This window comes from Stenotrophomonas thermophila, from assembly GCF_001499715.1.
GTDB lineage: Bacteria > Pseudomonadota > Gammaproteobacteria > Xanthomonadales > Xanthomonadaceae > Stenotrophomonas > Stenotrophomonas hibiscicola.
This window is the reverse complement of sequence record NZ_CVIW01000004.1, coordinates 54,304-101,065: the sequence shown is the minus strand read 5'-3', so window position 1 is coordinate 101,065 and position 46,762 is coordinate 54,304. Positions and strand designations below refer to the sequence as shown.

40 protein-coding genes, 1 tRNA gene and 1 pseudogene (1 of these 42 cut by a window edge) are annotated in these 46,762 nt (G+C 67.2%); 17 read left to right on the top strand and 25 right to left on the bottom strand.

From position 1 onward, the window contains the following. The first annotated feature begins 120 nt into the window (after positions 1–120). The 6 genes from BN1263_RS03980 (at position 121) to pgaD (ending at position 7,610) form a co-directional block, all read left to right on the top strand. Positions 121–197: transfer RNA gene (locus tag BN1263_RS03980), tRNA-Pro, on the top strand. Between the two features lie 222 nt (positions 198–419). After that, positions 420–1,625 (top strand): CynX/NimT family MFS transporter, encoded by a 1,206-nt coding sequence (locus BN1263_RS03975; protein WP_058979709.1) that lies wholly within the window; start codon positions 420–422, stop codon positions 1,623–1,625. Between the two features lie 344 nt (positions 1,626–1,969). Further along, positions 1,970–3,997, top strand: coding sequence for a poly-beta-1,6 N-acetyl-D-glucosamine export porin PgaA (pgaA, locus tag BN1263_RS03970; RefSeq protein ID WP_058979707.1), 2,028 nt, complete (start codon positions 1,970–1,972; stop codon positions 3,995–3,997). 1 nt (position 3,998) lies between these two features. Continuing rightward, positions 3,999–5,885 (top strand): poly-beta-1,6-N-acetyl-D-glucosamine N-deacetylase PgaB, encoded by a 1,887-nt coding sequence (gene pgaB / locus BN1263_RS03965; protein ID WP_058979705.1) that lies wholly within the window; start codon positions 3,999–4,001, stop codon positions 5,883–5,885. A 1-nt stretch (position 5,886) separates the two neighbouring features. Next, positions 5,887–7,143 carry a poly-beta-1,6-N-acetyl-D-glucosamine synthase gene (gene pgaC / locus BN1263_RS03960; RefSeq protein WP_058979703.1) on the top strand — a complete coding sequence of 419 codons (1,257 nt, stop codon included), beginning with the start codon at positions 5,887–5,889 and terminating at the stop codon, positions 7,141–7,143. Next, positions 7,140–7,610: a poly-beta-1,6-N-acetyl-D-glucosamine biosynthesis protein PgaD gene (pgaD, locus tag BN1263_RS03955; protein ID WP_058979701.1), complete on the top strand. Its 471-nt coding sequence runs from the start codon at positions 7,140–7,142 to the stop codon at positions 7,608–7,610. Before pgaC ends, pgaD begins: the two co-directional genes overlap by 4 nt. 107 nt (positions 7,611–7,717) lie before the next feature. Here pgaD and BN1263_RS03950 read toward each other — a convergent pair whose 3' ends face one another. The 11 genes from BN1263_RS03950 to BN1263_RS03900 all read right to left on the bottom strand — a co-directional run bounded on the left by BN1263_RS03950 (position 7,718) and on the right by BN1263_RS03900 (position 19,036). Then, positions 7,718–8,989, bottom strand: a complete 1,272-nt coding sequence (locus BN1263_RS03950) for a glutamate-5-semialdehyde dehydrogenase (protein WP_058979698.1) — start codon at positions 8,987–8,989, stop codon at positions 7,718–7,720. Continuing rightward, positions 8,986–10,143, bottom strand: a complete 1,158-nt coding sequence (gene proB, locus BN1263_RS03945) for a glutamate 5-kinase (RefSeq protein WP_058979695.1) — start codon at positions 10,141–10,143, stop codon at positions 8,986–8,988. Before proB ends, BN1263_RS03950 begins: the two co-directional genes overlap by 4 nt. An 11-nt stretch (positions 10,144–10,154) precedes the next feature. Continuing rightward, positions 10,155–10,418, bottom strand: a complete 264-nt coding sequence (locus BN1263_RS03940; protein WP_005414003.1) for a YciI family protein — start codon at positions 10,416–10,418, stop codon at positions 10,155–10,157. Continuing rightward, a complete protein-coding gene (argH, locus tag BN1263_RS03935) occupies positions 10,418–11,713 on the bottom strand; it encodes an argininosuccinate lyase (RefSeq protein ID WP_058979693.1) in 1,296 nt (431 codons plus the stop codon). Before argH ends, BN1263_RS03940 begins: the two co-directional genes overlap by 1 nt. 20 nt (positions 11,714–11,733) lie before the next feature. Continuing rightward, entirely contained in the window at positions 11,734–12,687 is a 954-nt protein-coding gene (argC, locus tag BN1263_RS03930) for an N-acetyl-gamma-glutamyl-phosphate reductase (protein WP_058979691.1), read from the bottom strand. Further along, on the bottom strand, positions 12,684–13,286 hold the full coding sequence (locus BN1263_RS03925) for a GNAT family N-acetyltransferase (protein WP_058979689.1): 603 nt from the start codon (positions 13,284–13,286) through the stop codon (positions 12,684–12,686). Before BN1263_RS03925 ends, argC begins: the two co-directional genes overlap by 4 nt. 3 nt (positions 13,287–13,289) lie before the next feature. Next, positions 13,290–14,618, bottom strand: coding sequence for an acetylglutamate kinase (locus BN1263_RS03920; protein WP_021204188.1), 1,329 nt, complete (start codon positions 14,616–14,618; stop codon positions 13,290–13,292). A 25-nt stretch (positions 14,619–14,643) separates the two neighbouring features. Further along, entirely contained in the window at positions 14,644–15,732 is a 1,089-nt protein-coding gene (locus tag BN1263_RS03915; RefSeq protein WP_058979687.1) for an acetylornithine deacetylase, read from the bottom strand. Between the two features lie 151 nt (positions 15,733–15,883). Further along, entirely contained in the window at positions 15,884–17,080 is a 1,197-nt protein-coding gene (locus BN1263_RS03910; RefSeq protein WP_058979685.1) for an argininosuccinate synthase, read from the bottom strand. A 62-nt stretch (positions 17,081–17,142) separates the two neighbouring features. Continuing rightward, positions 17,143–18,153, bottom strand: a complete 1,011-nt coding sequence (locus tag BN1263_RS03905; protein WP_019660502.1) for an N-acetylornithine carbamoyltransferase — start codon at positions 18,151–18,153, stop codon at positions 17,143–17,145. 319 nt (positions 18,154–18,472) lie between these two features. Continuing rightward, on the bottom strand, positions 18,473–19,036 hold the full coding sequence (locus BN1263_RS03900) for a glycine zipper 2TM domain-containing protein (protein WP_026347073.1): 564 nt from the start codon (positions 19,034–19,036) through the stop codon (positions 18,473–18,475). A gap of 187 nt (positions 19,037–19,223) precedes the next feature. Here BN1263_RS03900 and cysS point away from each other — a divergent pair, with 187 nt between their 5' ends. From cysS to BN1263_RS03885, 3 genes are read left to right on the top strand one after another with little or no spacing between them, the layout of a single operon-like run. Continuing rightward, positions 19,224–20,600 (top strand): cysteine--tRNA ligase, encoded by a 1,377-nt coding sequence (gene cysS / locus BN1263_RS03895; protein ID WP_058979683.1) that lies wholly within the window; start codon positions 19,224–19,226, stop codon positions 20,598–20,600. A 57-nt stretch (positions 20,601–20,657) separates the two neighbouring features. Then, positions 20,658–21,110: a SufE family protein gene (locus tag BN1263_RS03890; protein WP_019660505.1), complete on the top strand. Its 453-nt coding sequence runs from the start codon at positions 20,658–20,660 to the stop codon at positions 21,108–21,110. Further along, positions 21,107–22,354, top strand: coding sequence for an MFS transporter (locus BN1263_RS03885; RefSeq protein WP_058979681.1), 1,248 nt, complete (start codon positions 21,107–21,109; stop codon positions 22,352–22,354). Before BN1263_RS03890 ends, BN1263_RS03885 begins: the two co-directional genes overlap by 4 nt. 574 nt (positions 22,355–22,928) lie before the next feature. Here the strand turns inward: BN1263_RS03885 and dksA are convergent. Then, positions 22,929–24,155 carry an RNA polymerase-binding protein DksA gene (dksA, locus tag BN1263_RS03880; RefSeq protein ID WP_058979679.1) on the bottom strand — a complete coding sequence of 409 codons (1,227 nt, stop codon included), beginning with the start codon at positions 24,153–24,155 and terminating at the stop codon, positions 22,929–22,931. Positions 24,156–24,426: 271 nt separating this feature from the next. Here dksA and yidD point away from each other — a divergent pair, with 271 nt between their 5' ends. The 3 genes from yidD to BN1263_RS03865 are packed head-to-tail and all read left to right on the top strand — an operon-like array spanning position 24,427 to position 26,877. Further along, the gene (gene yidD, locus BN1263_RS03875; RefSeq protein ID WP_005417723.1) at positions 24,427–24,681 is read left to right on the top strand and encodes a membrane protein insertion efficiency factor YidD; all 255 of its coding nucleotides are present in this window, start codon (positions 24,427–24,429) and stop codon (positions 24,679–24,681) included. Position 24,682: 1 nt separating this feature from the next. Beyond that, positions 24,683–26,029: a dihydroorotase gene (locus BN1263_RS03870; RefSeq protein WP_058979677.1), complete on the top strand. Its 1,347-nt coding sequence runs from the start codon at positions 24,683–24,685 to the stop codon at positions 26,027–26,029. After that, entirely contained in the window at positions 26,029–26,877 is an 849-nt protein-coding gene (locus BN1263_RS03865; protein ID WP_058979674.1) for a M23 family metallopeptidase, read from the top strand. Before BN1263_RS03870 ends, BN1263_RS03865 begins: the two co-directional genes overlap by 1 nt. A gap of 158 nt (positions 26,878–27,035) precedes the next feature. Here the strand turns inward: BN1263_RS03865 and BN1263_RS03860 are convergent, their stop codons facing one another. The 5 genes from BN1263_RS03860 to efp form a co-directional block, all read right to left on the bottom strand. Then, the gene (locus BN1263_RS03860; protein WP_058979672.1) at positions 27,036–27,740 is read right to left on the bottom strand and encodes a squalene/phytoene synthase family protein; all 705 of its coding nucleotides are present in this window, start codon (positions 27,738–27,740) and stop codon (positions 27,036–27,038) included. Positions 27,741–27,751: 11 nt separating this feature from the next. Continuing rightward, a complete protein-coding gene (locus BN1263_RS03855) occupies positions 27,752–28,447 on the bottom strand; it encodes a phosphoglycolate phosphatase (RefSeq protein WP_058979670.1) in 696 nt (231 codons plus the stop codon). Beyond that, positions 28,444–29,160: a bifunctional 2-polyprenyl-6-hydroxyphenol methylase/3-demethylubiquinol 3-O-methyltransferase UbiG gene (gene ubiG, locus BN1263_RS03850; protein WP_058979668.1), complete on the bottom strand. Its 717-nt coding sequence runs from the start codon at positions 29,158–29,160 to the stop codon at positions 28,444–28,446. Before ubiG ends, BN1263_RS03855 begins: the two co-directional genes overlap by 4 nt. A 24-nt stretch (positions 29,161–29,184) precedes the next feature. Further along, positions 29,185–30,528: a TRZ/ATZ family hydrolase gene (locus tag BN1263_RS03845; protein ID WP_058979666.1), complete on the bottom strand. Its 1,344-nt coding sequence runs from the start codon at positions 30,526–30,528 to the stop codon at positions 29,185–29,187. 168 nt (positions 30,529–30,696) lie between these two features. Next, positions 30,697–31,263, bottom strand: a complete 567-nt coding sequence (efp, locus tag BN1263_RS03840) for an elongation factor P (RefSeq protein ID WP_005410381.1) — start codon at positions 31,261–31,263, stop codon at positions 30,697–30,699. A gap of 97 nt (positions 31,264–31,360) precedes the next feature. Here efp and epmB point away from each other — a divergent pair, with 97 nt between their 5' ends. Then, on the top strand, positions 31,361–32,401 hold the full coding sequence (epmB, locus tag BN1263_RS03835) for an EF-P beta-lysylation protein EpmB (RefSeq protein WP_144435318.1): 1,041 nt from the start codon (positions 31,361–31,363) through the stop codon (positions 32,399–32,401). A gap of 79 nt (positions 32,402–32,480) precedes the next feature. Here epmB and BN1263_RS03830 read toward each other — a convergent pair whose 3' ends face one another. From BN1263_RS03830 to BN1263_RS03820, 3 genes are all read right to left on the bottom strand, one after another. Then, complete coding sequence (locus tag BN1263_RS03830) at positions 32,481–34,607, bottom strand: putative bifunctional diguanylate cyclase/phosphodiesterase (protein ID WP_021204177.1); 2,127 nt, start codon at positions 34,605–34,607, stop codon at positions 32,481–32,483. Beyond that, entirely contained in the window at positions 34,604–35,506 is a 903-nt protein-coding gene (locus BN1263_RS03825; protein WP_032953776.1) for a phosphate/phosphite/phosphonate ABC transporter substrate-binding protein, read from the bottom strand. Before BN1263_RS03825 ends, BN1263_RS03830 begins: the two co-directional genes overlap by 4 nt. Before the next feature lie 77 nt (positions 35,507–35,583). Continuing rightward, positions 35,584–36,354, bottom strand: coding sequence for an RNA methyltransferase (locus tag BN1263_RS03820; RefSeq protein WP_058979662.1), 771 nt, complete (start codon positions 36,352–36,354; stop codon positions 35,584–35,586). 120 nt (positions 36,355–36,474) lie between these two features. On the opposite strand from BN1263_RS03820, the gene BN1263_RS03815 reads away from it, so the two are divergent. After that, positions 36,475–37,302, top strand: coding sequence for an inositol monophosphatase family protein (locus BN1263_RS03815; RefSeq protein ID WP_005417749.1), 828 nt, complete (start codon positions 36,475–36,477; stop codon positions 37,300–37,302). Positions 37,303–37,973: 671 nt separating this feature from the next. Here the strand turns inward: BN1263_RS03815 and htpX are convergent. Next, positions 37,974–38,840 carry a protease HtpX gene (htpX, locus tag BN1263_RS03810; RefSeq protein ID WP_058979661.1) on the bottom strand — a complete coding sequence of 289 codons (867 nt, stop codon included), beginning with the start codon at positions 38,838–38,840 and terminating at the stop codon, positions 37,974–37,976. A gap of 93 nt (positions 38,841–38,933) precedes the next feature. Between htpX and gluQRS the strand changes: the two are divergent. The 3 genes and pseudogenes from gluQRS to phaR all read left to right on the top strand — a co-directional run. Next, a pseudogene (gene gluQRS / locus BN1263_RS03805) lies at positions 38,934–39,848 on the top strand (tRNA glutamyl-Q(34) synthetase GluQRS); the annotation flags it as partial. Positions 39,849–39,869: 21 nt separating this feature from the next. Continuing rightward, positions 39,870–40,610 carry an acetoacetyl-CoA reductase gene (gene phbB, locus BN1263_RS03800; protein ID WP_058979713.1) on the top strand — a complete coding sequence of 247 codons (741 nt, stop codon included), beginning with the start codon at positions 39,870–39,872 and terminating at the stop codon, positions 40,608–40,610. A gap of 182 nt (positions 40,611–40,792) precedes the next feature. Further along, positions 40,793–41,320: a polyhydroxyalkanoate synthesis repressor PhaR gene (phaR, locus tag BN1263_RS03795; RefSeq protein WP_026347074.1), complete on the top strand. Its 528-nt coding sequence runs from the start codon at positions 40,793–40,795 to the stop codon at positions 41,318–41,320. A gap of 74 nt (positions 41,321–41,394) precedes the next feature. Here the strand turns inward: phaR and BN1263_RS03790 are convergent, their stop codons facing one another. The 4 genes from BN1263_RS03790 to BN1263_RS03775 all read right to left on the bottom strand — a co-directional run. Next, complete coding sequence (locus BN1263_RS03790) at positions 41,395–42,348, bottom strand: TraB/GumN family protein (RefSeq protein ID WP_058979658.1); 954 nt, start codon at positions 42,346–42,348, stop codon at positions 41,395–41,397. Position 42,349: 1 nt separating this feature from the next. Continuing rightward, positions 42,350–43,282 carry a DUF1684 domain-containing protein gene (locus tag BN1263_RS03785; RefSeq protein WP_058979656.1) on the bottom strand — a complete coding sequence of 311 codons (933 nt, stop codon included), beginning with the start codon at positions 43,280–43,282 and terminating at the stop codon, positions 42,350–42,352. Between the two features lie 11 nt (positions 43,283–43,293). Next, positions 43,294–45,198, bottom strand: coding sequence for a DNA mismatch repair endonuclease MutL (gene mutL / locus BN1263_RS03780; protein WP_058979654.1), 1,905 nt, complete (start codon positions 45,196–45,198; stop codon positions 43,294–43,296). 160 nt (positions 45,199–45,358) lie between these two features. Beyond that, on the bottom strand, positions 45,359–46,762 hold the 3' portion of the coding sequence (locus BN1263_RS03775; protein ID WP_019660525.1) for an N-acetylmuramoyl-L-alanine amidase. Its footprint extends 165 nt past the window's final position; the window shows 1,404 of its 1,569 coding nt (coding positions 166–1,569); its start codon lies beyond the right edge, outside the window — the gene reads right to left on this strand; its stop codon occupies positions 45,359–45,361.

The window sequence follows — 46,762 nt, the reverse complement described above, 5'->3', positions numbered from 1 at the left end:
CTGGTGATGTCGCCCAGGCTTTTTTGTTCCCTCGAAGTGGCACCGCTTTTGCGGTGTGAAGAAAACAGCGTTCACCCCTTGCCGCCATCGGGATGAATCGCTAGAATAGGCGGCTCCCTTCGGGGTGTAGCTCAGTCTGGTAGAGCGCTACGTTCGGGACGTAGAGGTCGCAGGTTCGAATCCTGTCTCCCCGACCACTTCGGTGGTCACCAAGAAGCCTGGAAGACATCACTGTCCTCCGGGTTTTTTTGTACCAGGCGCCAGGCCACCCGCATGACGGGACCTTGCCAGGCAGCGCACGTACAATGGCCGCGCTGCCGGCCCGCCTGTAGCCCCCACCCCCACCTGCCGCTTCGGCGTAGACCGATGCCGGCGCTGCATGCCATTTCCGCGGCATGCGACACCTGCAAGGACCACCGATGAGTTCCTCCACTTCCGATTCGCCGTCGCTGCTGCACGGTCGTGTCCTCGCGTTTGCCGCGATCCTGCTGGCAGCGGTCAACCTGCGCACGGCGGTCACCTCGATCACCCCGCTGCTCGACGTACTCGGCCAGCAGTTCGGCTTCGGTACCACCATGACCGGCGTGCTGGGCATGCTGCCGACCGCCTCGTTCGCGCTGTTCGGCGTGGCCACGCCGACGCTGGCGCGGCGCCTGGGCCTGGAGCGCACCACCCTGCTGGCGATGGTGATGGCGATGGCCGGCCTGCTGCTGCGCTCCAGCGCCGGCAACGTCGGCACGCTGCTGCTCGGTTCGGTGCTGGCACTGGCCGGCATGGGCATCGGCAACGTGGTGGTGCCGCCGCTGGTGAAGCGCTACTTCGCCAACAAGGTCGGCACCATGAGCACGCTCTACATCAGCGTGCTGCAGCTGGGCACGATGCTGCCGGCGTTGCTGGCGGTGCCGGTGGCCAATGCCGCAGGCTGGCGCGTGTCGCTGGGCATGTGGGCACTGCTGGCGCTGGCCGCCGCATTGCCGTGGCTGCTGCTGGCCAGGCGCGCGCCGAAACCGCTGACCGGCGCCACCGATCCGACCGCACAGCCGCACGGAAAGGTCTGGCGCACGTCGCTGGGCTGGAGCATGACGCTGATGTTCGGCATGACCTCGCTGATGACCTACTCGATGTTCACCTGGCTGCCCCGCATCGTGGTCGAGGCCGGTGGAACGCCAGCGTTCGGTGGCGTGATGGTGGCAGTGTTCTCGGCGCTGGGCCTGCTGCCGTCGCTGGTCATCCCGTCGTTGGCAGTGCGCATGCAGAACCCGTTCCCACTGGTGCTGATCGGCTTCTTCTCGTTCGTGATCGCCTTCACCGGCCTGCTGCTGGCGCCGATGAAGGCCCCCCTGCTGTGGGCCTGCCTGCTCGGCGTCGGCCCGTCCACCTTCCCGCTGGCGCTGACCCTGATCAACCTGCGCACGCGCACCCCCACCGGCTCGGCGGCACTGTCCGGCTTCATGCAGGGCGTGGGTTACAGCTTCAGTTGCCTGGGGCCGTTCCTGGTCGGCTGGCTGCATACGGTCAGCAACGGCTGGACGCTCCCGTTCAGCTTCCTGTTCGGCTGCGCCACCCTGATGCTGTGCGCCTCCTGGGTGGCCTGCAAGCCGCGCAAGCTGGAAGACCTCTGGTAAGCCGCGCAGGGCCTCGCAACCGGCCCCACCTACCGCTCGTCAGCCCGTCTGCGCATTTTGACGCCGGGCTGACAATTCCGGGCGGATAGTGCCCACGAATGCCCATCCTTGCCGCGTGCCGGCATCGGGCATGGGGGCGGCAGCGCCGCCCAGGCCACCACTCGGTGTGCGGGGGACTCTCGTTTCAGACAAGACATTGCAGGTCGCTGTCCGGGTTGTATCCGTCCTTGCTGGACGGGAATGCACGAAGGGAGTGACGCGGGCCACGGCCACGCCAAAAACTGGCATGTGATATGCGTCACATTTTCACCGGTTGTCTGGTCAGGAAGCCAAGGGGGTCCCCAATGGTCGTCCACCGCCGGCTGGCGCTCTGCGTCGGCCTTGCCTGCACCGCCCTGGCCTGGGCCAGCAGCGCTGCCCCGCCTGACCGCGAGGCGGCCTTGGCCGAGATCGGCCGCTACCGCGACCAGGCCCGCTGGCTGGATGCCCTCGGCGCGATCGAGCGCGCCAGCCAAGAGCAACCTAACGACGACCTGCTGTTCAAGCTGCGCGTACTGACCTTGGGCGACATCGGCAACGCCTGGCGCGCCTGGGAGCTGTACCAGCAGCGCCCGCAGCTGTTCGACGCTGCACAGAAGCAGCGCATCGAAGGCGACTACCTGGCCAAGCGGGTGGTGTGGAGCCTGGCCTACAGCAGCAGCGAAGACAGCCGCCTGGAAGAAGCTGAATCGACCCTGGCGCGCATGCAGCGCTACCTGGGCAGCGAAGGCACCCCGCCCGCGCAGGCGCCGCTTCGCGTCCGCATGGACCGGCTGATCCTGCTCAACCGACTGGGCCGCCATGCGCAGGTGCGCGAGGAAGCCCGCGCGCTGCAGGCCGAAGGCCATGCCCTGCCCGACTACGTGCTGCCCGCGGTCGGCGATTCGCTGATGGGCACCCTGCATCCGGAAGAAGCCATACCGGTGCTGCAGGCGGCAGTGGCCGGCGACCCGACACGCGATGCCTCGCATTCGGAACTGGCCTATGCCTACCTGGAGAGCGAGCAGCAGGAAAAGGCGATCGACCTGCTGCAGGCATGGCGCGACAAGGAACCAGCGTGGCGCTGGAGCAATGGCAAATCCCCATACGCGAACTGGTCGCGCTACGAAGCTGACCTCAACCTGGCGATGGTACGCGCCTACAGCGGTGACCTGCCCACCGCGCAGCGCGACCTGGAATCAATGGTGGAGATCGCACCGGGCAACGGTGGACTGCAGAGCGCGCTGGGCAGCGTGTACATGATGCGCGGATGGCCACGCATGGCACTGCAGCGCCAGCAGATGGCACATGCGCTGGACCCTCGCGACATCGAGCCGCGGCTGGGCATGGAGGAGGCCTACGTCGCCCTGCAGCGCGATGACCTGGCAAGGCCACTGCACGACGATCTTGTCGCACGCTACCCGACCCAACCCGCCGTCGAACGCATGGACCAGGCCTGGCGGGCGCATCGCGGTTGGCAGCTGAAGGCATGGACCGACATTGGTCGCAGCTCCGGCGGTGGCGGCACCTCGCCGCTGGGCAACAACGACCGTCACTACGGCATCGAAGTGCAGACACCGGTGCTCGACGACCGCTGGCGGTTGTTCGCCTTCGCCGACAGGCGCTCGGTCGACTTCCAGGACCAGCGTATCGACCCGCTGTGGCTGGGCGCGGGCGTACGCTACCGCTTTGGCCAGCTGGATGCGGAAGCGGCGGTACTGCGCGCCAACGACCACATTGGCGATACCGGCCTGCGCATCGGCGTGGGTTGGCAGTTCAACGATTACTGGCATGCCGGGCTGGTGGCCGTACGCAATGACCCGGAAGCCTCGATGCAGGCGCGCGTGGCGGGCATCACCGCTGACAGCGTGAGCGCGCAGGTCGACTACCGGCGCAGCGAGCTGACCCACTGGATGTTCGGCGCCAGCCGCTTCCGCTACGACGACGGCAACCACCGCGAGCTGTTCAGCACCAGCATCGAACAGCGCCTGCTGACCCGCCCGCGCTGGTTGATCGACGGCCTGGCCAGTGCCTACACCAGCCGGGGCAGCCGCGACGACGCGCCCTACTTCAACCCGAAGCGCGACCGCATGGTCGAGATCGGGCTGCGCATCGACCAGCAGCTGTGGCGGCACTACGAGCGCCACTTCCGGCACCGCCTGACGGTCTCGCTGGGTAACTACTGGCAGGACGGCTTCGGCAGCGCTCTGGTCCCTTCGGTGTCCTACATGCACGAATGGCAGCTGGGCCAGGGCCGCGTGTTCGAGTACGGCGTGCGCTGGTCGCGGCCGGTCTACGACGGCCACCGCGAGCGTCATATCGGCTTCGAAGCCGCACTGCGCTGGGGAGAATGACATGGCCCGCATCCTGCGACTGATCGTGCTCCTGCTGCTGGCCGCCACGTCGCCGGCGTTCGCGCAGCAGGCCCTGCATCTCGATGCCACTGACAACGGCCTGCTGATCCTCAGCTACCACGACATCCGCGACCGGGTCGCGGCCAAGGGCGACGCCGATACCTACGCGGTGAGCACGCAGAACTTCGCCGCGCACCTGGACTGGCTCGGCGCGCATGGTTATCACCCGGTCTCGCTGTCGCAGGTGATCGATGCCTCGCAGGGGCGGGCCACGCTGCCGCCCAAGCCTGTGCTGCTGACCTTCGATGACGGCCTGCGCAGCGTCTACGACAAGGCCTTCCCATTGCTGCAGGCCTACCGCTACCCGGCGCTGGTGGCGGTGATCACCGATTACGTGGACATGGCTCCGGGCCGCACCATCGACTACGGCTACCGCCCGTTCGGCCGCGATGACTTCGTCACCTGGGCGCAGCTGAAGCAGATGCACGACAGCGGCCTGATCGAAGTGGCCAGCCATACCGACGACCTGCACCACGGAGTGCTTGCCAATCCGCAGGGCAATTCGACGCCAGCGGTGGTCACCCGCATCTACCGGCCGGCCACGCGCAGCTACGAGAGCGAGGCGCAGTACGAGCAGCGCCTGCGCGCCGATCTCGGCCGCAGCGTGCAGCGCATCCAGCAGCATCTGGGCGTGCGCCCGCGCGCCATCGTCTGGCCGTACGCCGCCTACAACCGGTTGAGCAACGACATCGCCGAACAGCTGGGCATGCTGGTGTCCTTCGATCTGGAAGGCCGCAGCACGCCAGTGACCAGCGACCTGCATGGGCTGGCGCGCTTCCTGGTCAGCGACAACCCGACCGTGGAGGGGCTGGCCTACGAGCTGCGCCGCGATGTTGCGCTCGATGGCATCCGCGCCCTGCAGATAGACCTGGATGCCGTGTACGACCCGGACCCGGCGCAGCAGGGGCGCAACCTCGATGCGCTGATCGACCGGGTCAAACGCATCTCGCCCACCCACGTCTACCTGCAGGCCTTCGCCGATCCCGACGGTAACAACACCGCCGATGCACTGTACTTCCCGAACCGGCACATGCCGATGCGTGCGGACCTGTTCAGCCGCGTTGCCTGGCAGCTGAAATCCCGCGCCGGCGTGAAGGTCTACGCATGGCTGCCGGTGCTTGGCTTCGAGCTGCCCGACCCGGCGCAGCGCAAGGCACTGGCGATCGACAACGGCGATGCCGACGGCATGTACCGGCTGGACTTCACCAATCCGAAGGCACGCCAGATCATGCTCGACATCTACGAGGATCTGGCCGTCAACTCGTACTTCGAAGGCCTGCTCTTCCATGATGATGGCTACCTGCGCGACACAGAACTGCCGACGCTGGCGGCCGGCGACGATGGCAGCGCTCGCACCCGGGCGCTGATCGACTTCACCCTGGCCCTGCGCGACAGTGCGCAGCGTTGGCGGCCGAAGCTGGCCACGGTGCGCAACCTGTACGCGGAGCCGGTGCTGCGTCCGCAGAGCGAGGCCTGGTTCGCGCAGCGCCTGGACCTGTTCAACAAGGCCTACGACCAGACCGCACTGATGGCGATGCCGTGGATGGAAGGCAGCAGGCATCCGGAACGCTGGCTCGACCAGCTGCTGGCCGCGGTGCGTGCGCACGATCCCCAGTTGCAGCACACCCTGTTCGAACTGCAGACCGTCGATTGGCGCAGCGGGCAACCGATTCCCGCCGAGCGCCTGCGCGCGCAGATCCGCCAGCTGCAGGCGCAGGGCGTGCACCACTTCGCCTGGTACCCGGACGACTTCATCGCCGGGCAGCCCTCCACCCGCGATGCCCGCGCGGCAATGTCCGCCGGCAACTTCCCGTACCCGGAGAAGTGACATGGACATGCATCCGCTGCTCCAGGTCCTGTTCCAGTTCGCCTTCTACTACCCGATGGTGATGGCGTTCTTCTGGATGTCGGGCGGGCTCTATTACTACTACCGTCGCGAACGCCACTCGCGCCCGCGCAACGACCCTCCATTGATGGTCGATCCCCCCTTCGCGAGCCTGCTGGTGCCCTGCCACAACGAGGCGGAGAACCTGGACGACACGCTCGGCGCCGCACTGGCACAGCGCTATCCGGCCGACTACGAAGTAATCGCCATCGATGACGGCAGCAGCGATGACACCGGTGCGCGGCTGGACGCACTGTCGGCAAAGCACCCACGGCTGCGCGTGCTGCACCTCGACCGCAACCTGGGCAAGGCCAATGCGCTGCGCATGGGTGCACTCGCCGCGCGTTCGGAGTACCTGGTGTGCATCGACGGCGACGCGATGCTGGAGGAGCACGCGCTGCACTGGATGATCTGGCATCTGGTGAGCGGCAACCGGGTCGGCGCGGTGACCGGCAATCCGCGCATCCGCAACCGCTCCACCCTGCTCGGACGCCTGCAGGTGGCCGAGTTCTCGTCGATCATCGGCATGATCAAGCGCGCGCAGCGGGTATACGGGCGCATCTTCACCATCTCCGGGGTAATCGCCGGCTTCCGCCGTACTGCCCTGCACCAGGTCGGCTGGTGGTCGGACGACATGGTGACCGAAGACATCGACATCAGCTGGCGCCTGCAGCGCGCGCACTGGGACATCCGCTACGAACCCAATGCGCTGTGCTTCATCCTGATGCCGGAGACCCTCAAGGGCCTGTGGCGGCAGCGCCTGCGCTGGGCCCAGGGTGGCGTGGAGGTGATGCTGCGCCACGCGCGCTCGCTGCTGCACTGGAAGGAGCGGCGCATGTGGGGCGTGCTGCTGGAATACGTGCTGAGCGTGGCCTGGGCCTACACCATGTTGTTCATCGTGGTGCTGTGGGCGCTGGGCAAGTTCATCGAACTGCCGCCGCAACTGCATATCGCCAGCCTGCTGCCACAGTGGCATGGCGTGATCCTGGCCCTGGTCTGCCTGCTGCAGTTCGCCAGCAGCCTGATCATCGACCGGCGTTACGAAACACAGATTGGACGCAACTACTTCTGGGTCATCTGGTACCCGATGGCGTACTGGTTGATCAGCCTTTCCACCACCCTAGTGGCGTTGCCGAAGACCCTGCTGCGCCGTCGCAGCAAGCGCGCCACCTGGACCAGTCCCGATCGGGGGATCCGATGAACGCACAACGCCCGTCCAACCGCTTCGACTCGCGGATGATCCGCAAGCCGCATCGCCAACCACGCTTCCAGCGCACCGCCTGGGGCTTCGTCACCCTCGCGTTCTGGGGGTTCTACTTCTACCTGTGGGCACCGTTGGTGACCCTGTTCTCGTGGCTGATCGGCGGCCAGCTGGCCTGGCAGCAGCTGTACCAACGGCAAAGCCAGTTCGATCTCTATGTGCTGGTGGCGCTGCCGCTGATGCTGCTGTGTGCCAGCGTGCTGCTGATCGGCTGGGCCGAGTACAACCGCGCGCGCTTCCGTGGCCACGAGCGACGCCTGCCGCGACCGCTGGCCAGCCTCAATGAAGTCGCGGCCGATCTGGGTGCCAGCACCGGCCTTGCCGAACGCCTGCTGGGCTGCAAGGCCGCCACGTTGCACATGGATGACCATGCGCGTCCAGTTGGCATCCGCCGCGAGGTGGTGTAGCCCGGCAACCCGGTGGTGCCGACCTCGGTCGGCGCTTGGGCCTGGTGGGTGCCGACCTTGGTCGGCACCGGGGTCTACCGCGAAGAGCATCCACGCATGGCGTGGATCTACTTGCGCGTCTGCCCTTCACCGCGCACGACAAATCGTTCGACGGTGAGTGCTTCCAGGCCCATTGGGCCGTACGCATGCAGGCGCGTGGTGGAAATGCCGATCTCGCTGCCCAGGCCCAGCTGGCCACCGTCGGAGAAGCGCGACGAGGCATTGACCATCACTACCGCCGAGCGCAGCGCGTTGACGAAGCGCTCGGCATGGCCGGCGTCTTCGGTGGCGATCACTTCGGTATGGTCGGAGGTATAGGCACGGATGTGCGCGATGGCCGCCTCGAGGTCATCAACCACGCGCACGGCCAGCACCAGGTCGAGGAACTCGGCAGCGTAGTCGTCTTCGCTGGCGGCGGTGCTGCCCGGCAGCAGCGGCTGCGCGTTCGTGTCGGCGCGCAGCTCCACGCCACGCTCACCGAGCGCCTGCGCCACGCGCGGCAGGAAGGCTTCGGCCACATCACGATGCACCAGCAGGGTTTCCAGCGAGTTGCACGCCGACGGACGGCTGCACTTGCCGTCCACCAGCAGATCGAGGGCCTTGCCGGGGTCGGCGCTGGCATCCACGAACAGGTGGCAGACACCCTTGTAGTGCTTGATCACCGGCACCCGCGCATGTTCGGCAACGAAGCGGATCAGGCCTTCGCCGCCGCGCGGAATCGCCAGATCGATCAGTTCATGCAGCTGCAGCAGTTCCAGCATCGCTTCGCGGCGCAGATCGGTCAGCACGGTCACCGCCGCCGGTGGCACGCCATTGGCCTTGAGCGCGCCTGCCAACGCCTGGGCGATGGCGGTGTTGGAATGGATCGCTTCGGAGCCACCGCGCAGGATCACGCCATTGCCGGCCTTCAGGCACAGCGCAGCCGCTTCGGCGGTCACGTTCGGGCGCGCCTCATAGATCATTGCGATCACACCCAGCGGCACGCGTACCTTCTGCACGCGGATGCCGTTTGGACGCACATCGTCGCGGGTAATCTGGCCGACGGGATCAGGCAGCGCGGCGACCTCACGCACGGCTTCGGCCATCGCGAACAGGCGTGCCGGGTCCAGCGCCAGGCGGTCGAGCATGGCGCTGCCAACGCCCTTGCCGCGCGCGGCGGCGAGGTCACGTGCATTACCGGCAAGGATCAGCCCGGCATTCACTTCCAGTGCCTGGGCCATTGCCAGCAGCAGCGTGTGGCGCGCCGCACTGTCGAGGCCGGCAACGATCTGGGCCGCGTCACGGCAGGCACGCGCCTGCGTTTCGATGTCGCTCATCGGGGAGTCCTTCAAACCGGTCATGGCAGCACCAGATCGTCGCGATGGACGACACTGCCACCGTAGTTGTAGCCCAGCACGGCCTCGATGTCGCGCGAATGGCGGCCGGCGATCCGGCGCACATCATCGGCCGCGTACTGGCTGACACCGCGCGCCACGCAGACGCGGCCCTGTGGCGCGTTCCAGCACACCTGCACCATGTCGCCACGGCGGAACATGCCCTCCGCGCCGGTGATGCCGCCGGGCAGCAGCGAGGCGCCCTTCTCGCGCATCGCCTGCGCTGCGCCGGCATCGATCACGATCGCACCCTCGACCAGCGGCGCGTGCCGCAGCCAGTGCTTGCGGGCCGCCTCACGGCTGCGCGCGGCGTGGATACGGGTACCGAACAGGCGGTCCTGCGCCAGCGCGCGTACCACGTCACCGCTGCGGCCATTGAACAGATAGGTTTCGATGCCGAGACGACCCGCCTTCGCTGCCGCTTCCAGTTTGGTCCGCATGCCGCCGGTACCGGAGCGCGAGCCGGCGCCGCCGGCCATCGCCAGCACCTCGTCACTCAGTTCCGGCACGTCGTGCAACGGCCGCGCATCGGCCACGGTGCGCGGGTCGGCGCTGTACAGGCCGTCGATGTCAGTGGCGATGAACAGCGCATCGGCATCAACCAGCGCCGCCACCGTCGCCGCCAGGTTGTCGTTGTCGCCAAGCTTGAGCTCGTCCACCGACACGGTGTCGTTCTCGTTGACCACCGGCAATGCTCCCAGCCGCAGCAGTTCGTTGAGCGTAGCGCGGGCGTTGAGGTAGCGGCGGCGGTTGCGCAGGTCGTCATGGGTCAGCAGCACCTGCGCCACCGGGCGCTCGAAGAAGCGCTGCCAGAGCCCGATCAGCTGGGCCTGGCCGAGCGCAGCCAGCGCCTGCCGCGCCGCCATCGCCGCGCCAGGCTCATCGGCCCGCGGCAGGATCGCGCGCCCGGCAGCGACCGCGCCGGACGACACGATCACCACCTCGCGCCCGGCCAGGACATTGGCCGAGACGAACTGCGCCAGGCCCAGCGCGTGGCGTGGTGACAGGCCGCCGCCATCGGCAGCCAGCAGGCTGCTGCCGACCTTCAGCACCGCACGCCGCCATGGCGGCAGCGCTTGTTCGGGGAACGGCGAGGCGACGTTGGCAGCGTGCTGGATCATCGGTCAGTGTCTCAGCGGGTGTTCCATTCGTGCACGGTCAGCTCGGAGGCCTGCATCGTCACCAGCGGATCGGTGGCGACGATGGCCTGCGCCTGCGCCAGGCTGTCCACGTTGCACAGCACATAGGCGCCACCACTGCCGTCGGCGAAACCACCAGTCAGCTGCAGCTTGCCCTGCGCCTGCAACGCATCGAGGAAATCGCGGTGCGGCTGCACCGCTGCATCGTTGAAGTCCGGCCGGCGCATCGCCATCACCAGGTAGACAGTGCCCGCCATCAGGACAGCGCCTGCCAGCGCGCGCGCAGTTCGTCCAGGCGCAGGTCGGCGGCCGAACCCGGCGACACGCGCGCGGCGAGGCTGCCTTCCGGCGTGCGTCCCTGCCCTGCACTGTCGGCACCGGCCGCAGCGGCCTTGTAGGCCTCACGGAACGGCACGCCGGCCACGGCCGCTTCCACCGCCACGTCGGTGGCATACATGCCCGAATCGATGGCCGCACGCAGCTTGTCGTCACGCCATTCCAGGTTGGCCAGCAGCGCCGGCAGCAGCTCCAGCGCGGCCAGGCCACGGCCGAAGCCGTGGAAGATGGCCCCCTTGGACGACTGCAGGTCGCGGTGGTAGCCCGACGGCAGCGACAGCAGCTGCTCGATCTCGGTACGCGCTGCGGCGACGCTGGCGTGGGTCGCACGCATCAGCTCGATCACGTCCGGGTTGCGCTTGTTGGGCATGATCGAACTGCCGGTGGTGTACTGCGCCGGCAGCGCGACGAAGCCGAACTCGGCGCTGGTGAACAGCGACAGGTCCCAGGCGATGCGGCGCAGATCCAGCGTGGCACCACCGAGCGCTTCCAGCGCGGCCAGCTCGAACTTGCCACGCGACAGCTGCGCGTAGATCGGCGAGATCTGCATGCGCGCAAAACCGAGCGCGGCCGTGGTGTGCTCGCGGTCCAGCGGCAGGTTCACGCCGTAGCCGGCAGCCGTGCCCAGTGGATTGGCATCGACCAGCGCATGGGTGTCACGCGCGCGGATGGCATTGTCGATGAAGGCCTCGGCCCAGCCCGCCCACCACATGCCGGCCGAGGACACTACGGCGCGCTGGATGTGGGTGTAGCCGGGAATCGGCAGGTCCTTCTCGGCCTGTGCGCGGTCCAGCGCGACCTTGGCCACTTCGGCGCTGAGCTGTGCCACGCGCTGCAGCTTCTCCTTCAGCCACAGGCGGGGGGCGACCAGGATCTGGTCGTTGCGGCTGCGGCCGGTGTGGATCTTGCGGCCGGCATCGCCGAGGCGTTCGGTCAGGCGCGCTTCGATCGCCGAGTGACCATCCTCATACTGGGTATCGAGCACGAAGCGGCCTTCGCGGAAGTCCTGCGCCAGCACCTCCAGTTCGCGCAGCAGGCCGTCCAGCTCGTCGGCACTGAGGATGCCGATGTGCTGCAGGCCTTGTGCATGTGCGGCGCTGGCAGCGATGTCATGCAGGAAGAACTCGCGGTCGAGGATCACGTCGTCGCCGGCGAGGAAGGTCTGGATCTGGGCGTCGACGGCGACGCCGGGCTTCTGCCAAAGAAGGTCTGCCATGGGGGCTCCGGAATGCGTATTCAGTGCGGGATCGACGTCAGTTCGTCGATGCCAAGCGCGAGGTTGAGGTTCTGCATGGCCTGGGTGGCCGCGCCCTTCAGCAGGTTGTCCAGGGTCGCCACCACCACGACCCGCTTGCCGCCCGGGGCCAGGGTGAAGCCACCGACCTGGGCACCGTGGCGACCGGCAATGCGGCTGACCCAAGGCGCTTCATCCACCACGTCGATCAGGGGTTCGCCGGCATAGGCCTGCTGGAAGCGCTCGACGATCTGCTCGCGGGTCTGCACCCGGTTCAGCCACAGATTGGCGGTGAGCGTGATGCCACGGAAATGCGGCGCGACGTGCGGCATGAATTCGACCGCCACGCCCAGCTGCACGGACACTTCGCGCTCGTGCACGTGGTTGGTCAGCGCGTAGGGCATCAGGTTGCCGGCCAGCAGTTCGACGTTGTTCTTGTCCGACGGCGTAGTACCGGCACCGGAGTAACCGGACACACCGAAGCACTGGGGCGGACCCGCCAGCAGGTCCAGCAGCGGATGCACCGCCAGCTGCATCGCGGTGGCATAGCAGCCCGGATTGCTGATGTGCTTCTGGCCGTTGTAGCGGCCACGGGTCAGCTCCGGCAGGCCGTAGTACCAGCTGTTGTCGAAGCGGTAGTCGGCCGAGAGGTCGACGATGACGGTGTCCGCCTTCGCCGCCTCCAGCGCGGCCACGAACGGCGCGGCCAGGCCGTTGGGCAGGGCCAGGATCACCGCATCCACGCCCTTGGCCGCCACCGCGTCGGCGTCCAGGTTTTCGTACTGCAGCTCGCCCAGGAATTCAGGGTGGTGGTCGGACAGGCGCTGCCCGGCGCGCTCGCGCGAGGAGACGAAAGCCAGTTCCAGCCGCGGATGGGCGGCCACCAGCTTGATCAGCTCGGCGCCGGTATGGCCGCGGGCACCGACGATGCCAAGGGTAAAGGTCGAATCGTTCATGCGTGGCTGTCCAGGCGGTACTGCAGGTGGCGCTTCACGCCCTGCCATTCCGCGTCGATGATGGAGAAGATGACGGTGTCGCGCGGCGTGCCGTCGGCATGCCGCTTGTGGTTGCGCAGCACGCCATCCTGCTTGGCGCCGAGGCGGGCGATGGCAGTGCGCGAGGTGGCGTTGAACCAGCTGGTTTCCAGCACCACGCTGATGCAGCCCAGCGTTTCGAAGGCGTGCTGCAGCAGCAACAGCTTGGCTTCGGTGTTGGCACCGGTGCGCTGCACGCGTGGTGTGTACCAGGTGTAGCCGAGGCTGAGCCTGGGCACACCGGCATCCATGTCGTAGAAGCGCGTGCTGCCGATGATGTCACCCGCCGCATCACGGATCACGAACGGCAACACCTTGCCTTCGCTCTGGGCCTGCAACGCGGCCCGCACATAGGCCTCGGCCTGTTCCGGCGATGGCACCTGGGTGTACCAGAGCTGGTCCAGGCCGCTGCCTTCAAGCGCATCGCGCAGGCCGGGCACGTGCTCCATCTGCAGCGGCTGCAGGGTTACGTGCTGGCCGCGCAGGGTAGGAACCGTGTTCCAGGCATCGAGGTTGCTCATTGCTCAGCCCTGCAGGCTCGGGGTGCGCTGCGCGCAATGATCGACATAGGTCTTGATCCGGTCGATGCCATCGGCACCGAACCAGAATACCTTCCACTGATCCTGCTTGTAGCAGCCATCGGACTCGGCGTAGTAGAAGTGATTGATCGGGTTGCCATGGCGCGAGCGCCAGAACAGCTGCGGCGTTTCTTCCAGCATCACGTTCCAGACCGCACGGCCGAGGCCTTCGCCCTGTGCGTCATCGAGCACGGCGAACTTGTCCAGGTACACGCCTTCGGCCTCGTCGGTGAGGATGACCGCGGTGCGGTAGTTCTCGCTGACGTAGGCGCGCAGCAGCCTGGTCTTCTGGAAATAGTCCGGCACCAGGGTGCGGCCGAAGCTGGATTCGATCAGGCCCTTCAGGCGCGGCAGGTCCAGTTCGTCCCAGGCGGTGGCGCGCAGCACTTTTTCGCCCTTGCGCACCAGCGTGCCCGAGCCCTTGTGGGTGAACAGTTCCTTGGCCAGGTCGGCCGGGCGGGTGATCGACACCGACGATTCCAGCGGCAGGCGATCGAGCAGATCCTTGATCTGTTCGATCTTCACCTTCATGCCGCCGTGGATCCACGGCTGCGCGATCAAGTGGTCGTACTCGGTGGACAGGTTGATCGAATCGATCACGTTGCCCGCCTCGTCCAGCAGGCCGCCGGTGCCGGTCAGGAAGATGATCTTGTACGGCTGCAGTTCCTGCACCAGCTCGTTGGCGGCGAAGTCGGCGTTGACGTTGAGGATCTGGCCACCGGCGGTTTCACCCAGGCTGGTGATGACCGGGATCGAGCCCGCACGCAGGCTGGCCTCGATCGGCGCCAGGTTGACCTTCTTCACCTCGCCGACCAGGCCGTAGGTATCCACGTCCAGGTACTCGGCCTCGAACACGCCACCGGTGATCGAGGTGGCGCGCGCGCCGTTCTGCTGCAGCGCCTCGACCAGCCGCAGGTTGGACTGCTGGAACACCCGGCGCACGATCGCCAGCGCTTCCGGCGAGGTCACGCGCAGGCCGTTCACGGTCTGCTTGTCGATGCCGGCGGCCGACAGTTCGGCATCCAGCTGCGGGCCGGCGCCGTGCAGCACGATCGGGGTCAGCCCGACTTCCTGCAGGAACGACAGCGAAGAGGTCAGCGCGTCGAGATCGTCGCGCAGCACCGCGCCGCCGACCTTGACCACGGCGAAGCGCTTGGCATCCAGCTGCGAGAAGCGCTTGAGGTACTGGCTGATCTCCTTCGCGCTGGCCATGCTGGAAAGCAGGCGCACGATGGTCTGGCGGGTCTGGCGATGGGGCTGGAGGGCAGGAGACATTTCGGTTTCGTCGGAAAGGGAAGAATCAGGCGCCGGCGGCGATGATGCGGTGCACGGCGTCGGTGTAGCCCTGCAACTGCTCCAGCGTCACGAACTCATCGGCGGTGTGGGCCTGGGCGATGTCACCCGGGCCGAACACCAGCGTGGTGTAACCACCGGCCGAGAACAGCGAGGCTTCGGTCCAGAAGTCCACCGCGTTGCCGATCGGCAGTTCCAGCGCATCGGCCACGTCACGTGCCAGCAGGCGGCGGTTCTCGGCTTCGGCGATGTCGCCGGCCGGCAGGCTGGGGCCACGGAAGGTTTCGGTGAATACCGCCGCTTCCGGCTCGGCGAAACCGGCGAAGGTGGCCAGCAACGCGTCGATGTTCATCGACGGCAGCGGACGGAAGCCGAAGCGCACTTCGGCAGCGGGTGCGATCATGTTGGCCTTGATCCCGCCTTCGACGCGGCCGATGTTGAAGCGCAGGCCCGTCAGCCCACCGAAGCGCGCCGAAGCCAGCGATTCCACATGGTCCAGCGCGCGGTTGCCCCAGCGCATCGCCTGGTGCAGCGCGCTGGCAGCCGCATCCTGCTTGCCCGAGGCGTGCCCTGCACGACCGGCGAACTGCATCAGCACCGAGCTGATGCCGCGATGCGCCAGCACCGCTTCGCTCATGGTCGGCTCGGCCACCAGCACCGCTTCGTACGGAATGCCGCGGGCCAGGAACGCGGCGATGCAGCGCGGATCGTTGGCTTCTTCATCGCTGGAGAACAGGAACGCGGCATCACCATCGCTGGCATTGGCCGCAGCCACCAGTGCAGCGGCCGCGCCCTTGATATCACACACGCCCAGGCCGACCACGCGGTCGTCCAGGCGCCGCATCACATGCGGGTCGGCACTCCAGTGCGGCGAGTCCGGCACCGTATCCAGGTGCACGTTGAACAGGTACTTCGGCGTACCACGCACGGCGTACAGGCTGACCGCGCCCGCGCCATGGTCGATCACCTCGACGTTGAAGCCGGGCAGGTTCGCGCGCAGGTAATCGAAGATGCCACCGGTGGTGATCGCACGCGGCGGGTTGCGGGTGTCGAAAGACACCAGGGCCTGCAGGTGATCGAGCGTCTGTTCAAGCATGTGTCTGAATATCCGTAGGGTTCCAAATCGGTAGTGCCGGCCGCTGGCCGGCTCCGCAATGATCCAGCCGTGCCACGAGCCGGCCAGCGGCCGGCACTACCCTCCATCGACGTTGCGAGGCGCCGGCCAGCGGCCGGCACCCCGTCACAGGTCAACCACGATTGACCTGCGCATAGACAGTGGAGCTCATCCCGAACAGCTTGATGAAGCCTTCGGCCTCCTCCACGCCCCAGTCGGCCGACTGCGCGTAGGTGGCACCCTTGGTGTTGAGCAGGTGCGGCGACTTCACCGCCACTGCATCGACGCGGCCACCGCGGGTTTCCAGCACCACTTCACCGTTCACCTTGGCCTGCGAGGACTTCAGGAAGGCTTCGATGTCGGTCTTCAGCGGGTCGTGGTAGAAGCCTTCGTACACCAGCTCCACCCACTTGCGCGCCACGTCCGGCTTGAAGCGGTTCTGCTGCTTGGTCAGCACGGCATCCTCCAGCGCGCGGTGCGCGGCCAGCAGCGAAACCAGGCCCGGGGCCTCGAACACGATGCGGCCCTTCAGGCCGATCACGGTGTCGCCGGTGTAGACGCCGCGACCGACGCCGTACGGGGCGAACAGCTTGTTGAGCTGGGCCAGGATCTGGTCGCCCGGCAGCGCCTTGCCGTTCAGTTCAACCGCTTCGCCTTCAATGAACTTCAGGGTGACGGTCAGCGCTTGTTCCGGCCATTCGCTGCGCGGCGAGCACCAGCCACGCGCACCTTCGCCCGGGGCTTCCCAACGGTCGATCTCGCCACCGGACATGGTCACGCCCAGCAGGTTCTCGTTGATGGTGTAGGCCTGCTGCTTGGCGCGCACGCCGAAGCCGCGCTCTTCCAGGTATTTCTGCTCGTAGGCACGGGTCTGGGTGTGTTCCTTCTGGATCTCGCGGATCGGCGCGATGATCTGGTAGTCACCCAGCGCCTTCACGGCCAGGTCGAAGCGGACCTGGTCATTGCCCATGCCGGTGCAGCCGTGGGCGATGATGTTGGTGCCCAGTTCGGCGGCACGCTTCAGCGCGGCATCCACGATCAGGTAGCGGTCCGACACCAGCAGCGGGTACTGGCCCTGGTAGCCTTCGCCGGCCCACACGAACGGCTTGACGAAGCCTTCCCAGATCGCCGGGCCACCGTTCACAGTGACATGGCTGGTCACGCCCAGCTCGGCGGCACGCTTCTCGATGAAATCGCGCTCTTCATCATCCACGCCGCCGGTGTCGGCGAACACGGTGTGCACGTTGTAACCACGCTCCTGCAGGTAGGGCACGCAGAAGCTGGTATCCAAGCCGCCGGAGAAGGCGAGAACGACGTCTTTATTGCTCATGGGGAGGGTATGTCCTGGTAGCGCCGGGCCGTGCCCGGCGGAAATGATTGAATCGGAAAAAATCAGCGCCCGGCAACCGCGGCCATGATCGCCTTCTGCACGTGCAGGCGGTTCTCGGCTTCGTTGATGGCGATGCACTGCGGCGAATCCATCACCGCATCGGTGGCCTTCACGTTGCGACGCAGCGGCAGGCAGTGGCTGAACACACCGTTGTTGGTCAGCGCCATCTTGCGTTCGTCGACGATGAAGTGCTTGAACTGGTCGCGGATCGGCTTTTCCGGTTCCCAGTTGCCGAAGAACGGCAGCGCTCCCCAGCTCTTGGCGTAAACCACGTCGGCGCCGGCGTAGGCGCTGTCGACATCATGGCTGATCTTCAGCGAACCACCGCTCTCGGCCACGTTCTGCTCGGCCCAGCCCATGTAGCGCTCGTCGAGGATGTAGTCGGCGGTCGGGCAAAGCAGTGTCACGTCCATGCCCATGCGGGTGGCGATGGTCAGCGCCGAGTTGGCCACGGCGGTGTTGAGCGGCTTGGGGTGGTAGGTCCAGGTCAGCACGTATTTCTTGCCACGCAGGTCCTGGGTGCCGAAGTGCTCCTGCAGCGCCATGATGTGGGCCAGCTCCTGGCACGGGTGGGTGATGGTCTCCATGTTGATGACCGGCACCGGCGAATACCTGGCGAAGCTGTTGAGGACGATGTCCTGGCGGTCGTACGCCCAGTCCTGGAACTTCGGGAACGCACGCACGGCGATGATGTCGCAGTAACGGCCCAGCACCTTGGCCACTTCCGCGATGTGTTCCTCGGTATCGCCGTCCATCACCGTGCCGAGGTTGAACTCGATCGGCCACGCATCCTTGCCCGGCTGCAGCACCACCGCATGGGCGCCGAGCTGGAACGCGCCCAGTTCGAAGCTGGTACGGGTGCGCATGGACGGGTTGAAGAACACCAGCGCGATCGACTTGCCCTTGAGCTGGTCGCCGAGCTTGTTGCGCTTGAACAGCGCGGCCTGGGTCAGCAATGCGTCGAGATCGCTGCGGCTCCAGTCCTGGGTGTTCAGGAAGTGCTTGGGGGACATCTTCTTTCCTTGCGTGGCGGCGCCGAGTTCGACGCGGTGGAAGGGAAAACAGGAAGCAAAGGTGAAACGAAAAGGTTGCAGTTGCAGCTTTCAGAACGCGGAAACGAAAAAACCCAGCCGGCGGGCTGGGTTTTTTTTCGGACGAACAGCAAAAAGCTCCGGTTACCCAGCGAGAATGTGGGGTTCCGGTCGACGCGCACGCGAGGTCATGCCCGACGCCTGTCGGGCTGCGCTGCTGTCGTGCTGGAAGTCGGTGAGCTTCATGGCCGAATATCTTTGCATGCGGCCGTGACCGGCGCAAGGGGCCGGGGTCGCAGAATCAGGGATTGCCGGCGGCGCCCTGCTCAGGACCGACCCAGGGGGTGATCGACACCCGGATCTTGAGCCGGTTGCCCGGGTCTTCCGGCAGCCGCGACCGATACTTGGTGCCCTTGTAGACGTAGTCCACGTCGTAGGCGATGGGCCGGCGGAATTCACGCCCCACCGGCACGATGCGGCAGTCACGGGTCAGCATCGGGCCATTGTTGGCAGGCGCCGGGGCCGGCGTTTCGGGGCCGGCCTCTTCGGAGGGCTCCTCGTCGCTGCGCTTGAATATCGAGCGCACCGAGTCCCAGAAACGGCTGATCCGGCCCTTGTCCTCGACCGGCTCCTCGCCGGTCACGTTGACCGGGGCCAGGGTGCGGGTCGACACCGGCTCGCAATGCTCCTCGGTACGGGTCGCGCGCAGGGTCTGGAATACCGGCTCGACGTTCAGTACCTGGGCGTAGTCGAACTTCACGTTCTCCACGATCACCACCCGGTTGCGGGGCTCGGCCTCCTGCGCCAGCACCACGGCGGGCAGCGCCGACAGGCAGGCCAGGGTCAGCAATGCGGTGGATTTCAGTGGCGACGGGAGCAAGGACACGGCGATAGTGTAGGCAGTGGCGAGCGCAAGGGGCTGAACATTACCCGTCCACGCCGCTCCTGCCCACCCCACCCTGGGTCCCTCCGGCGTCCACCGGTGGCAACCAGCGCCCCCAAAGGGAGCGACACGTTCTAAAATCACAGACTTGTCCCCCAGCCACAGCCCCATGACCCTGCGCCTGCACAACAACCTGACTCGCCAGCTCGAACCGTTCACCCCGCTCGACCCGGCCTGTCCGACCCTGTATGTGTGCGGCCCCACGGTCTACAACTACGTGCACATCGGCAACGCCCGTGGCCCGGTGGTGTTCGGGGTGCTGGCCGACCTGCTGCGGCGGCGTTTCGGCGCACTGCGCTACGCCCGCAACATCACCGACGTGGACGACAAGATCAACACCGCCGCGCGCGAGCAGGGGGTGCCGATCAGCACCATCACCGACAGGTTCGCCGCCGCCTACCGTGAAGACATGGCCGCGCTGGGCGTGGTGCCGCCTGACATCGAACCGGAAGTGACCGCGCACATGCCGCAGATCATCACCATGATCGAGCAGTTGATCGCCAGTGGTCATGCCTATGCCGCCGAAGGCCACGTGCTGTTTGCGGTGGCCAGCTTTGAAGGCTACGGCAAGCTCTCGCGCCGTGATCCGGAAGAGATGCTGGCTGGCGCCCGCGTCGATGTCGCCCCCTACAAGCGTGATCCGGGCGATTTCGTGCTGTGGAAGCCATCCAGCGACGACCTGCCCGGCTGGGAATCGCCTTGGGGCCGTGGCCGCCCGGGCTGGCACATCGAATGCTCGGCGATGGCCGCCGCCCATCTGGGCGAGACCATCGACATCCATGCCGGCGGCGTCGACCTGCAGTTCCCGCACCATGAGAACGAGATCGCGCAGAGCGAATGCGCGCATGGCGGCAGGATCTTCGCCCGCTACTGGCTGCACAACGGCATGCTCAACTTCGGCGGCGCCAAGATGAGCAAGTCACTGGGCAACATCGAGCGCGTGCATGACCTGGTTCGCCAGCATCCGCCGGAGGCACTGCGCCTGGCCCTGCTGTCGGCCCACTACCGTCAACCGCTGGACTGGTCCGATGCGCTGATCGAACAGTCGGTGCGTACGCTGGACCGCCTGTACGGCACCCTGCGCGAACTGGCCTCGGTCGAGGCCAGCGCGGTGATTCCGGCCACGGTCGAAGCGACCCTCGACGACGACCTCAACACTCCGCAGGCGCTGGCCGAAGTGGCCCGCATCGCGGCCGAGGCGCGTCGTGCCACGGACCCGGCCGAACAGTCGCGCCTGAAGGCCGAGCTGCTCGGTGCCGGCCTGGCGCTGGGCCTTCTGCAGGCCGATCCGGCGCAGTGGTTTGGTACCGCTGCGGGCGCTGACGGCGACGATGCCCGTATCCAGGGCTTGATCGACGAGCGCGCTGCGGCCAAGAAGGCGCGCGACTTCGCCCGTTCCGATGCCATCCGCGACCAGTTGGCCGCCGAAGGCATCGTGCTGGAAGACACCCCGCAGGGCGTGCGCTGGTCGCGCAAGCGCGGCTGACCTGCTGCCCTGCCCCGTGGCCGGCCCGCCGGCCACGCCCCCACTGTAGAGACTGTTGTGACCGACTCCCCGTTCCCGCTTGAACCCACCGCCGCCGAGGCCCAGACCGCCATCGCCGAGGAATTCGGCTTCTTCGGCGACTGGTCCGAGCGCTACCAGTACCTGATCGACCTCGGCCGCAAGCTGCCGGCCTTCCCGGAAGAATGGAAGACCGAAGAGCATCGCCTGCTCGGCTGCCAGTCGATGGTCTGGATCGTGCCGGAAGGCAATGCGCAGTCGCTGCGCTTCCATGCCATCAGTGATTCGGCCATCGTCTCCGGCCTGATCTTCCTGGCGCTGCGCGTGTACTCCGGGCGCTCGGCGCGGGAGATCCTGGCCACCGAACCGAGCTATATCCAGGACATCGGCCTGGCCCGCCACCTGTCTCCGACCCGCAGCAATGGTGTGGCAGCGATGCTGGCCTTCATCCGCGAGACCGCGCAGACCCAGCTGCAGCGCGATCCGTCGTGAACGAGCCTGCCACAGCCGAGGACACCGCGCTGGGCCTGCTGTCCCGGCCCGGCTTCGCCAAGCTGCTGGCCTACCGCATCTTCGCGATGCTGTCCTACCAGGTGGTGGCAGTCACCGTCGGCTGGCACATCTACGAAGTCACCCGCAATCCGTTCTCGCTGGGCCTGATCGGTCTGGCCGAGGTGCTGCCGTTCTTTTGCGTGGCGCCATTCGCCGGCTACCTGGTCGACCATCTGCCGCGGCGTCGGTTGGGCATGGCGGCCTGTTCCGGGCTGATCGCCACCGCGCTGGTACTGACCAGCGTGGCCAAGGGCTGGCTGCCGTTTGAAGGCGTGTGGCCCATCTATGCAGCCATCGCCCTGACCGGCATGGTCCGCGCCTTCCTGTCACCTATCTACAACGCACTGTTCGCCCGCGTGCTGGCCCGCGATCAGTTCGCGCGCGGCGCAGGCCTCGGCGCGGTGGTGTTCCAGGCCGGCATGGTCGCCGGCCCGGCGCTGGGCGGCGTGCTGGTCGGCTTCGGCGGCAAGGGCCTCTCCTACGCGGTGGCTACGGCCTTTGCGCTGGTGGCGATGGCCTGCCTGGCTACATTGAAGGTGGAAGAACCGGTGCACACCGGTCCCGCCGCGCCGATCTTCAAGAGCATTGCCGAAGGCGCGCGCTTCGTGGTCGGCAACCGGATCATGGTCGGGGCGATGGCGCTGGACATGTTCTCGGTGCTGCTGGGCGGCGTGGTGGCGATGCTGCCGGCCTTCCTGCACGAGATCCTGCACCACGGTCCGGAAGGCCTGGGCATCCTGCGCGCGATGCCGGCGCTCGGTTCGGTGTGCGTGGGCCTGTGGCTGGCCCGCCACCCGCTGCACCGCAATGCCGGCCGCGTGTTGCTGTTCGCGGTGGGCGGGTTCGGCCTGTGCGTGATCGGCTTCGGGCTGTCGCAGCACTTCTGGCTGTCGGCGCTGATCCTGCTGTTCTATGGTGCCTTCGATGGCGTCTCGGTGGTGATCCGCTCGACCATCCTGCAGTTGGCCACGCCGGAAGAAATGCGCGGACGTGTGTCGTCGATCAACGGCATCTTCATCAGTTCGTCCAACGAGCTGGGCGCGTTCTATGCAGGCACGATGGCGAAGCTGCTCGGCCTGGTGCCGGCCGTGGTGCTGGGTGGGTTCGCGGTGCTGAGCGTGGCCGGGATCACCGCGTGGAAGAACCCGACGCTGCGGAAACTGAATCTGCGTGATCTGCAGTGACCCTGCGGAGAGCGCGTTCGGCGGCGCCGGGCGTTTGACTGGCCACGTCACTTTCCCTCGATGAATGGGTTTGTCACTTTCTTTGCGCGCGCAAAGAAAGTAACCAAAGAAACGCGCCGCCATCCGCGAGCCGGCGCTGCGCGCCGGTGCCCTGTGCTCCTCGGTGAATCAGGGGACGGCGCGGAGAGCCAGCCGACTAGCAGTCGGCTCTACAGGATAGAGCGGCCTCTTCGCCCCTGATTCCCCTGCGGTGCTCGGCTCGCTACAAGGCGGACTCAACAGCCGCGAGCGCACGCATGACCGCTCTTGTCGGCCTGAGCCGAGCGTGGGCTCGGCTCTACATCGGCCGCGCACGCAGGAAACCGGCGAGAGCCTGCGGGTGGGTCCGGGCAGGACCGTCCGCGGCATGGATGCCGCGGCCGAGCTTACAGGGATGTACTTGCAGCGTGTCCTGCCCGGACCCACCCGCGGGCTCCCTCTGATACGCGGAAGGCGCCGTTCTACCCAGCCAACCACCCCAACAAAAAACCCGGCCGAGGCCGGGTTTTTCGCATGACCACACAACGAGCAGGAATCAGTCGCCCTGCTGCTTCTGCAGGTGCTCCCAACGCTCCTGGGCGTCGATGGTGCGTTCAGCCGTGAGGCGCGCTTCGAGGCGCTCCAGGCCGATTTCTTCACCGGTGTCGACGCAGTAACCGTAGTCGCCCGCTTCCAGGCGCTTCAGGGTGCTGTCGATCTTGCCGATCAGCTTGCGGTAGCGGTCGCGGGTACGCAGTTCCAGCGAGTTCTCGGTCTCGCGGGTCGCACGCTCGGCTTCATCGCCGATGTCACGCACTTCCTCGCGCAGGTTCTCGATGGTCTGCTTGGACTCTTCGACCAGGTCCGCGCGCCAGTTCTGCAGGCGCTGGCGGAAATACTCCTGCTGCAGCGGGCTCATGTATTCCTCTTCCGAGGACGGCTTGTAGCCAGCCGGCAGGATCGGGCGGCCGGTGGCCTCGTCGGTCTTGTATTCGACCACCTTGTACTTGCTGCGCGGGGCCGGTGCTGCCGAGCGGGCGGCGACGGCCACGGCAACCTTGCCGACAGGGCGCGACACGGTCTTCGGGGCGGAATCGGATTTCACGGCGGTTTTGGCAGGCGATTTCGAAACGGGCACGGGATTCTTGGATTGCGGGGCCTTCGAAGCGGCAGGAGCGGCGGCCGGGGCCGGCTTGGAGGCCGGTTGGGCTGCTGCCACTGCCACGGTCTTGGCCGGGACAGGCTTGGCCGGAGCCGGCTTGGCAGCAGGCTTCGGTGCGGACTTCACTACTGGGGCCGGGGCCGGCTTTACGGCCGGTGCGGCAACATTCTTGGCACCCTTCTTTACAGCGGCAGGCGTGGCGACCGGCTTGGCCGCAGCGACCTTCTTTGCTACGGGCTTGGCGACCGGCTTGGCTGCAGCCTTCTTCACCACCGCCTTCGGCGCCGGCTTGGCGGCGGCCTTCTTGGCCACCGGCTTGGCGGCAGCTTTCTTCACCGGCGCAGCCTTGCTGACGGTCTTCTTCACCGGCGCCTTCTTGCTGACAGCGGCTGGCTTGGCCTTGGCGGGCGCAGCGGCTTTCTTCGCCACCGGCTTGGTTGCCTTGACCGGCGTTTTCTTTGCGGTGGCCTTCCTGGCCGCCGGTTGCGAGGACGCTGCCTTGGTCGCCGGCTTGCTGGCCGGCTTCTTGGCAACGGGCTTTGCCGCCAACTTCTTCACAACAGGCTTGGCGGTTTTCTTGGCGGCCGTTGCGGCCTTCTTTGCAGTTTTTTTAGCAGCCACGAAACGCTCTTCCTTGGATTCCCCGGGGCCCGGGAAAGCGGGCCTTTATAGCCTACCCGACCCGCAGCAGCAACCTCGGCACCCTGCTCCATTCAGTCCTGGAGCCAAGGCGCCCAATGGGCAGTCCGACGAACACGGACCGCCTTGCGCGGTACGGAACCTGGCCAGCACCCGACGGTGCTGGTACCGGTCGCAGGCCATCGGCGACATGCGACCAACGGCCCATCCTGCACAAATGCGGCCTTCATGCCAACTGGCATAAGATGACTGGGTGATCTCGCGCCTGCTCATTGCCCTGCTGCGCTTCTACAAGCGCTTCATCAGCCCCCTGCTGGGGCCGCGCTGCCGTTTCGTGCCGAGCTGTTCTGAATACGCGATGGATGCCATCTCCCGGCACGGGCCGCTGCGCGGCAGCTGGCTGGCGGCGCGCAGGCTGGGCCGCTGCCATCCGTTCCACCCCGGCGGCTTCGATCCGGTGCCCGAATCCACCCACGCCCCCTCTTGCCGTTGCACAGGAAAACACTGACATGTCCTCCACCCTCATCACCAACGCCCGGATGGTCAACGAAGGCCGCACCTTCGACGGCGACCTGCGCATCGAGAACGGCCGCATCGCGCAGATCGGCAACGGGCTCGCGCCGCGCAACGGCGAGCAGGTGGTGGACGCGGCCGGGCGCTGGCTGCTGCCCGGCATGATCGATGACCAGGTGCACTTCCGCGAACCGGGCTTGACCCACAAGGGCGACATCGCCAGCGAATCGGCGGCCGCCGTGGCCGGTGGCCTGACCAGCTTCATGGACATGCCCAACACCAACCCGCCGACGCTGGATTCGACCATCCTGGAAGCCAAGTACGAGCTCGCGCGCGGCCGCGCCTGGGCCAACTACGGCTTCTACCACGGTGCCAGCAATGACAACCTGGACGCGATCCGTGCGCTGGACCCGAAGAAAGCCCCGGGCGTGAAGGTGTTCATGGGTGCTTCGACCGGCAACATGCTGGTCGACAACCCGGAAACGCTGGACGCGATCTTCCGCGAATGCCCGACCCCGATCATCACGCACTGCGAAGATACGCCGATGATCGATGCCAACCTCAAGGCCTTCCAGGGAAAGTACGGTGATGCGCTGACCCCGGACATGCACCCGGACATCCGTTCGCGCGAAGCGTGCATCAAGTCGACCCGCCTGGCGATGTCGCTGGCGCGCAAGCACGGCACCCGCCTGCACGTACTGCACATCTCCACCGCCGATGAGCTGGCGCTGTTCGAGAAGGGCCCGCTGATCCGCGCCGATGGCAGCCGCAAGCAGATCACCGCCGAAACCTGCGTGCACTTCCTGCACTTCGCGCGCCCGGACTACGCGACCAAGGGCAACCTGATCAAGTGCAACCCGGCGATCAAGGAAGTGTCCGACCGCGAGGCAATCACCGCTGCGCTGGCCGATGACGTGCTGGACGTGCTGGCCACCGACCACGCGCCGCACACCTGGGAGGAGAAGCAGAAGCCCTACGCGCAGGCGCCGTCGGGCCTGCCGCTGGTGCAGTACGCGCTGGTGGCCGCGCTGGAGCGGGTGCACGAAGGCAAGCTGACCCGCGAGCAGGTGGTGCAGAAATTCGCACATGCGCCGGCGCAGCTGTTCGACGTGGAAGAACGCGGCTTCCTGCGCGAAGGCTACTTTGCCGACCTGGTGCTGGTGGAGGACGTGCCGTTCACGGTCAAGCGCGAGGACGTGCTGTCCAAGTGCGGCTGGTCGCCGTTTGAAGGCACCACCTTCCGTTCGCGTGTGGCTTCGACCTGGGTCAACGGCCAGCTGGTGTGGGACGGCAGCAAACTGGTCGGCGAACCCGCCGGCCAGCGCATGACCTACGACCGCTGATGCGTTCGGCACTTCTGTTCGGAGCGCTGCTGCTGGCCGCGCCCCTGTTCACCGCACCGTCGGCGCAGGCACAGGACGGCATCGGCAGCCTGATCGACAGCCGCGTGGTGTTCCCGGCCAGCGCGTCGCAGGGCGCACTGGTGATCGGCAAGGTGCCCGCTGGCAGCCGCGTGCAGTACGCCGGCCGCCAGCTGCGGGTGAGCGGCTATGGCAGCGTCGTGTTCGGCATCGGCCGCGACGAGAAGGGTCCGCTGCGCGTGCAGGTGCAACGCCCCGATGGTGGCAGCGAGACCGCAACCATCGCGGTGACGCCGCGCGACTGGCCCACCGAGCGGGTCAACGGCGTACCCCCGAAGACGGTCAATCCGCCGCCGGCGATCGCCGAGCGGATCAAGCGCGAACAGGCGCAGGTAACCGCTGCACGTTCGCGCGACGACGACCGTACCGACTTCACCCAGACCTTCATCTGGCCGGTCCAGGGCCGCATCAGCGGCCGCTTCGGCAATGCGAGGGTGTACAACGGCCAGCCCGGTGCCGGTCATTCCGGCATGGACATCGCGGTGCCGACCGGCACGCCGGTAAAGGCACCGGCCGCCGGCATCGTCACCTTCGCCGGCCCCGACCTGTACCTGACCGGTGGCACGTTGCTGCTCGACCACGGTTTCGGGGTCAGCTCCAACTTCCTGCACCTGTCGCGCATCGACGTAAAAGTCGGCGACCGTGTGGAGCAGGGTCAGGTGATCGCTGCCGTCGGCGCCACCGGCCGTGCCACCGGCCCGCACCTGCACTGGGGCATGAACTGGTTCGAGACCCGTATCGACCCGCTGCTGGTGCTGGAGCACAAATAACGCCCATCGCCCGGTGCAGCGGTGAGCCACTGTTGTAGAGCCGAGCCCACGCTCGGCTGCTGTCGCGCAGAGATGAGCCGAGCATGGGCTCGGCTCTGCAGACAGCATTCAATCAACCGCGCGAGGTAGCGCCGGGCCATGCCCGGCGGAGCGCGGGATCAGCCGCGCGCCGCCCACCACACGCGCAGCAACGTGCGCACCGGAGTGGCTTCGATTGGCTTGCCTGCGGCCTGCGCGGCCACACGGGCACGCGCCAGGCTGGACCACACGCGGCGCGGGCGCGGGCCGGGCACGCGGGTGCCCCACCCCTTCAACAGGTGTTGCGCCCAGCGCTGCGCAGCCGTGCTGGCATCACCGTCCAGCAGGCTGCGCGGCACACCGGCCACGCCCGCATCCTGCAGGCGCTGGGCGAGCGTCTGCAGTTGCACCGCACGACTGGCGCCGCTGCGCGGCTTGTCCGCGAACAAGGTTGCCTCCACTGCGGCTACGGCCTCGGCGTAGTTGGCCAGCGCGCGCTCGGCGTCGGCCGCATCGGGCGCGACGGTGCGTGCTTCAACCAGATCCGGCAGCGCTTCGGCCAACTGCGCCCACGGCGCACGCACCGGCTCCAGCAGCCGGCCCAGCGGATGGCGCGAACGATGCCCGGCCCAACTGCGCAGCTCCTCGCCCCACCACGCCAGCTTGGCGTCGGCCGGCAACGGGTCGCCGCTTGTGTTGAGCATGTCGTCGAACTCCTGCAGCAGCGCAAACCACGCCACGGCCAGCTCGCGTTGTGATTCGGCCACGAACGGGGCGGCCACCGACCATTCCGGCCAACGGCTGCGCCACTTGTCGAGGAAACTGTCCAGCGCGGTACTGCTCACTACACCATTCCTTACGGCTGGGCCGGGGCTGCCGGCCGGGTCGGCCAGAGACTGGCCAGTTGCAGAAGTTCAGCGTTCTCGACCAGCACGTCGGCCTGCCAGGCCAGCGGATCGTCGCTGTGCAGGCGGTAGCCCCACAGGGCTGCCACCGACGGCATGGCCGCGGCCCGCGCGGCGATGATGTCGCGCTCGTCGTCACCCACGTACACGCAGTCTTCGGCAGCAACGCCAATGGCCTGCGCAGCGTGCAGCAGCGGCAGCGGGTGAGGTTTGCGCTCGGCCAAGCTGTCACCGCCGACCAGCACCGCGCAACGCTGCTGCCAACCATGTTGCGGCAGGATCAGGCGCGCCAGGTACTCCGGCTTGTTGGTGACGATGCCCCACACCGTACCGGCCTCATCCAGCGCGGCGAGCATGCCGGCCACGCCATCGAACAGCACCGCGTGCTGGCCGATCAACGCTTCGTAGCGCTGCAGGAATTCCGGGATCAGCGCGTCACGTGCGGCGACGTCCAGTTCCGGGAAGGCAGCCGAGACCATCGCCCGCGAGCCCTTCGACACCACCGGGCGCAGTGCGGCCGGATCGATGGGTGCACGACCACGTTCGGCCAGCATCGCGTTGCAGGTGGCGACGAAGTCCGGCGCGCTGTCCAGCAGGGTGCCGTCCAGGTCGAACAGCACCGCACGCGGGAAGCGGGCGGCGGTCATGCCGGCTTGACCGCGTAGGCCAGGTAGTTGATGTCGGTGCGGCTGCTCAGGCGGGCATGGTTGCGCCACGGCTCGTAGGCCATGCCGCTGACATCCACCAGCTGCAGGTCGGTTTCGCGCAGCCAGCGCGCCAGCTCGGCCGGCTTGATGAATTCCTGGTAGTGGTGCGTGCCCTTGGGCAGCAGGCGCGCCACGTACTCGGCGCCGACAATCGCCACCGCGAAGGCGGCCGCGGTGCGGTTGATGGTCGACAGGAACAGGTGGCCGCCCGGCTTCAGCAGGCGCTTGCAGGCCTCGATGATCGCACCCGGGTCTGGCACGTGCTCGAGCATTTCCATGCAGGTGACCACATCGAAACTGCCCGGCTGCTCGGCGGCCAGATCCTCGGCGGCCTGCACGCGGTAGTCGACCTTGGCGCCGCTTTCCAGCGCATGCAGGCGCGCGACCTTGACCAGCTCCGGGGCCAGGTCGATGGCGATGACGTCGGCGCCGGCCTGGGCCAGCGCTTCGCTCAGCAGCCCGCCACCGCAGCCGATGTCGAGCACACGCGCGCCACGCAGCGGCACGCGGTCGGCCACGTATTTCAGGCGCACCGGGTTCAGCGCATGCAGCGGCTTCTGCGGGCCGTCAGCGTCCCACCAGCGGTTGGCCAGCGCGGCGAACTTGTCCAGCTCGGCCTGATCGAAATTGGAGGAAGCGTGGGGGGCAGTCATGAGGGAGTCCTTGCGGCGCCGGGTTCAGGCGCGGATATGACGGATGCGCTCGCGCCACTGGCGCGCGTTGGCGATGATGCCCGGCAGGTCCATGCCGACCAGCTCGCGCTGCACCAGCTTCGGCTTGCCGGCGATCCAGACGTCGCTGACCTGCTGGCGGCCGGTGGCGTACACCAGTTGCGACAGCACGTTGTGCAGCGGCTGGGTTTCCAGCGCAGACAGGTCGACGCAGACCAGGTCGGCCTGCTTGCCGACTTCGATCGAGCCGATGCGGTCACCGAAGCCCAGCGCGCGTGCGCCACCCAGCGTGGACGCGCGCAGCGTGGTTGCCGCATCCAGTGCAGTGGCGTCGTCGGCCACGGCCTTGGCCAGGATCGCCGCGGTGCGGTTCTCGCTGAACATGTCCAGGTCGTTGTTGCTGGCGCAGCCATCGGTACCGATCGCCAGGTTCACGCCTGCGCGCTGCAGGGCGCAGGCCGGGCAGAAACCGGAGGCCAGCTTCAGGTTGGATTCCGGGCAATGCACCACGCTCACGCCGCGCTCGGCGCACAGGTGGATTTCCGCATCGGTCAGCTGGGTCATGTGCACCGCAATCAGGCGGTCGTTGACCAGGCCGAGCCGATCCAGCCGCGCCAGCGGGCGCTGGCCGTGCAGCCTGATCGAATCGGTGATTTCCTGCGCGGTCTCGTGGGTATGCAGGTGCACCTGCATGTCGAGCTGGTCGGACAGCATCCGCACCCGCTCGAAGTTGGCATCGTTGACCGTGTAAGGCGCATGCGGCGCGAACGCGGTGGCGATCAGCGGATCGGTGCGCCACTGGTCGTGCAGTTCACCGGCCTTGGCGAAGTACTCGTCGTCGGTCTTGGCCCAGGCGGTGGGGAAATCGATGATGACCGCGCCCACCAGCGCGCGGAAACCGTGTTTCTTGTAGACCGCGGCCTGCACGTCGCCGAAGAAGTAGTTCTCGTTGGCGCAGGTGGTGCCGCCGCGCAGCATCTCGGCGATGGCCAGGGTGGTGCCGTCGGCAACGAATTCGGGGCCGATCACCGCCGCTTCCACCGGCCAGATGTGCTGCTGCAGCCAGGTCATCAGCGGCAGGTCGTCGGCGACGCCGCGCAGCAGGGTCATCGGGTTGTGCGTGTGGGCGTTGACCAGGCCCGGCATCAGCGCGGCCTCGGGGCGACTGACCACCTGGGCGGCACGGAAGTGCGCGCGCGCCTCGGCACGCGGCAGGATGGCCACGATCTCGCTGCCACGCACGGCGACGGCATGGTCTTCCAGCACCACCGCATGCGGCTCGATCGGAACGACGTAACCGGCTTCGATGAGCAGGTCGCAGGCTTCGGGGAGGTGCGGGCTATCGCTCATGCGGGCTCACTGGCTATTGGAGAAGGGCCTGGCGGGAGGCGGTAGCGCCGGGCCATGCCCGGCGGCTGTCCGCTGCGGCGCCATGGGCGCCAGCAACGGGTCCGGGCGGCGCCCGGAAAGCCGAGCGCGGGCTCGGCTCTACAGTGAGGTCGGCCAACCGCCGGAACCTTATTTGACGCGTGCGGAATATTCGCCCGAACGGGTGTCGACGCGGATCACTTCGTCCTGGTTGACGAACAGCGGCACGCGGACCACGGCGCCGGTTTCCAGGGTGGCCGGCTTGCCGCCGCCGCCCGAGGTGTCGCCACGGACGCCCGGATCGGTTTCGGTGATCTTCAGCTCGACGAAGTTCGGCGGCTGCACGAAGATCGGCTCACCGTTCCACAGGGTGACCACGCAGGACTCCTCGCCCTTCAGCCACTTCTCGGCGCCGCCCATGCCTGCCTTGGTGGCCTGGACCTGCTCGAAGGATTCCGGGTCCATGAAGTGCCAGTACTCACCGTCGCTGTACATGAAGTTCATGTCGGTATCGACGACGTCGGCTGCATCCAGCGAGTCAGTCGACTTCATGGTGACTTCTTGGGTACGGCCGTCCTTGATCAGGCGGTACTTCACGCGGGTGAAGGCCTGGCCCTTGCCCGGCTTGACGTATTCGGTGTCGATGATGACGGCCGGTTGGTTGTTGACCAGGATCTTCATCCCGTTCTTGACGTCGTTCATGCCGTAGCTGGCCATGCGTAAACTCCTGAGTGGCAAAAAACGCCGCGGGGGGGGGGAGCCGTTAGAATGGAAAGCCCACCGGGTGCCGGTGGGCGACTGTTTTTCTGCCCCCATGATAACCGCAGGCCCCCTCTCCATGCAGCTTTCCGCCTTCCCCCGGCCCCAGTCGCCCGGTGCGCCCGCGCGCTGGCAGCAGCTCTGGCGCCAGGCACTGCGCGACCCGCAGGCCCTGCTGGCCCGGCTGCAGCTGGACCCGACGGCACTGGGCGTCTCCGAAGTGGCCATGGCCCAGTTCGCGCTGCGCGTGCCGGAGGGCTTCGTGGCCCGCATGCGCAAGGGCGATCCGGCCGATCCGCTGCTGCGGCAGGTGCTGCCGATCGACGAGGAAATGCGCCCGGCGCCCGGGTTCAGCTTCGATGCGGTGGGTGATGGTGCGGCCAAGAAGGCCACCGGCGTCATCCAGAAGTACCGTGGCCGCGCCCTGCTGGTGGCGACGGGCAGCTGTGCGATCAACTGCCGCTACTGCTTCCGCCGCCACTTCGACTATGGCGCGGAGAACGCCGCCAAGGGCGGCTGGCAGGAGGCCGTAGCCGCCATCGCCGCCGACCCGGACATCGACGAGGTGATCCTGTCCGGCGGTGACCCGCTGTCGCTGGCCACGCACAAGCTGGTCGAGCTGACCGACGCCCTGCGCGCGATCCCGCATATCCGCCGCCTGCGCATCCATACCCGGCTGCCGATCGTGCTGCCCGAGCGCGTGGACGATGAACTGGTCTCCTGGCTGGGCAGCCTGCCCTGGCCGCTGGCGATCGTGGTCCACGCCAACCATGCCAATGAATTCGACGCCAGCGTGGACGCGGCGATGGCCCGCCTGCGCGCTACCGGCGCCCAACTGCTGAACCAGGCGGTGTTGCTGCGCGGGGTCAATGACAGCGTGCAGGCCCTGCAGGACCTGAGCGAGCGCAGCTTCGACGCCGGCGTGCTTCCCTACTACCTGCACCAGTTGGACCGGGTCGAGGGCGTGGCCCACTTCGAAGTGGATGACGCCCAGGCCAAGGCGCTGATTGCCGGCCTGACCGCGCGCCTGTCCGGTTATCTGATCCCGAAACTGGTGCGCGAACTGCCCGGCGACCCGAGCAAGCGTCCGCTGTAGCCCCAAAAAAGGGGACGGAGGGGATTAAGTCGCAAATGCATAAGCGACTTAATCCCCTCCGTCCCTTTTTTTGTGTCGGTCAGAGGCCCGATTCGATCATCCGCACCACTTCGGTGGCGGTCACCGGATGACTCAGCCAGTAGCCCTGGCCAAGATCGCAGCCGCGCTGCACCAGCAGGTCGAACTGCGCCTGCTGCTCGATGCCCTCGGCCACCACGGTGATGCCCAGTGCGTGGGCCATGGCGATGATCGCCGTGGTCAGCGCCAGATCGTCGGGATCGCGCTGCATGTCGGCCACGAAGCTCTTGTCGATCTTCACCCCGTCCACCGGTACCTGGCGAAGATGGCTGAGACCGGAGAAGCCGGTGCCGAAATCGTCCAGCCAGACCTTCACGCCGGTGCGGTGCAGCTTGTCCAGCAGCTGTGCGGCCACCATCTCGTCGCCGATCACGGCGGTTTCGGTCAGCTCCAGATGCAGGCGCGAGGCCGGTAGCCCGGACTCATGCAGGCACTGCGCCACCAGTGCCGGCAGTTCGCCGCCGCGCAACTGCCGTGGCGACACGTTGACCGACACGAACAGGTCGTCCCCGGCCGTCCCGCGCGGCCATTGCGCGGCCTCCATGCAGGCCGCACGCAGCACCTTCGGGCCGATGACTTCGATAAGGCCACTCTGCTCGGCCACCTCGATGAACACCGAAGGCGGGATCGTGCCCAGGGTCGGGTGCTGCCAGCGCAGCAGCACTTCAACGCCGACCATGCGGCGGTCGCGCATGCGGAAGATCGGCTGGTAGGCCAGGCGCAGTTCGCCGCGCTCCCAGGCGCCGCGCAGCTCCTGTTCCATATGCACGCGACGCTCGACTGCATGGTCCATCGCCCGGCTGTAATAGCGATAGCAGTTCTTGCCCGCCATCTTTGCCTGGTACATGGCAATGTCGCCGTTCTTCAGCAGGGTGGTGGCATCGGCCGCATCGTCAGGGAACAGGGTCACGCCGATCGAGGTACCCAGGAACAGTTCCCGGCCCTGCACCACCAGCGGCTTGCCCAGCTCCCGCACCAGCACTTCAGCCAGCAGCCGCGCATTTGCGGCCACATCACCATCGCCCACCAGGATCACGAACTCATCTCCGCCGAAGCGCGCCAACAGGGCTTCATCGCCCCCGGCTTCGGTGACCGCGCGATCGATACGCTGTGCAAACTGCAGCAGTGCTTCATCGCCAGCTTCGTGGCCAAGGGTGTCATTGACTCGCTTGAAGTCGTCGATATCGGCGAACAACAGGCCCAACCGGTGATTGGCGGCACGGGCAGCCATCAACCGATGATCAAGCGCCTCGCGGAATGCCAGCCGGTTGGTCAGCCCGGTCAACGCGTCGGTATAGGCCATGCGCCGCACTTCGCGGTCATGGCGGGCGATCGCATCACGCATGCGGGCAAAACCGCGCACCAGTTCACCCACCTCGTCGTCGCGGGTGTTCTCGGCCAGCGGCGTCTGGTAGTCGCCCGCCTCGATGCGACGGGCAGCGACGGCAAGATCACGGATCGGCGCAACCAGAGTACGCTGCACGTACAGGATCACGACCACGCCGATCACCACCAGTAGGCCCAGCATCAACAGCAGCCAGCCCAGGTGACGGCTACCGACCTGCTGCAGGCGTTCGCCCAAGGTGGCGTTGGCTGCCTGCTCGCGCTGCTGCACCTCATCCAGCGCCATGCCGACGCGGACGCCGCCAATGCGCTGGTTGCCGACCATGATCGGCATGGTGTTGTCGAGCACCTTCGGCGACTCCTGCACGACCAGCGCCTGCGCAGCCGCGGCCCTGGGTGCAAGAGGATCAGCCATCGGCTGGCCGAAACCGGATACTTCGACCGAGCCGTCGTGAACCAGCCGGCCGCGTTCGTCGAACACCAGCACGTAGCGCACCACGGGCTGGCGCGCAGTACTGCGCACCAGTACGCCAACCTGGTCCAGATCACGGTAGTACAACGGGTTGGCCAGCGCATCGGACAACTCGCGCGCCATCGCCTCGCCGCGGCTGCGCACGCTGCGGTCGAACAATTCATGGATGACGCCACCGCTGAGGTTGCGCACCTCGCCCTGCATCGCCGCCTGCCGCCCCAACAACACTGCCAGGATCGCGATCACCACGACCATTGCCCCGCCCATCGCGAGCAGGAACCGGGCCTGCATCCCCGAGCCAAGCCACTTCATTCCACTTCCATCCGCACGCGCGTCAATCCTTGTTTCAATTCATCCAGCCGCTGCTGCGCATGCGCATCGACGCGGTGGAACCCGGAAGTGCCAAAAAACCGATGCAGCGCTCCCCGTGCCCGCGGGTCGCCGGCCGCCTGCAGCAGCACTTCCTGCAGGCGATCGCGCACGCGTGGATCAAGGTCGGCGCGGACCATCTCCACCGCACGCGGGTAGGGTTCGGTGCGCAGCAGCTCGCGGAAGTCGCGCCGGAACGCTGCTGGCATCCGCCGTTCGTCATTCCAGTCCACGCTGCTCACCGCTCCCACGTCAACCACCCCCTTGTGCACGAACGTCGCGATGTTCAGCTCGCTGCGTGCAAATACGTAGCCCACGCTATCTGGGCCCGGCATGTCCCATGCACCGGCCAGGATCTGCGGCGACAGGCCTTCCTGCAGCAACGTCATCACCGGCACCAGGTAGGCACTGGTGGACGCCGTGTTCTGCAGGGCCAGGCGATGGCCCCGCAGATCCTGCATGCGCTGGATCGGGCTGTCGCGGCGCACGAAGAAAACCGTCTGGTACTCCCGCACACCGTTGCGCTCGGTCAGCAGCAGCGGACGGGCGCCACTGCGCTGGCCCAGCGCCACCGCCGTACCCGAGGTTTCCGTGACCCAGTCGACACGACCGCGCCGCAGATAGCTGGCCATCTGCTGTGGATCGCGTGCCATCAGGATCCTCCCCTCCTTGATGCCAACGTCGTGCATGCGCGCCACCACGTAATCCAGCAAGGGCTGAAGCTGCTCGTAGTGGGCCTTGGGATCATCGCTGATCCGGCCCAGCACCAGCACGTGGTCCGGTGCTGCACGCACCGTCCCGGCCAGCAGGACCATGGCCAGGCTCAGCAGTCCCCCCTGCATTGCCTTTCGCAGACCCGACACAGGCTTCATCCCCCCCTGGGTATCCAGACAGACTACCCGAAAAAATGAGAACGTCGTCAGCTGTCCTTGTTGCCTGCTTGTGCCAGTCGCGCCATGCGCTGGGTGTCGGCGAGGATGCCGCGCAGCAGGCGCACTTCCTGCTCGCTGGGCTCGCTGCGCAGGAACAGGCGGCGCAGCTTGCGCATCGCCGATTCCGGCGCGCGGCCCTTGTGGAAATCGATCTCGTCCAGCGTGTCGCCGAGCTGGGCGAAGAAGCTCTCCATCTGCTCATGGCTGGCGGCCTGTTCGCGGAAGCCGGGCTGGGGATTGGGGGCCGGCTGCGCGCCCAGCAGCTGCATGCGCATTTCATAGGCCAGCACCTGTACGGCGGCCGCCAGGTTGAGCGAGCTGAACTCAGGATCGGACGGGATGTGCACCGCCGCATGGCAGAGCTGCAGTTCCTCGTTGGTCAGGCCGGTGCGCTCACGACCAAACACCAGCGCCACCTCGGCGCCCTCGCCCGCCTTGGCCACCGCGCGGGCGGCGGCATCGGCCGGCAGGTACTCCTCCAGCTGCACGCGGCGGGCACGCGCGGTGCAGCCCAGCACCAGGCGGCAATCGGCCACGGCCTCGGCCAGGGTGGCGACCACCGGGGCGTCCCCCAGCACATCTTCGGCCCCGGCCGAGCGGCGGAAGGCCTCCTCGTCCAGAGACTTTTCGGGAGCGACCAGCACCAGGCGGGCCAGGCCCATGGTCTTCAGGGCACGGGCGGCGGCCCCCATGTTGCCGGGGTGCTGGGTACCGACCAGGACGAATCGGAGGCGGGTGGCGGCGGGAAACTGGGACATGAACAGGGAAAAGGTCGAGCTGGACGATGACCAATGGTAAACTGTGCGGCCGGCCACTGCGCCGGACCCGCTCTTTTCCCCCGCCAGTCCATCTCTTCTGCCTTTCCGGGAGCCAACGCCATGCAGAAACCCGCCGTCACCGTCATGGTCAAGGCCGCCCGCCTCGCCGGCAACGTCCTGTTGCGCAACATCAACAAGCTCGAGGCACTGAACGTGGTGCAGAAGGGCCGGATGGACTACGCCAGCGAAGTGGATGCGGACGCGGAAAAGGTCATCGTCAAGGAACTCAAGCGCGCTTATCCGGACTACGGCATCTTCGGTGAAGAAGGTGGCGTGCAGGGCGAGCGCCGCCAGATGTGGGTCATCGACCCGCTGGACGGCACCAGCAACTACCTGCGTGGCGTGCCGCACTACTGCGTGTCGATCGCGCTGGTCGAGAACGGCGAGCCGACCGACGCGGTCATCTTCGACCCGCTGCGCAATGAACTGTTCACCGCCAGCCGTGGTGCCGGCGCCGTGCTGAACGACCGCCGCATCCGCGTGGCCGACCGCAAGGATCTGGAAGGCACGATGATCCACACCGGTTTCGCCCCGCGCGAGCGCAGCCGCGCCAGCGCCCAGCTGAAGGCGGTCGACGCCCTGCTGGTGCACGGTGAGGACATCCGCCGCACCGGTTCGGCCGCATTGGACCTGGCCTACGTGGCCTGCGGCCGCGCCGACGCCTACTTCGAAGCCGGTGTGAAGGCGTGGGACATCGCCGCCGGCCTGCTGCTGGTCCGCGAGGCGGGCGGCAAGGTCTGTGACTTCAAGGGCGCGACCCTGGGCCGCATGGACAACCGTGGCCCGGAGACCCACCAGATCGTAGCCGGCAACCTGAAGGTGGCCGAGTCGCTGCAGAAGGTGCTGGTGAACACCGGCTACGCCGCCGAGTTCGACGCGAAGTTCTGAGGTTCCGTGTAAAGCGGTTCATGGAGACGGCACCTGCGAAGGTGCCGTTTTCGTTTGTGCGCACGGAGAGTCGTTTCCGCGACCGCGGAGGGGTGTCGCTTTCTTTGCGCGCAAAGAAAGTAACCAAAGAAGCGCTCCGCCAGCCGCGAGCCGTCGCTACGCGACGGTTCCCTGCGCTTCTCGGAGAATCAGGGGACGGCGCCGAACTCGCTGCGCTCAGACACCGGCGCCTCTTCGCCCCTGATTCCCCTGCGATGCTCGGCTCGCTCAAGGCGGACTGGAAGATCAAGATCAAGATCGACAGCATCCACACGTGGCGCGGATCTACTGGGTGCAGCTGTGGCATTTGACGTTGGGTCCGCCTTGAGCGAGCCGAGCACCGCAGGTCCGGCGAGGGCGAAGAGGTGCGGGTGTCTGAGCGCAGCGAGTTCCCGCACCGTCCCTCGACGGGCCGAGGAGCGCAGGGTACCGGCGTGCGCAGCACGTCGGCTCGCGCCCCGGCGGCGTGTTTCTTTGGTTACTTTCTTTGCACGAGCAAAGAAAGTGACACCCCTCCGCGGTCGCGGAAATGATCCTAGGCATCGCCTGGCGCCACCACTGCGTGCGCGCGCAAAACAAAAACGCCCGGCGCGAGGCCAGGCGTTCCTGCACTACCGTGGAAGCACGGAGGCTTACGCCACCGTCGAAGCCCGCAGCGCGGCGATGCGCTCTTCCAGCGGCGGGTGGCTCATGAACAGCTTCTTGGCCGTCGAACCGGAAATGCCGAAGGCGGCAATCTGGGTCGGCAGCGTGCTCTGGCCATGGTTGAGCTGCAGGCGCTCCAGCGCGGCGATCATCTTCTGGCGACCGGCCAGCGAGGCACCGCCGGCATCGGCGCGGAACTCGCGGTGGCGCGAGAACCACATGGCGATCATCGTCGCGAACAGGCCGAACACCATCTCCAGCACGAACACGATGATGTAGTAGGCGAAGCCGCGGCCGCCGCCTTCGCGGTTGCCCGACAGCGTGCTGTCGATGATGCCGCCGACCACGCGGGCCAGCACGATCACGAAGGTGTTCAACACGCCCTGCAGCAGTGCCATGGTGATCATGTCACCGTTGGCGACGTGGGCGATCTCGTGGCCCAGCACCGCTTCGGCCTCGTCTTCACTCATGTTGTGCAGCAGGCCGGTGGACACCGCCACCAGCGCGTTGTTGCGGTTGGCACCGGTGGCGAAGGCATTGATCTCCGGGCCGTCATAGACCGCCACCTCGGGCATGCCGATGCCGGCCGCCTTGGCCTGCCGCTCGACGGTGGCCAGCAGCCAGCGCTCGGTCTGGTTGCGCGGCTCGGTGATCACCACCGCACCGGTGGAGCGCTTGGCCATCCACTTTGACAGCAGCAGCGAGATGAAGGAGCCACCGAAACCGAAGATGCCGGCCATGATCAGCAGACCGCTCATCTTGCTCGGGTCGGTTCCCGCCAGCGACATCACGATGCTGGCGAGGATCAGGACCGCGAAGTTAGTCGCCAGGAACAGGGCAATGCGGGTAAACATGGGAAAATCCGGCTCGGAAGGGGTCGATACCGGTCAATTTGCGGTGCGCTCAGCTTGAATTCAAGCGCCAACCTGACCGACGATTCAGCCAGCATGACCTCCCCCATTCCCTGCGGCCGTTTCGCGCCCTCGCCGACCGGCCTGCTCCACCCCGGATCCCTGCTCGCCGCCTTCGGCAGTTGGCTGCTGGCCCGCCACCATGGCGGCCTGTGGCGGCTGCGCATCGAAGACGTCGACCCGCCGCGCACCGTGCCCGGTGCCGCCACATCACAGCTGCAGGCGCTGGCCTCGTTCGGCCTCGCCCACGACGGCCCGATCCTCTGGCAGAGCACCCGCGGCGAGGCCTACCAGGCCGCACTGGACGTGCTGCTGGCCAGCGATCTGGCCTTCATCTGCCACTGCAGCCGCAGCGAGTTGGCCGCCAACGGCGGCATCCATCACCGCTGCGTTGCGCGGCAACCGCGACCGGACCCTGCCGTCCGCTTCCGCGTGCCGCCGGGCAGCATCGTGCACTTCGACGATGGCCTGCGCGGCCCGCAGCAGCAGGACGTGCATGCCGAAGTCGGCGACTTCGTGCTGCGCCGTGCCGACGGCTGCTGGGCCTACCAGTTGGCCGTGGTGGTCGATGACGCCGAGCAGGGCGTGACCGAAGTGGTGCGCGGCGCCGACCTGCTCGACTCCACCGCGCGGCAGATCCTGCTGCAGCAGGCGTTGGGGCTGGCGGTGCCGCGGTACTGGCACCTGCCGCTGCTGCTCGATGCCCCAGGCCACAAGCTGTCCAAGTCGCTGGCGGCGCTGCCGGTGGACAGTTCGCGCCCGCTGCCAGTGCTGCGCCGGCTCTGGGAGTTGCTTGGCCAATCACCTCAAGCGCTGGAACCTGCCTGCGATCTGGATACGCTGCTGGCGGCCGCCCGGCAGGCCTTCGACCCGGCACGGCTGCCACGTGGCGACATCCTGTTGCCGGCCGGCGCACTTTCCGCGCCGATGTTGCAGAATCCCCCTTCCCCACCTGATTCCGGACAGCATTCCATGACATCTCGCGTCGCACTGGTCACCGGCGGAACCGGCGGCATCGGTACCGCCATCTGCCAACGCCTGGCCGACCAGGGCCACCGGGTCGCCACCAACTACCGCGACGAGGCCAAGGCCCGCGCCTGGCAGCAGGCGATGACCGAGCGCGGCTACAACGTGTCGATCTTCCCGGGCGATGTCTCCGATCCAGGCAGCGCCGAGGCGCTGGTGCGCGCCGTCGAGGCCGAGCTGGGCCCGGTCGAGATCCTGGTCAACAACGCCGGCATCACCCGTGACACCACCTTCCACCGCATGCGCGCGGACCAGTGGCACGATGTGATCAACACCAATCTCAACTCGGTGTTCAACGTCACCCGGCCGGTCATCGAAGGCATGCGCCGCCGCGGCTGGGGCCGGGTCATCCAGATCAGCTCGATCAACGGCCTGAAGGGCCAGTACGGCCAGGCCAACTATGCTGCGGCCAAGGCCGGCATGCACGGCTTCACCATCTCGCTGGCCCGTGAGAACGCCGGCTTCGGCATCACGGTCAACACCATTTCGCCCGGCTACGTCGCCACCGACATGGTGATGGCGGTTCCGGAGGACGTGCGCGCCAAGATCATCGCCGACATTCCCACCGGGCGCCTCGGCAAGCCGGAAGAAATCGCCTATGGCGTGTCCTTCCTGGTGGCCGAGGAAGCGTCGTGGATCACCGGCAGCAACCTGGACATCAACGGCGGCCACCACATGGGCTGGTGAGCCGCGCAGGGGGCGCCGCGGCATGCACCGGCGGCCCCTGCCGATGGTCATGCTGCGCAGCACGCAAACCCTTGTTGCGCAACATGATCGCCTCTGAAAGCCAAGCCTGGCGGGGGCTGGGGCGGTTGCAACCGCTGCTGCACTGCGCCATGCTGCGCGTCTACTGTGACGAGTACCGCTTCATGGCTGCGACCCGCATCATCAAGAAGTATCCGAACCGCCGTCTCTACGACACCGAGATCTCCAGCTACATCACCATCGAGGACGTGCGCCAGCTGATCCTGGACGGTGAAGACTTCGAAGTCCGCGACGCCAAGAGCGGCGACGACCTCACCCGTTCGGTCCTGCTGCAGATCATCGCCGACCAGGAACAGGATGGCGAACCGATGCTGTCCACGCAGCTGCTGAGCCAGCTGATCCGCTTCTACGGCGATTCCCTGCAGGGCTTCATGGGCAACTACCTGGAGCGCAGCATGCAGGTCTTCCTCGACCAGCAGCAACAGTTTCGCCAGCAGATGGGCAACCTGCTGGGCCAGACCCCGTGGGCGATGATGAACCAGCTGACCGAGCGCAACCTGGAGCTGTGGCAGGAGTTCCAGCGCAGCATGGGCAGCGGCTTCGGTGGCCCGCGCCCGGGCGGCACCGGCACGGGCACCGGCAACAAGCCGAACGAACCGGGCACCGGCACCGGCAGCAAGACCCGCCGCTGAGCCGCTTCACAGGCTGACACGAAAACGGCGCGCCGCTGGCGCGCCGTTTCTGTCTGGATCGCGCCAACGATACGTCAGCGTTTCGCCTTGCACGCCGAGCACACGCGCTCGACCTTGTACCCCTTCGCCTTCAGCTTCTCGACCACGCCATCACTGCCCAGCAGGTGCAGCGTGCCGACCACCACCAGCGTACCGCCCTGCCCGGTCTGCAGGTACGGCTGCAGCTTCGGCACCCAGGCATCGTTGCGCCCGGTGTTGATGCGCTGGTACAGCTGCGGGTACTGCTGGCGCATCTCTGCCGCCATCTTGGTCCACAGCAGGCGATCATCACCGCGGCGCCACGCATCATGCAGCAGCCGCGCCTGCTCATCGGCCTTGCCGGCCTGGTCCAGTGCTTCGGCCAGCATCTGCCGCTGTTCCTGCAGCGTCATTCCGTCAAGCATGCCGATCTGGGTATCAATGTCCTCCAGTCCCGCCGTCTTGCGGCCGGTCTTCTGCGCGCGCTCCATGAAGTGGCGGTCCAGGCCCAGCGCCGGGTCCAGGCCGAGCTTCTGCATCTGCCCGATCGAAATGCTCAGGCCGACGAACCAGGGCTTCATGCCCTGCATCTGCGCCAGCGGCAACTGGTTCTGGGCAGCAAAGGCCTGCAGCTTCTGCCAGGTGCCCGCATCCAGATCACGCTTCAGCTCGCTGCCATCGGTGCGGATCGCCGCCTGCACCATGCGGCTGGCCAGCTGGGGCGACTGCATGTCTTCCGGCGACAGTTCGAACACTACCCGCTGTGAGGCCTCGAACGCCTGTTCGACATCGGGCGACAGCGGGTAGTCCTGCGGCTTCAGCAGGTGGAAGGAACCGAGCAGGTAGAGGCGTGAGTCGCCTGGGCCGGTCACTTTCCACAGCAACGGCACCGGCGGCCTGGCCGCCGCTGCGCCAGCGGTGTCGGCTTGCAGGGTACGTGCTGCAACCAGCGGTGCCAGCGCACAGGCCGCCAACAGAACGGCGGCACGCAACAGTGATCTGATCGGCATCTCAGCCTTCTCCTTCAGGCAGGTGGTAGGCCTTCTCGCCCGCTTCCACGCGCAGGTCCAGCCGGTTTTCAGGCGGCGCCAACGGGCAGGTTGCATAGGCGGTGAACGCACACGGTGGGTTGTAGGCATGGTTGAAATCGATGCGCACCGTACCATCGGCGCCTGGCGCATCGGTGTCCAGGTAACGCCCAGCCGGATAGCTGCCGCGACCGCTGGTGCGGTCGGCGAAGATCAGGAACAGCGGCTGCCCGGGTGCACCTATCGCCTCCAGCCGCCAGTTGCGGCCATCACGCTGGAACTCGACCGCGCCTGCGTTCGGCATCTCGGTGGTCAAGCCAGTGATATCGACGATCGGCAGGGTCTTGCCTGGCGGGGGCGCGATGAAGCGCGCCTGCACCTGCCAGTCAGGACCGCCCGGCCAGTACTCCAGGCCGGCGAACCCACGGCGTGCAGGCGCATCGGCGTGCTTGACCCGCAGCGCATCGCGCGGACCGCGACGGATGATGCTGAGCTGGCCTTTGCCACCATCGAAGGCCAGCAGCGTCGGCTGCGGATCCTTGTCGGTGTCGATGCGGATGCGGCCGCGGACCGGTTTGCCCCCATGGCTGACGTCCGTACCGGCTTCGGGAGTGAACCACCATTGGCTGCCTTCGCGGCGCAGCAGGCCCAGCTTGTCCGGCCCCACCGCCAGGCGGATGCCATTGGTCGCGCCACTGCCGACAAAGTGCGATTTGTTCTGCAGCCAGTGCAGGCCGACCAGCGCAGTCCAACCGTCCGGGCGGGTCAGGTCCTGATAGCGTGCCACCCGCCACTGCTGCTGCCCGGCGGCATAGGACGGATCCTCCGCGGCCGAAGCCGGTGCCGGCGGCGGCGCGGGGCTGCAGGCGGCCAACACCATGGCGACCAGCAGGCCGCCCATTCCCCGATAACGCATCGATGCTCCCCTCAACGTCCGCGCAGGAACCAGCGGTCGATCTCCGCCAGCGAAAAACGGGCCCAGGTCGGCCGGCCATGGTTGCATTGGCCGGACCGCTCGGTGATCTCCATGTCGCGCAGCAGCGCGTTCATTTCCGGCACGGTCAGGCGACGGTTGGCACGCACCGCGCCGTGGCAGGCCATGGTCGACAGCAGCTCGTCGCGCGCGCTGGCCACGCGGCGGCTCTGGCCGTGCTCGCGCAGGTCGGTCAGCACGTCGCGCAGCAGGCCTTCCGGTTCGGCATGCGCCAGCAGTGCCGGTATGCTGCGCACGTGCAGTGAACCGGGGCCGGCACGGGTCACTTCGAAGCCGAGTGCGGCCAGCGTGTCGGCTTCGCTTTCGGCGGTATCGGCCTCGCGCTCGCCCACCGCCAGCGTGATCGGCACCAGCAACGGCTGCGACTGCAGGCCGATGCCATCGTGCGCGTTCTTCAGCCGCTCGTAGCCGATGCGTTCGTGTGCGGCATGCATGTCGACCACGATCAGGCCTTCGGCGTTCTCGGCCAGGATGTAGATGCCGTGCAGCTGCGCGATCGCATAGCCCAGCGGCGGCACTCCGGCATCGGCACTGGTGACCGGCAGACCGTTCTCGACGGGCATCGGGGGAAGCGCCGCCCCGGGCTCGGCACCGGCCGGCGTGGCATACAGCGCGGCGTAGGCCGCCGGTGCATCAGCAACCTGCAGCCCAAGGGGCTGCTGCGGGCGCCAGCCGGAAAAGCCACCGCCACCCGCGCCCGAGCCGGCACCGGGCGCAGGCCCACGCACCAGCCCGAAACCCGATGCGCCCGCGCTCGATGCCATCGATGCAGCAGCGGCGTCCACCGGATGCACCGGACCCGCACCGATCTCCTGCGCCGACATGCCCGCGCGGGTATCAGCCAACGCGTCCTTCAGCGTGCGATAGACGAAGTCATGCACCAGCCGCGAATCACGAAAGCGCACCTCGTGCTTGGCCGGGTGCACGTTGACATCAACACGGGTCGGGTCCAGTTCGAGGAACAGCACATAGGCCGGCTGCCGACCGTGGTACAGCACATCGCCGTACGCCATCTTCACCGCGTGGGCGACGCTGCGATCGCGCACCGAACGGCCGTTGACGTACAGGTACTGCTGGTCGGCGCTGGCACGCGAGTAATGCGGCTGCGCGATCCAGCCATGCAGGCGCAGGCCGGCGCCACTGTGATCCACGCGCACGGCCTGGTTGGCGAAATCCTCGCCCAGCGTTTCTGCCAATCGCGTATCGGAATACAGATCGCCCGGCTTGTAACGGCGCGAGGCCTTGCCGTTGTGGGACACGCGCAGTTCGACGTCCGGCCGCGCCAGGGCCAGCGAGCGCAGCCATTCTTCGATATGGCCCAGCTCGGTGCGCTCGGCGCGCAGGAACTTGCGCCGCGCCGGTACGTTGTAGAACAGCTCGCGCACTTCCACCGTGGTACCCGGCGCATGCGCGCGCGGCGTCACCTCACCGATCTTTCCGCCTTCGATCTGCAGCGCGGAACCATGCTCGTCATGTGCGCGACGCGAGGCCAGGGTGAAGCGACTGACCGAGGCGATCGACGGCAGCGCTTCGCCACGGAAACCGAGCGTGGCCACCGATTCAAGATCGTCCAGATCGGCGATCTTGCTGGTCGCGTGGCGCGATACCGCCAGCGGCAGCTGCTCCGGCGCGATGCCACTGCCGTTGTCGCGGATGCGGATCAGGCGTACACCGCCCTCTTCAAGATCGATATCTACGCGGCTGGCACCGGCGTCGATCGCGTTCTCGACCAGCTCCTTGACCACCGAAGCGGGGCGCTCGACCACTTCGCCAGCGGCGATCTGGTTGATCAGGATCTCCGGCAAGGGCCGGATCGGGCGCGGACCGGGCGCGCTCATGGGAGATGATGGGCAGCAGACTTCATGGGTCGATGATAGCGGAGCGCCCGTGGGTAGAGTCGACTGTCAGTCGACTGCTCTCCGCCCGGGCGCGGAAAAGCCCCGCGCTGCGCACGTAGTCGACTAACAGTCGACTCTACCGCGCTCTACAGGAAGCGGATTACTTGCTGCCGCCGGCCATGGTGGCTGCGGCGTCGATCTCGGCCTGGGCACGGGCCGCGTACAGCGTGCCCGGCGGTGGCTGGCGGCTGAAGAAGGTGTGCACGCCATCGAGCACGGCACCGGCGATCTTGCGCTGGTAGGCCGGGTCGGTCAGGCGACGCTCTTCATCCGGGTTGGAGATGAACGCGGTTTCCACCAGCATCGCCGGCATGTCCGACGTACGCAGCACCGCGAAGTTGGCGCGCTCGATGTTCGGCTTGTGGTTGTTGCCGATCCGCTTAAGGCCGCCCAGCACGTGGCCGGCGGCGTCTTCGGACGCCTTCATGTAGCCGCTCTGCGCCAGGTCCAGCAGCACATTGGCAAGCGTGCCCTCGGTCTGCTGCAGGCGAACGCCACCGACCAGATCGGCCGCGTTTTCCTTGTCTGCCAGCCAACGGGCGCGCTGCGAAGAGGCACCCTTGGTCGACAGTACGTACACCGACGAACCGGTGGCCGAACGGTTCTCGGCCGCGTCGGCATGGATCGAAATGAAGATGTCGGCCTTGTTCGCACGCGCCTTCTGCGCGCGCATCGGCAGCGGAATGAATACGTCACTGTCGCGCGTAAGGTAGGCCTTCAGGCCCGGCGTCGCATTGACCTGACGGGCCAGTTCCCGCGCCACCGCCAGAGTGACATCCTTCTCACGCTTGCCGGTCGGGCCGATCGCGCCCGGATCCTGGCCTCCGTGACCGGGATCGATGGCCACCACCAGATGGCGCATGCCGGCCTGCATGCGGATGCGGGAGGCATCACTGGGCATGGCCGGGCGCGGCGGTTCCACCGGCGTCGGTGCCGGCGCAGGCACCGTGGCCGGCGGCGTGGTCACCACCGCTGCGGTGCGCTGCCCAGCGAGGATCGCGGCCGGCGAGGAAGAAGGCGAACTGCTGGCCACGGTACCCGCCGCCGCGACCTGGGCCGGCGCGGTGGATGGCGCCGGGGTAGGCGTGGCCGGCGCGGCGGCGGTGGCACTGGCCTGCTGCCGCACCTGGGCAGTCAGCAGCGCCGTGGCACGCGCGGCATCGGTACGCGCCTGCGCGCTCTCCGCCGGCGTCGGCGTCGGTGCGGGCGTGTTGGCCGGCGCCTGCGGCGGCACCGCCGGCGTCGCTGCCGGACGGCTGGCGGCCACGGCCGGGCCATCGCCCGGCCATTCGATCACCAGCTTGGATTCATTGCCCTCGCGCTGCATCTGTGGGCGGAACGGCGCCACCGATTCAGCAAGGTCGAAAACGACACGGAAGGTACCCGGCACCGGCTGTCCGGTGCGCACTGCGGTGACCACGCCCTGCGCCGCCGGCATTTTCAGGTTGCGTACGGCGCTGGAGTCCGGGAAATCGACCACCAGGCGGTTCGGTCCGGCCAGCGA

Excerpts from the sequence above, each read along its gene's own strand:
- BN1263_RS03975 (WP_058979709.1), top strand. The coding sequence starts at position 420 with ATGAGTTCCTCCACTTCCGATTCGCCGTCGCTGCTGCACGGTCGTGTC.
- pgaA (WP_058979707.1), top strand. The coding sequence starts at position 1,970 with ATGGTCGTCCACCGCCGGCTGGCGCTCTGCGTCGGCCTTGCCTGCACC.
- pgaB (WP_058979705.1), top strand. The coding sequence starts at position 3,999 with ATGGCCCGCATCCTGCGACTGATCGTGCTCCTGCTGCTGGCCGCCACG.
- pgaC (WP_058979703.1), top strand. The coding sequence starts at position 5,887 with ATGGACATGCATCCGCTGCTCCAGGTCCTGTTCCAGTTCGCCTTCTAC.
- pgaD (WP_058979701.1), top strand. The coding sequence starts at position 7,140 with ATGAACGCACAACGCCCGTCCAACCGCTTCGACTCGCGGATGATCCGC.
- BN1263_RS03950 (WP_058979698.1), bottom strand. The coding sequence starts at position 8,989 with ATGACCGGTTTGAAGGACTCCCCGATGAGCGACATCGAAACGCAGGCG.
- proB (WP_058979695.1), bottom strand. The coding sequence starts at position 10,143 with ATGATCCAGCACGCTGCCAACGTCGCCTCGCCGTTCCCCGAACAAGCG.
- BN1263_RS03940 (WP_005414003.1), bottom strand. The coding sequence starts at position 10,418 with ATGGCGGGCACTGTCTACCTGGTGATGGCGATGCGCCGGCCGGACTTC.
- argH (WP_058979693.1), bottom strand. The coding sequence starts at position 11,713 with ATGGCAGACCTTCTTTGGCAGAAGCCCGGCGTCGCCGTCGACGCCCAG.
- argC (WP_058979691.1), bottom strand. The coding sequence starts at position 12,687 with ATGAACGATTCGACCTTTACCCTTGGCATCGTCGGTGCCCGCGGCCAT.
- BN1263_RS03925 (WP_058979689.1), bottom strand. The coding sequence starts at position 13,286 with ATGAGCAACCTCGATGCCTGGAACACGGTTCCTACCCTGCGCGGCCAG.
- BN1263_RS03920 (WP_021204188.1), bottom strand. The coding sequence starts at position 14,618 with ATGTCTCCTGCCCTCCAGCCCCATCGCCAGACCCGCCAGACCATCGTG.
- BN1263_RS03915 (WP_058979687.1), bottom strand. The coding sequence starts at position 15,732 with ATGCTTGAACAGACGCTCGATCACCTGCAGGCCCTGGTGTCTTTCGAC.
- BN1263_RS03910 (WP_058979685.1), bottom strand. The coding sequence starts at position 17,080 with ATGAGCAATAAAGACGTCGTTCTCGCCTTCTCCGGCGGCTTGGATACC.
- BN1263_RS03905 (WP_019660502.1), bottom strand. The coding sequence starts at position 18,153 with ATGTCCCCCAAGCACTTCCTGAACACCCAGGACTGGAGCCGCAGCGAT.
- cysS (WP_058979683.1), top strand. The coding sequence starts at position 19,224 with ATGACCCTGCGCCTGCACAACAACCTGACTCGCCAGCTCGAACCGTTC.
- BN1263_RS03870 (WP_058979677.1), top strand. The coding sequence starts at position 24,683 with ATGTCCTCCACCCTCATCACCAACGCCCGGATGGTCAACGAAGGCCGC.
- BN1263_RS03865 (WP_058979674.1), top strand. The coding sequence starts at position 26,029 with ATGCGTTCGGCACTTCTGTTCGGAGCGCTGCTGCTGGCCGCGCCCCTG.
- BN1263_RS03855 (WP_058979670.1), bottom strand. The coding sequence starts at position 28,447 with ATGACCGCCGCCCGCTTCCCGCGTGCGGTGCTGTTCGACCTGGACGGC.
- ubiG (WP_058979668.1), bottom strand. The coding sequence starts at position 29,160 with ATGACTGCCCCCCACGCTTCCTCCAATTTCGATCAGGCCGAGCTGGAC.
- BN1263_RS03845 (WP_058979666.1), bottom strand. The coding sequence starts at position 30,528 with ATGAGCGATAGCCCGCACCTCCCCGAAGCCTGCGACCTGCTCATCGAA.
- efp (WP_005410381.1), bottom strand. The coding sequence starts at position 31,263 with ATGGCCAGCTACGGCATGAACGACGTCAAGAACGGGATGAAGATCCTG.
- epmB (WP_144435318.1), top strand. The coding sequence starts at position 31,361 with ATGATAACCGCAGGCCCCCTCTCCATGCAGCTTTCCGCCTTCCCCCGG.
- BN1263_RS03830 (WP_021204177.1), bottom strand. The coding sequence starts at position 34,607 with ATGAAGTGGCTTGGCTCGGGGATGCAGGCCCGGTTCCTGCTCGCGATG.
- BN1263_RS03825 (WP_032953776.1), bottom strand. The coding sequence starts at position 35,506 with ATGCAGGGGGGACTGCTGAGCCTGGCCATGGTCCTGCTGGCCGGGACG.
- BN1263_RS03820 (WP_058979662.1), bottom strand. The coding sequence starts at position 36,354 with ATGTCCCAGTTTCCCGCCGCCACCCGCCTCCGATTCGTCCTGGTCGGT.
- BN1263_RS03815 (WP_005417749.1), top strand. The coding sequence starts at position 36,475 with ATGCAGAAACCCGCCGTCACCGTCATGGTCAAGGCCGCCCGCCTCGCC.
- htpX (WP_058979661.1), bottom strand. The coding sequence starts at position 38,840 with ATGTTTACCCGCATTGCCCTGTTCCTGGCGACTAACTTCGCGGTCCTG.
- phbB (WP_058979713.1), top strand. The coding sequence starts at position 39,870 with ATGACATCTCGCGTCGCACTGGTCACCGGCGGAACCGGCGGCATCGGT.
- phaR (WP_026347074.1), top strand. The coding sequence starts at position 40,793 with ATGGCTGCGACCCGCATCATCAAGAAGTATCCGAACCGCCGTCTCTAC.
- BN1263_RS03790 (WP_058979658.1), bottom strand. The coding sequence starts at position 42,348 with ATGCCGATCAGATCACTGTTGCGTGCCGCCGTTCTGTTGGCGGCCTGT.
- BN1263_RS03785 (WP_058979656.1), bottom strand. The coding sequence starts at position 43,282 with ATGCGTTATCGGGGAATGGGCGGCCTGCTGGTCGCCATGGTGTTGGCC.
- mutL (WP_058979654.1), bottom strand. The coding sequence starts at position 45,198 with ATGAGCGCGCCCGGTCCGCGCCCGATCCGGCCCTTGCCGGAGATCCTG.